50 protein-coding genes are annotated in these 57,671 nt (G+C 66.6%); 22 read left to right on the forward strand and 28 right to left on the reverse strand.

Features of this window, described 5'->3' with window-relative positions; genetic code table 11:
• Positions 1-112: 112 nt before the first annotated feature.
• Entirely contained in the window at positions 113-427 is a 315-nt protein-coding gene (locus ACFOM8_RS14355) for a co-chaperone GroES (protein WP_377762477.1), read from the reverse strand.
• A 306-nt stretch (positions 428-733) separates the two neighbouring features.
• On the opposite strand from ACFOM8_RS14355, the gene ACFOM8_RS14360 reads away from it, so the two are divergent.
• The 5 genes from ACFOM8_RS14360 to ACFOM8_RS14380 all read left to right on the forward strand — a co-directional run bounded on the left by ACFOM8_RS14360 (position 734) and on the right by ACFOM8_RS14380 (position 8,497).
• Positions 734-1,216, forward strand: a complete 483-nt coding sequence (locus ACFOM8_RS14360) for a hypothetical protein (RefSeq protein WP_377762479.1) — start codon at positions 734-736, stop codon at positions 1,214-1,216.
• A gap of 300 nt (positions 1,217-1,516) precedes the next feature.
• Positions 1,517-3,883: a molybdopterin guanine dinucleotide-containing S/N-oxide reductase gene (locus ACFOM8_RS14365; protein ID WP_377762481.1), complete on the forward strand. Its 2,367-nt coding sequence runs from the start codon at positions 1,517-1,519 to the stop codon at positions 3,881-3,883.
• Positions 3,873-4,940 carry an NUDIX domain-containing protein gene (locus tag ACFOM8_RS14370; protein ID WP_377762484.1) on the forward strand — a complete coding sequence of 356 codons (1,068 nt, stop codon included), beginning with the start codon at positions 3,873-3,875 and terminating at the stop codon, positions 4,938-4,940. Before ACFOM8_RS14365 ends, ACFOM8_RS14370 begins: the two co-directional genes overlap by 11 nt.
• An 81-nt stretch (positions 4,941-5,021) precedes the next feature.
• Positions 5,022-6,053, forward strand: coding sequence for a cysteine synthase A (locus tag ACFOM8_RS14375; RefSeq protein WP_377762631.1), 1,032 nt, complete (start codon positions 5,022-5,024; stop codon positions 6,051-6,053).
• A 5-nt stretch (positions 6,054-6,058) separates the two neighbouring features.
• The gene (locus tag ACFOM8_RS14380; RefSeq protein WP_377762485.1) at positions 6,059-8,497 is read left to right on the forward strand and encodes a DUF3772 domain-containing protein; all 2,439 of its coding nucleotides are present in this window, start codon (positions 6,059-6,061) and stop codon (positions 8,495-8,497) included.
• A 3-nt stretch (positions 8,498-8,500) separates the two neighbouring features.
• Here the strand turns inward: ACFOM8_RS14380 and ACFOM8_RS14385 are convergent, their stop codons facing one another.
• The 3 genes from ACFOM8_RS14385 to ACFOM8_RS14395 all read right to left on the reverse strand — a co-directional run bounded on the left by ACFOM8_RS14385 (position 8,501) and on the right by ACFOM8_RS14395 (position 12,971).
• Positions 8,501-9,568, reverse strand: a complete 1,068-nt coding sequence (locus ACFOM8_RS14385; RefSeq protein WP_377762487.1) for an AI-2E family transporter — start codon at positions 9,566-9,568, stop codon at positions 8,501-8,503.
• Positions 9,569-9,617: 49 nt separating this feature from the next.
• Entirely contained in the window at positions 9,618-12,302 is a 2,685-nt protein-coding gene (gene gyrA / locus ACFOM8_RS14390) for a DNA gyrase subunit A (RefSeq protein WP_377762633.1), read from the reverse strand.
• A gap of 204 nt (positions 12,303-12,506) precedes the next feature.
• Positions 12,507-12,971: a disulfide bond formation protein B gene (locus ACFOM8_RS14395; protein WP_377762489.1), complete on the reverse strand. Its 465-nt coding sequence runs from the start codon at positions 12,969-12,971 to the stop codon at positions 12,507-12,509.
• 183 nt (positions 12,972-13,154) lie between these two features.
• Here ACFOM8_RS14395 and ypfJ point away from each other — a divergent pair, with 183 nt between their 5' ends.
• Entirely contained in the window at positions 13,155-14,000 is an 846-nt protein-coding gene (gene ypfJ / locus ACFOM8_RS14400; RefSeq protein ID WP_377762491.1) for a KPN_02809 family neutral zinc metallopeptidase, read from the forward strand.
• A gap of 125 nt (positions 14,001-14,125) precedes the next feature.
• Here the strand turns inward: ypfJ and ACFOM8_RS14405 are convergent, their stop codons facing one another.
• The gene (locus ACFOM8_RS14405) at positions 14,126-14,311 is read right to left on the reverse strand and encodes a hypothetical protein (RefSeq protein WP_377762493.1); all 186 of its coding nucleotides are present in this window, start codon (positions 14,309-14,311) and stop codon (positions 14,126-14,128) included.
• Between the two features lie 80 nt (positions 14,312-14,391).
• Between ACFOM8_RS14405 and ACFOM8_RS14410 the strand changes: the two genes are divergently transcribed.
• Positions 14,392-14,877, forward strand: a complete 486-nt coding sequence (locus ACFOM8_RS14410) for a type II toxin-antitoxin system RatA family toxin (RefSeq protein WP_377762495.1) — start codon at positions 14,392-14,394, stop codon at positions 14,875-14,877.
• 58 nt (positions 14,878-14,935) lie between these two features.
• Here the strand turns inward: ACFOM8_RS14410 and metK are convergent, their stop codons facing one another.
• The 7 genes from metK to ACFOM8_RS14445 all read right to left on the reverse strand — a co-directional run bounded on the left by metK (position 14,936) and on the right by ACFOM8_RS14445 (position 22,214).
• Entirely contained in the window at positions 14,936-16,111 is a 1,176-nt protein-coding gene (gene metK, locus ACFOM8_RS14415) for a methionine adenosyltransferase (RefSeq protein ID WP_377762497.1), read from the reverse strand.
• Between the two features lie 3 nt (positions 16,112-16,114).
• Positions 16,115-17,509: an adenosylhomocysteinase gene (gene ahcY, locus ACFOM8_RS14420; RefSeq protein ID WP_377762635.1), complete on the reverse strand. Its 1,395-nt coding sequence runs from the start codon at positions 17,507-17,509 to the stop codon at positions 16,115-16,117.
• A gap of 337 nt (positions 17,510-17,846) precedes the next feature.
• Complete coding sequence (locus ACFOM8_RS14425; RefSeq protein ID WP_377762499.1) at positions 17,847-18,497, reverse strand: TetR-like C-terminal domain-containing protein; 651 nt, start codon at positions 18,495-18,497, stop codon at positions 17,847-17,849.
• Between the two features lie 297 nt (positions 18,498-18,794).
• Positions 18,795-20,615, reverse strand: a complete 1,821-nt coding sequence (gene typA, locus ACFOM8_RS14430; protein WP_377762501.1) for a translational GTPase TypA — start codon at positions 20,613-20,615, stop codon at positions 18,795-18,797.
• Between the two features lie 98 nt (positions 20,616-20,713).
• A complete protein-coding gene (locus ACFOM8_RS14435) occupies positions 20,714-20,854 on the reverse strand; it encodes a hypothetical protein (protein ID WP_377762503.1) in 141 nt (46 codons plus the stop codon).
• 62 nt (positions 20,855-20,916) lie between these two features.
• The gene (locus ACFOM8_RS14440; protein WP_377762505.1) at positions 20,917-21,672 is read right to left on the reverse strand and encodes a hydroxypyruvate isomerase family protein; all 756 of its coding nucleotides are present in this window, start codon (positions 21,670-21,672) and stop codon (positions 20,917-20,919) included.
• On the reverse strand, positions 21,672-22,214 hold the full coding sequence (locus tag ACFOM8_RS14445) for a DUF1285 domain-containing protein (protein WP_377762507.1): 543 nt from the start codon (positions 22,212-22,214) through the stop codon (positions 21,672-21,674). The genes ACFOM8_RS14440 and ACFOM8_RS14445 overlap by 1 nt, the downstream gene beginning before the upstream one ends.
• Before the next feature lie 63 nt (positions 22,215-22,277).
• On the opposite strand from ACFOM8_RS14445, the gene ACFOM8_RS14450 reads away from it, so the two are divergent.
• From ACFOM8_RS14450 to lpxB, 8 genes are all read left to right on the forward strand, one after another.
• Positions 22,278-23,285: an AAA family ATPase gene (locus tag ACFOM8_RS14450; protein ID WP_377762509.1), complete on the forward strand. Its 1,008-nt coding sequence runs from the start codon at positions 22,278-22,280 to the stop codon at positions 23,283-23,285.
• Between the two features lie 7 nt (positions 23,286-23,292).
• Positions 23,293-24,177, forward strand: a complete 885-nt coding sequence (locus ACFOM8_RS14455) for a DUF58 domain-containing protein (protein WP_377762511.1) — start codon at positions 23,293-23,295, stop codon at positions 24,175-24,177.
• Entirely contained in the window at positions 24,177-26,936 is a 2,760-nt protein-coding gene (locus ACFOM8_RS14460; RefSeq protein WP_377762513.1) for a DUF4159 domain-containing protein, read from the forward strand. Before ACFOM8_RS14455 ends, ACFOM8_RS14460 begins: the two co-directional genes overlap by 1 nt.
• Positions 26,933-29,086, forward strand: a complete 2,154-nt coding sequence (locus tag ACFOM8_RS14465) for a hypothetical protein (protein ID WP_377762514.1) — start codon at positions 26,933-26,935, stop codon at positions 29,084-29,086. The genes ACFOM8_RS14460 and ACFOM8_RS14465 overlap by 4 nt, the downstream gene beginning before the upstream one ends.
• Before the next feature lie 60 nt (positions 29,087-29,146).
• The gene (gene fabZ, locus ACFOM8_RS14470) at positions 29,147-29,626 is read left to right on the forward strand and encodes a 3-hydroxyacyl-ACP dehydratase FabZ (RefSeq protein WP_377762516.1); all 480 of its coding nucleotides are present in this window, start codon (positions 29,147-29,149) and stop codon (positions 29,624-29,626) included.
• The gene (lpxA, locus tag ACFOM8_RS14475) at positions 29,619-30,407 is read left to right on the forward strand and encodes an acyl-ACP--UDP-N-acetylglucosamine O-acyltransferase (RefSeq protein WP_377762518.1); all 789 of its coding nucleotides are present in this window, start codon (positions 29,619-29,621) and stop codon (positions 30,405-30,407) included. Before fabZ ends, lpxA begins: the two co-directional genes overlap by 8 nt.
• Positions 30,404-31,216, forward strand: coding sequence for a UDP-2,3-diacylglucosamine diphosphatase LpxI domain-containing protein (lpxI, locus tag ACFOM8_RS14480; protein ID WP_377762520.1), 813 nt, complete (start codon positions 30,404-30,406; stop codon positions 31,214-31,216). The genes lpxA and lpxI overlap by 4 nt, the downstream gene beginning before the upstream one ends.
• A 66-nt stretch (positions 31,217-31,282) precedes the next feature.
• Positions 31,283-32,437 carry a lipid-A-disaccharide synthase gene (gene lpxB, locus ACFOM8_RS14485; RefSeq protein WP_377762522.1) on the forward strand — a complete coding sequence of 385 codons (1,155 nt, stop codon included), beginning with the start codon at positions 31,283-31,285 and terminating at the stop codon, positions 32,435-32,437.
• On the opposite strand, the gene ACFOM8_RS14490 is transcribed toward lpxB, so the two are convergent.
• Positions 32,421-32,768, reverse strand: a complete 348-nt coding sequence (locus tag ACFOM8_RS14490; protein ID WP_377762524.1) for a RidA family protein — start codon at positions 32,766-32,768, stop codon at positions 32,421-32,423. The two genes, lpxB and ACFOM8_RS14490, sit on opposite strands and share 17 nt — an antisense overlap.
• A 2-nt stretch (positions 32,769-32,770) precedes the next feature.
• A complete protein-coding gene (locus tag ACFOM8_RS14495; protein WP_377762525.1) occupies positions 32,771-33,526 on the reverse strand; it encodes a sulfite exporter TauE/SafE family protein in 756 nt (251 codons plus the stop codon).
• 288 nt (positions 33,527-33,814) lie between these two features.
• On the opposite strand from ACFOM8_RS14495, the gene ACFOM8_RS14500 reads away from it, so the two are divergent.
• From ACFOM8_RS14500 to ACFOM8_RS14525, 6 genes are all read left to right on the forward strand, one after another.
• Positions 33,815-34,918 carry an ABC transporter ATP-binding protein gene (locus ACFOM8_RS14500; RefSeq protein WP_377762527.1) on the forward strand — a complete coding sequence of 368 codons (1,104 nt, stop codon included), beginning with the start codon at positions 33,815-33,817 and terminating at the stop codon, positions 34,916-34,918.
• A gap of 62 nt (positions 34,919-34,980) precedes the next feature.
• Positions 34,981-36,051, forward strand: a complete 1,071-nt coding sequence (locus ACFOM8_RS14505; protein ID WP_377762529.1) for an ABC transporter substrate-binding protein — start codon at positions 34,981-34,983, stop codon at positions 36,049-36,051.
• Positions 36,052-36,143: 92 nt separating this feature from the next.
• A complete protein-coding gene (locus tag ACFOM8_RS14510) occupies positions 36,144-37,220 on the forward strand; it encodes an ABC transporter substrate-binding protein (RefSeq protein WP_377762531.1) in 1,077 nt (358 codons plus the stop codon).
• Positions 37,221-37,277: 57 nt separating this feature from the next.
• On the forward strand, positions 37,278-38,363 hold the full coding sequence (locus ACFOM8_RS14515; protein WP_377762532.1) for an ABC transporter substrate-binding protein: 1,086 nt from the start codon (positions 37,278-37,280) through the stop codon (positions 38,361-38,363).
• Positions 38,364-38,424: 61 nt separating this feature from the next.
• A complete protein-coding gene (locus tag ACFOM8_RS14520) occupies positions 38,425-39,723 on the forward strand; it encodes an ABC transporter permease (RefSeq protein ID WP_377762534.1) in 1,299 nt (432 codons plus the stop codon).
• A 3-nt stretch (positions 39,724-39,726) separates the two neighbouring features.
• Positions 39,727-40,677, forward strand: coding sequence for an ABC transporter permease (locus ACFOM8_RS14525; protein ID WP_377762536.1), 951 nt, complete (start codon positions 39,727-39,729; stop codon positions 40,675-40,677).
• Between the two features lie 61 nt (positions 40,678-40,738).
• On the opposite strand, the gene ACFOM8_RS14530 is transcribed toward ACFOM8_RS14525, so the two are convergent.
• The 7 genes from ACFOM8_RS14530 to ACFOM8_RS14560 form a co-directional block, all read right to left on the reverse strand.
• Positions 40,739-41,683, reverse strand: coding sequence for an AEC family transporter (locus tag ACFOM8_RS14530; protein WP_377762538.1), 945 nt, complete (start codon positions 41,681-41,683; stop codon positions 40,739-40,741).
• Positions 41,680-42,498, reverse strand: coding sequence for an MBL fold metallo-hydrolase (locus ACFOM8_RS14535; protein WP_377762540.1), 819 nt, complete (start codon positions 42,496-42,498; stop codon positions 41,680-41,682). Before ACFOM8_RS14535 ends, ACFOM8_RS14530 begins: the two co-directional genes overlap by 4 nt.
• Entirely contained in the window at positions 42,495-43,304 is an 810-nt protein-coding gene (locus ACFOM8_RS14540) for a TatD family hydrolase (protein WP_377762542.1), read from the reverse strand. The genes ACFOM8_RS14535 and ACFOM8_RS14540 overlap by 4 nt, the downstream gene beginning before the upstream one ends.
• A gap of 3 nt (positions 43,305-43,307) precedes the next feature.
• Positions 43,308-44,414 (reverse strand): DNA polymerase III subunit delta', encoded by a 1,107-nt coding sequence (locus ACFOM8_RS14545; RefSeq protein ID WP_377762544.1) that lies wholly within the window; start codon positions 44,412-44,414, stop codon positions 43,308-43,310.
• Entirely contained in the window at positions 44,411-45,007 is a 597-nt protein-coding gene (gene tmk / locus ACFOM8_RS14550; protein ID WP_377762545.1) for a dTMP kinase, read from the reverse strand. Before tmk ends, ACFOM8_RS14545 begins: the two co-directional genes overlap by 4 nt.
• Positions 45,007-46,152: a D-alanyl-D-alanine carboxypeptidase family protein gene (locus ACFOM8_RS14555; RefSeq protein WP_377762547.1), complete on the reverse strand. Its 1,146-nt coding sequence runs from the start codon at positions 46,150-46,152 to the stop codon at positions 45,007-45,009. The genes tmk and ACFOM8_RS14555 overlap by 1 nt, the downstream gene beginning before the upstream one ends.
• Positions 46,153-46,241: 89 nt before the next feature.
• Positions 46,242-46,814 (reverse strand): thymidine kinase, encoded by a 573-nt coding sequence (locus ACFOM8_RS14560; protein ID WP_377762549.1) that lies wholly within the window; start codon positions 46,812-46,814, stop codon positions 46,242-46,244.
• A 95-nt stretch (positions 46,815-46,909) separates the two neighbouring features.
• Between ACFOM8_RS14560 and ACFOM8_RS14565 the strand changes: the two genes are divergently transcribed.
• Positions 46,910-48,097 (forward strand): multidrug effflux MFS transporter, encoded by a 1,188-nt coding sequence (locus tag ACFOM8_RS14565; protein ID WP_377762551.1) that lies wholly within the window; start codon positions 46,910-46,912, stop codon positions 48,095-48,097.
• 391 nt (positions 48,098-48,488) lie between these two features.
• Here the strand turns inward: ACFOM8_RS14565 and ACFOM8_RS14570 are convergent, their stop codons facing one another.
• The 7 genes from ACFOM8_RS14570 to ACFOM8_RS14600 all read right to left on the reverse strand — a co-directional run bounded on the left by ACFOM8_RS14570 (position 48,489) and on the right by ACFOM8_RS14600 (position 57,308).
• The gene (locus tag ACFOM8_RS14570) at positions 48,489-51,887 is read right to left on the reverse strand and encodes a calcium-binding protein (protein WP_377762552.1); all 3,399 of its coding nucleotides are present in this window, start codon (positions 51,885-51,887) and stop codon (positions 48,489-48,491) included.
• Between the two features lie 9 nt (positions 51,888-51,896).
• The gene (locus ACFOM8_RS14575; protein WP_377762554.1) at positions 51,897-52,442 is read right to left on the reverse strand and encodes a hypothetical protein; all 546 of its coding nucleotides are present in this window, start codon (positions 52,440-52,442) and stop codon (positions 51,897-51,899) included.
• A gap of 372 nt (positions 52,443-52,814) precedes the next feature.
• The gene (locus ACFOM8_RS14580; protein WP_377762556.1) at positions 52,815-53,354 is read right to left on the reverse strand and encodes a hypothetical protein; all 540 of its coding nucleotides are present in this window, start codon (positions 53,352-53,354) and stop codon (positions 52,815-52,817) included.
• 211 nt (positions 53,355-53,565) lie between these two features.
• Positions 53,566-54,105: a hypothetical protein gene (locus tag ACFOM8_RS14585; RefSeq protein ID WP_377762558.1), complete on the reverse strand. Its 540-nt coding sequence runs from the start codon at positions 54,103-54,105 to the stop codon at positions 53,566-53,568.
• Between the two features lie 28 nt (positions 54,106-54,133).
• Entirely contained in the window at positions 54,134-54,778 is a 645-nt protein-coding gene (locus ACFOM8_RS14590; RefSeq protein ID WP_377762560.1) for a hypothetical protein, read from the reverse strand.
• A 440-nt stretch (positions 54,779-55,218) separates the two neighbouring features.
• Positions 55,219-56,169, reverse strand: coding sequence for a hypothetical protein (locus ACFOM8_RS14595; RefSeq protein WP_377762561.1), 951 nt, complete (start codon positions 56,167-56,169; stop codon positions 55,219-55,221).
• Between the two features lie 116 nt (positions 56,170-56,285).
• Positions 56,286-57,308, reverse strand: a complete 1,023-nt coding sequence (locus ACFOM8_RS14600) for a hypothetical protein (protein WP_377762563.1) — start codon at positions 57,306-57,308, stop codon at positions 56,286-56,288.
• Positions 57,309-57,671: the final 363 nt, after the last annotated feature.

A 57,671-nucleotide genomic window follows, 5' to 3' on the forward strand; every position in this document is an offset into this window, starting at 1 on the left:
CATCGGCCAGAATGTTGACACCCCGAAGCATCCGGTCGCGGGCATCCGTGTTGAACTTGACTTCTTTCGCAGCCATTGGGCTTACTCCTTATCTGGGCATCCGGTGTCGCGATCAGGCGGCCTTTTGCGCCACGGCGGGGGCCTCGATCACGCCCATCACGTCGCTTTCCTTCATGATCAGCAGATCCTCGCCGTTCAGGCGGATCTCGGTGCCGGACCATTTGCCGAACAGGATGCGGTCGCCGACCTTCACGTCCAGCGGGGTCAGGGCGCCGCTTTCGCTGCGCAGCCCGGGACCGGCGGCAAGAACCTCGCCTTCCTGGGGCTTTTCCTTGGCGCTGTCGGGAATGATCAGCCCGCCCGCCGTTTTTTCCTCGGCTTCGATGCGGCGGACCAGAATACGGTCATGGAGTGGACGGAACGTCATGTCGTTCTCCTTGTGGACAAACAGATGAGAGGTTCCTCCGCACCGGCCCGGAGACCGGAGCGGGGCCCGCGCGACCCGTGCGGCGCCGCGCGCGACATGAAGTGGCGCATGGCCGGGCGATGTCAAGAGGCCGCCGGAAAAATGTTGGCACTCAAACGCGCCGGCTGCCAATATGGTGAAAATGCCGCACAATATCTTGTGATTCCAGACCGGTCCGGCCGATGAGGGGACTTGACCTGCGCCGAGGCTGCGGCACAATTTCAGCATGGCGTTGAACGCTTCTGTCATATCGATGCCGAGGTTTTCATGATGGACACCTATCTCTCTGCGGCCCGGGATCTGGTGGTGGAGGGGATGCGCGAAAGCCAGGTCATGCTGTCCGCCGATCTCGAGTTTCACCTGGCCACGACCCTGGCGCGCTACATGCACCGTCCCCTTGCGCCCGACCGGCTGACGGTTCGGCTGATGGATGCCGCCCAACGCGGCGCCCGTGTGGGCGAATCGCGGCAGATCGGCGACGAATGCCTGATCTCGTGCGCCTTCTTCGCGGCGCGGCTGACGCGACAAGGGGGCAGCGTCGTCCACTATGCCGGCCTGGGGCAGACCGCCTATGCGATCGCGGGCATGCCGGACGTGGCCAGCGGCTTTCCCGACATGCTGGATGTCCTGCACGCAAGCAGCCCGCAGATCGAGGAACGGCCCCTGCCGCAGGACGCCGACGGCACGGCAGCCGCGGCGGAAGGGAGCCAGCGCAGGATCCTGTATCTGGCGCCCCGGTTCAGGCACTGAAAGGCAGCAGCGAAAGCCAACGATCCGGCGGTCCGAACCGGCGAGGAAAGGCGGGACGCGAGGGCGGTGTAAGACCGCCTTCCGCAGAGCCGGGCCCGCGGTTCGGCTGGCCGCGACGGACAACGACACCGCCCGATCGGGCAGCGCGGTGACGCCGTGAAGGGCGCCGTTGCCGCGGCAAGGCAAAGCCGCCGGAAAGGTCTCATCGCCCGCAGGCCGCGATGCGGCCGAGCGGCCCGGATCGGTGGGGAAATCCCTTGCGGCCCTTGACGGCAGGCTCCGGGACGGAAAGGCTCCGGCATGTCTGAGGAAAAGCCAACCGACCGGTCCACGGAAGCCGAGGCGGCGTTCAGCCCGCATACCTCGCATTGGGGGGTGTTTTCCGCGCGGATGCGCGGCGGAGACCTCGAACTGCGGCCTTTCCCGGGCGATCCCGATCCGAACGGCATCCTGTGGAACTTTCCCGGCGCCTTGCGCCATCCGGCGCGCATCGCCCGGCCGATGATCCGCAAGGGCTGGCTGGAAAACGGGCCCGGCCCGGACGACCGGCGGGGGTGCGACGACTTCGTTCCGGTTTCCTGGGACAAGGCGCTGGATCTGCTGGGCGCGGAACTGGCGCGCATCCGCGACGGCTTCGGGGCGCAGGCGATCTTCGGGGGATCCTACGGCTGGGCCAGCGCCGGGCGGTTCCACCACGCCCAAAGCCAGATCCACCGCTTTCTGAACACGGCCTGCGGCGGCTATGTCCGGTCGGTCGGCAGCTATTCGGCGGGGGCCTCGCAGATCCTGATCCCGCATGTCGTCGGCGATCACGAGGGGCTGACCAGCCGCAACGTTTCCTGGGACCAGATCGCCGCGCACAGCGAGATCGTGCTGGCCTTCGGCGGCATGGCCTTGAAGAACGCGATGGTGGCGGGCGGAAGCGTCAGCCGGCATGTCGAAAGGGGCGCCATGCGGCGCGCGGCCGAACGGGGCTGCCGCTTCGTGCTGGTCGGCCCGCTGCGGTCCGACCTGCCCGACGAGGCCGGGGCCGAATGGCTGTCCTGCATTCCCGGCAGCGACACCGCCCTGATGCTGGCGCTGGTCCACACGCTTGTCGTCGAGGGGCTGCACGACCGCGCTTTCCTGGACAGCCACACCCACGGCTGGCCCGTTTTCGAACGCTATCTTCTGGGCGGCGCCGACGGCCAGCCCAAAAGCGCCGAATGGGCGGCGGGGATCACGGGCATCGCCGCCCGCAACATCGTGGGCCTTGCCCGGCGCCTGCACGGCAGGCGGGCGCTGATCGTCGTGTCCCATTCGCTGCAACGCGCCCGCCATGGCGAGCAGCCGGTCTGGATGGGCATGGTGCTGGCCGCCGCCCTGGGCCAGATCGGGCTGCCGGGGTGCGGCTATGGCTATGGCCTGGGGGCCATCGCCAGCTACGGCCGGCGCTGCAACGCCGTGCCGATCCCGGCCTTTCCGCAGGGGCGCAACGGCGTCAGCGACTTTATCCCGGTCGCCCGGATCGCGGACATGCTGCTGTCTCCCGGGGCGCCTTACCGCTTCAACGGCGAAACCCGGACCTATCCCCATGTCAGGCTGGTCTACTGGGCGGGGGGCAATCCGTTCCACCACCACCAGGATCTGAACCGCCTGCGCCGGGCCTTCGCCCGGCTGGACACGCTGGTCGTCCACGAGCTTGCCTGGACCGCGACCGCGCGCCATGCCGATGTCGTGCTGCCCTGCACGATGACCCTTGAGCGCGAGGATATCGGCGCCGCTTCGAACGACCCGCTGCTGGTGCCCATGCACCCGGTCGTCCCGCCTCATGGCGAGGCGCGCGACGACCACGCGATCTTTGCCGACCTGGCCCAGCGGCTGGGCGCCCGCGAGGCCTTCACCGAAGGGCGCAGCGTGCGCCAGTGGCTGGAACATCTTTATGAACCCACCCGGGCGGGGCTTGCGGCAAAGGGGATGTCCGCGCCCTCTTTTGCCGAGTTCTGGGCCAGCGAAGGGATCCTGATGCCGCAGCAGCCGGACGACGGCGGCTATCTGCGCGCCTTCCGCGACGATCCCGCGGCCAATCCGCTGCCCACCCCCACCGGCAGGCTGCAAATCTGGTCCGACACCATCGCGGGCTTTGGCGAGCCGGACTGCCCCGGCCACCCCGCCTGGCTGGGCCAGCCCTATGCCACCGACGACGCCGCGCCGCTGGTTCTGGTCGCGAACCAGCCCCGCACGCGCCTGCACAGCCAGCTGGACTTCGGGGGGCACAGCCTCGCCTCCAAGCACCGGGGCCGAGAGGTGGCGGCGATGAACCCGGCCGACGCGGCCCCGCGCGGCATTTCCGAAGGCGACATCATCCGGCTGTTCAATGACCGCGGCGCCTGCCTTGCGGGCGCGACCCTGACGGATGGGGTGCGTCCCGGCGTCGTTCAGCTGGCCACGGGGGCATGGTACGATCCCGCCGACCCGGCCGGGGAAAAGCCGCTTTGCGTGCATGGCAACCCCAATGTGCTGACGCGCGACATCGGCAGCTCGGCCCTCGCGCAGGGATGCACGGGCCAGCTGACCACCATCGAGGTCGAACGTTTCGACGCGGCCCTGCCGCCGATCCGGGCCTTCGACCCGCCCGTGCCGTCTTCGCGGCGACCGGGATCCGGGAGCGTTGGCCGTGACGGGTGAGCTTGTGCTGGCGGGTCTTCTGGCGGACGCCCGGATGCTGGCGGTGTTCGGGCTGACGGGCAGGCCCGTGACGCTGGCGGGCCGCCTGGAAGGCGGCGGACGGGCGGGGATCGGCCGGGACGGCTGGCCCAGGCTGACGGCGGGGCAGGGAACCGTGCCCGCGGTCCGCGTCAGGCCCAACGCCGCGCTGGACCGCTATGCCGCCGTGATGGGCCTTGCGCCCCAGGATCGCCCGGACGGCCCGATCCTGGGGCTTGGCGCGGGCGGGGCCGAGGGCGCGCCGCAGGCTGATCTGGCCGCGGCGATCGCCCGCCATGTCCTGGCGCTGCCTGCCGACCGGCCCGCCGACGAGATCGCCGGGCGTCTTCCCGCCATCGGGATCTGGGCGGCATCGGAACTGCGAGGCGCGCAAACCCCGCCCTCGGGCGGCGATCTGGTCGGGCGTCGCGGGCCGGAGGATGTCGAGATCCTGCGCCGGGACGAGCCCTTTTCCGGCTTTCTCTCGGTCCAGGTCAGCCATTTGCGCCATCGCACCCATGCAGGCGGCATGACGCCCGTGCTGCGGCGAGAGGCGTTGATCCTGGGCGACGCGGTGGTCGTGCTGCCCTGGGATCCCCTGCGCGACCGGGTGCTGCTGATCGAACAGTTCCGCATGGCGCCCCTGCTGCGCCGCGATCCGCAGCCCTGGCTGCTGGAAACCGTGGCGGGCCGCGTCGATGCGGGCGAAACGGTCGAGGACGCCGCCCGCCGCGAGGCGCGGGAGGAGGCGAACCTGACCCTTGCCCGGCTGTTTCCGGCCATGCACCATTATCCCAGTCCGGGCGTGCTGGGCGAATACCTGTATCTTTATGTCGGCATCGCCGATCTGCCGGACGGGATCGAAGGGGTGCACGGGTTGGAAAGCGAGGCCGAGGACATCCGCGGCCACCTGGTGCCCCGCGCGGAACTGACCCGCATGGCGATGACGGGGCAGGTGACGAACGGCCCCTTGGCCATGCTTGCGCTGTGGCTGGACATGCGCCAGGGCGTCCTTCGCACGGAATTGGGACTGGGCTGAACCAGAGGGTGGGGTTGTGCCTCTGACGGAGCCGTGTGTAGGTATCGCGGAACTGGACCCCGACGGATAGGTTGCTTGACCATGCGAATTTGCCCCGACCTGGCCGACATGATCGGCAACACGCCCCTGATCCGCCTGCGCCAGGCCAGCGAGGCGACGGGCTGCGAGATCCTGGGCAAGGCCGAGTTCATGAACCCTGGCCAGTCGGTCAAGGACCGCGCGGCGCTGTACATCATCCGCGATGCCGTGGCGCGGGGCGAACTGCGCCCGGGCGGCACCATTGTCGAAGGCACGGCCGGCAACACCGGGATCGGGCTGGCGCTGGTCGGCGCATCTATGGGCTTCAAGTCGGTGATCGTCATCCCCGAGACGCAAAGCCAGGAAAAGAAGGACATGCTGCGCCTGGCGGGCGCCCATCTGGTCGAGGTGCCGGCCGCCCCCTACAAGAATCCCAACAACTATGTGCGCTATTCGGGCCGTCTCGCCGCCGAACTGGCCCGCACGGAACCCAACGGGGCGATCTGGGCCAACCAGTTCGACAACGTGGCGAACCGCCGGGCGCACGAGGAAACCACCGGCCCCGAGATCTGGGAACAGACCGGCGGCAAGGTGGACGGCTTTGTCTGCGCGGTGGGATCGGGCGGCACGCTGGCGGGCGTCGCCATGGCGTTGCAGCACAAGGGCGTCAAGATGGGGCTGGCCGATCCCGAAGGGGCGGCGCTGCATTCCTTTTACACCACTGGCGAATTCGACGCGCCCGGCAGTTCCATCACCGAAGGCATCGGGCAGGGGCGAATCACCGCCAACCTGGACGGCTTCAGCCCCGATTTCAGCTATCGCATCCCCGACAACGAGGCGCTGCCGGTGGTGTTCGACCTGCTCGAACGCGAAGGGCTGTGCCTGGGCGGGTCGTCGGGCGTGAATGTCGCGGGCGCGATCCGCATGGCGCGCGACATGGGGCCGGGCCACACCATCGTCACGGTCCTGTGCGACTATGGCAACCGCTACCAGACCAAGCTGTTCAACCCCGACTTCCTGCGCGCCAAGGGCCTGCCCGTGCCGGGCTGGCTGACGCGCGACGCCCCCGACATTCCCGAAGTTTACGAAGGCTGAACCCCATGATCCGCGCGTTCATGGCTGTCGTGCTGACAGTCCTCGTTCTTGTCATGTCGCCCGCCTGGGCGCAGGAACCGGCGCTGCCGGACTATGGCCGCTGGGAACGGGTCGCCACGCAGGCCGAACAGCTGGCCCAGGACGGCGATACCGCGCCGGCCCAGCTTGAATCGATCCGCGCCGATGTCGTGGAATGGCGTTCCCGGTTCGAGGAAGCCCAGGGCGTCAACGGCGAACGGATCGCCACGCTGGAAGCGCAGATCGCGGCCCTGGGCCCGGCCCCCGCCGACGGCGCGACCGAGGCCGAGGATGTCGCGGCGCGCCGGGCCGATCTGCAAAGGCAGCTGTCCGAGGCGCAGGCCCCGCGCCTGACCGCCGTCGAGGCCTTCAGCCGCGCCGACGCCATCGTCCGGCAGATCGACGACAGTCTGGCCCGGCGCGCGGCCAGCCAGATGGCGCAGCAATCGACCTCGCCGCTGCTGCCCGGGAACTGGATCGCCGCCGCTTCGGAAACCCGGCGGCTGGCAGAGGGCATCATCGAGAACACCGGCCAGCGCATTTCCGAACGCGCGACCTGGCCCGAACTGAAGCCCAGGCTGCCGCATGTGCTGGGCTATCTGGTTGCGGCGCTCTTGCTGCTGACCCTCGGCCGGCACTGGGTCGAAACCCTGCCGCGGCGGATCTCGGCGCGCACCAGCGACTATTCCCGCGCGGCGGTCACGTTCGTGGTGTCGCTGTTGCAGATCGTTCTGCCGATGATCGGGATCTATCTGCTGATCAGCGCCTTGACGGCGACGGGCGTGTTCGGCCCTTGGACGCGCCCCTTTCTGGAAGCCCTGCCGGGCGCGGGCGTGATCCTGTTCGGCAGCGCCTGGCTGGCGAGCCAGCTTTTTCCCGGCCAGGCGATCAACTACGACACGGTGAACATGGGCCCTCGGAGCCGGCAGCAGGCGCGCTGGCTGACGAACACCCTGGGCGCCGTTTTCGCCGTCCATTACGTCGCCTCGCAGGCTTTTCTGCCGCTGTCCGGCCTGGTCGAGCGCAGCAGCAACCTGCAACGCATCCCGCTGAACTTCGCGGAAGGCGCGGCGGTCGTTTACAACTTCGTGCTGATCGCGGTCGCGGCGGCCCTGATGTTCAAGCTGGGCAACGTCCTGCGCCGCCTGAAGCCCTGGTCGGACCGAAGCGGCGCGTCCTATCGCCACCGCGTTCTGGCCTGGGCGGGCAGGCTGACCCGCATCGTCAGCATCCTGGCCGTGGCCCTGACGGCCCTGGGCTTTGTCAACCTTGGCAACCTGGCGACCTGGCCCTGGCTGCAATCGCTGGCGCTGATCGGCCTTCTGGTGCTGCTCCAGGACTTCATCGCCGACGTGTTCAACATGCTCAAGCGCGGGCAGGAGGGCGCGCGGGAAGGGCTGGCGCCGCTGCTGATCGGTTTCGCGCTGATCGTGCTGTCGGTGCCGGTCTTCATGCTGATCTGGGGCGCCTCGGTCAACGAGCTGGCCGAATACTGGGTGCGCTTCCGCCAGGGCGCGACCCTGGGCGGGGTGCGGCTGTCGCCCGGCGCGGTGCTGATGTTCATCGTGGTCTTCGCCATCGGCTATTCGATCACGCGCGCCGTCCAGGGGGCGCTGCGCACCTCGGTCCTGCCCAAGACCAAGCTGGACGCGGGCGGGCAGAACGCGGTGGTGTCCGGCATCGGCTATGTGGGGATCGTCGTTGCGGCGATGCTGGCGATCACCTCGGCGGGGATCGATCTGTCGTCCTTCGCGATCGTCGCGGGCGCCTTGTCGGTGGGCATCGGTTTCGGCTTGCAGAACATCGTGTCGAACTTCGTGTCGGGCATCATCCTGCTGATCGAACGACCGGTCAGCGTGGGCGACTGGATCAGCGCGGGCGGCCAGCAGGGCATCGTCAAGCGCATCTCGGTCCGCTCCACCCAGGTCGAGACCTTCGACAAGCAGCAGGTGATCGTTCCCAACAGCGACCTGATCAGCCAGCCGGTCACCAACTGGACCCGGCAAAGCAAGACCGGCCGGATCATCATCCCCATCGGCGTCAGCTATGGCAGCGATACCCGCAAGGTGACCCGCATCCTGACCGAAATCATCGAGGATCAGCCGCTGGTCACCATCGACCCCGCGCCCGCGGTCCTGTTCCGCAGCATCACCGTGGATGCGCTGAACTTCGAGATCCGGGCGGTGATCTCCGATGTGGGGTCGGGCCTGTCCGTCACCTCGGAAGTGTATCACCAGATCGTCGAGCGGTTCATCCGCGAGGGCATCGGGATGCCCTTCACCACCCGCGACATCTGGCGCGGCGGCCAGGATCTGCCGGATGCCGGCGCGGACAAGGGGGACGACGTTCCCCCGCCCGCCGCGCAGGCTGCCGCGCAAGCCCCTGCGCGGGCGCAGCAGCGGGAACTGCCCGACGACGGCAGATAAGGGTCAGCGGCTGGCCGTGTCCGCATCGGCCAGCCCTTCGCGCGACAGAAGGATCGCGACGGGGCGCAGCCAGGGGATGTGCCAGCAGACGATCATCACCGCCACCATGATCGGCACGGCCAGAAAGGCTCCGGCGATCCCCCAGATCGCGCCCCAGAAGGCCAGCGACAGGATAATGCCGAACGAGGACAGTTGCAGCGTCTGGCCGGTCAGCATCGGATCCAGGATGTTGCCCAGCACGAAATGCGCGATCAGGCAGGCGGCGCCGACAACGATGGTCGTGGTCGGATCGCCCGTCAGAACGAAGGCCAGCGCCACGGTGATGGCCCAGGCGATGACCGAGCCGACGTTGGGGATGAAGTTCAAAACGAATGTCAGCCAGGCGACCGCGCCCGCCAGTTCCAGCCGGGCCAGGGCGAAGATCAGCCAGACCGCCGCGCCCGTCAGCGCGCTGACGAACGTCTTGACCACCAGATAGCGGTTCACCCGCCGCATGATCGACGACATGATCAGCCCGATCCGCGCGGCTTGCGCCGGATCGCCGGTCAGGCGTTCGACCTTGACCGGCAGCCAGGTTCGTTCGGCGAACATGAAGCCCACGAACAGGATCACCAGCAGGCTGCCCGACAACAGCCCGGACGCCTGTCCCGCCAGCGAGCGCAGCCAGCCGGTGATGTTGAACTCGGCCATGGCGGCCACCAGCCGGGTTTCGGCCTCGGGGCCGAACCGCTCGATCAAGGCGGACAGCGCGACCTGCACCGATTCGGCATAGGCGATGGCGCGGCCGATAACGACGTTCACCTGGGACATGATCGTGGTGGAAAGCCAGATCAGCCCCAGCGTGATGCCGATCAGCGCCAGCGTCGTCGCCAGCCAGTTCGGCACCTTGAGCCGCGTCGAGATCGCCTGGATCGCATCCGAGGTCAGCGAGAACAGGATCACCGCGATCGCCAGGCAGATCAGCACGAACCGCGCCTGAAACAGCAGAAACAGGATCAGCGAAAAGGCGATGATGCCCAGAAATCCGGTCTGGAGCCTTTGCCGCAGCACATCGTCGCTGGATGGAGTCACGCTGTCCCTCGTCAAGAACGGGCCCGGTCATTGCCGGGCCCCGGTTCGATCACTCCTCGGCGGTTTCCTCGCCGTCGCCCTGTTCGGCGATCCGCGCGACCGAAACGACCTCCTCGCCGGGCGCCGTGCTGAAGACCCTGACGCCGCCCGCGCTGCGCGAGCGGAAGCTGATGCCGTCCACCGGCACCCGGATCGACTGCCCGGTGGATGTCGCCAGCATGATCTGGTCGTCCATATCGACCGGGAAGCTGGCGACCAGCGCGCCGCCGCGCATGGCCTTGTCCATCGCCATCACGCCTTGGCCGCCGCGTCCGCGCACCGGATAATCGTGGCTGGAACTGATCTTGCCCGCCCCGTTCGCGGTGATGGTCAGGATCAGATCCTCGGCCGCCGACATCTGGGCATAGCGTTCGGGGGTGATCGCGGCCTCGGCCACGGCTTCCTCGTCCTCGTCGGCCTCGGCCCCGTCGTCCAGGGCGCCTGCCACCGCGCGGCGCATCTTCAGATAGGCGGCGCGCTCGGCCGGGTCGGCCTCGAAGTGGCGGATCACGGACATGCTGACCACGCGGTCGCCATTGGTCAGGCGGATGCCCCTGACGCCGGTGGAATCGCGGCCCTTGAAGACGCGCACGTCGGTCGTAGGAAAGCGGATCGCCCGGCCCGATTTCGTGACCAGCATCACGTCGTCGGCCTCGGTCGCCATGCGCACGCCGACCAGTTCCACGCCCTCGGGCAGCTTCATGGCGATCTTGCCGTTCGACTTGACGTTGGTGAAGTCCGACAGCGCGTTGCGCCGCACATCCCCGTCCGAGGTCGCGAAGACCGCCTGATAGCGGTCCCATTCCGATTCGGGCGCATCGACCGGCATCAGGGCCGCGATGGATACGCCGGGCTCGATCGGCAGGATGTTGACGATGGCCTTGCCCTTGGCGGTGCGCCCGCCCAGCGGCAGGCGCCAGGTCTTGAGACGATAGACCATGCCGTCGGTGGTGAAGAACAGCAGTTCGGTATGCGTGTTGGCGACGAACAGGGTCGTCACCACGTCGTCTTCCTTGGTGGCCATGCTGGCCAGGCCCTTGCCGCCGCGACGCTGGCTGCGGAATTCGGCCAGGGCCGTGCGCTTGATGTACCCGCCCGAGGTGATGGTGACCACCATGTCCTCGCGCTCGATGAGGTCTTCGTCCTCCATGTCGCCGGACCAGTCGGTGATCTCGGTCCGGCGGGGGACGGCGAACAGGCCGCGCACCTCGCGCAACTCGTCGCTGATGATGCCCATGACGCGTTCGCGCGACCCCAGGATCGCCAGATAGTCGCGGATCGCATCGGCCAACTGGCCCAGTTCGTCGGTGACTTCCTGCACGCCAATCTGGGTCAGGCGTTGCAGGCGCAGGTCCAGGATGGCGCGGGCCTGGGTTTCCGACAGGTTGTAGGTGCCGTCGTCGTTCACCGGATGCAGCGGATCGTCGATCAGGCGCAGGTATTCCAGGATGTCGTGCGCGGGCCAGCGGCGCTCCATCAGGCGTTCGCGCGCCTCGGCGGCGTCGGCGGAGGACCGGATCGTCGCCACGACCTCATCGACGTTGCTGACCGCCACGGCCAGGCCGCACAGCACATGGCTGCGTTCGCGGGCCTTGCGGAGTTCGTAGGCGGTGCGGCGGGCGACCACCTCCTCGCGGAAGCCGATGAAATGGGTCAGAAAGTCGCGCAGGGTCAGCTGTTCGGGCCGGCCGCCGTTCAGGGCCAGCATGTTGCAGCCGAAGCTGGTCTGCAACGCGGTGAAGCGGAACAGCTGGTTCAGCACCACGTCGGGCGTGGCGTCGCGTTTCAGTTCCACCACCACGCGGACGCCCTGCCGGTCGGATTCGTCCTGCACCGAGGCGATGCCTTCGACCCGCTTTTCCTTGGCAAGCTCCGCGATGCGCTCGATCAGGCTGGCCTTGTTCACCTGATAGGGCACCTCGTCCACGACGATGGCCCAGCGGTCCTTGCGCAGTTCCTCGATATGGGTCTTGGCGCGGATGATCACGCTGCCGCGCCCTTCCAGATAGGCCTTGCGCGCCCCGGACCTGCCCAGGATCAGCGCGCCGGTCGGAAAGTCGGGACCGGGGATGATCTCCAGCAGGCGCTCGGTCGGCAGGTCGGGGTTCTCGATCAGCGCCAGGGTGGCGTCGATCACCTCGCCCAAGTTGTGGGGCGGGATGTTGGTCGCCATGCCCACCGCGATGCCGCCCGCGCCGTTGACCAGCATGTTCGGAAAGCGCGCGGGCAGAACGGTCGGCTCGCGGTCCTTGCCGTCGTAGTTGTCCTGGAAATCGACCGTGTCCTTGTCGATGTCCATCAGCAGGAAGTTGGCGGGCTTGTCCATGCGAACCTCGGTATAGCGCATGGCGGCGGGGGGATCGCCGTCCATGGAGCCGAAGTTGCCCTGGCCGTCCAGCAGCGGCAGCGACATCGAAAAGTCCTGCGCCATGCGGACCAGCGCGTCGTAGATGGCGGCGTCGCCGTGGGGGTGATACTTACCCATCACGTCGCCCACCGGCCGCGCCGACTTGCGATAAGCCTTGTCGGGCGTGTTGCCGGATTCGTCCATCGCGTAAAGGATGCGCCGATGCACCGGCTTCAGGCCGTCGCGCAGGTCGGGGATGGCCCGGCTGACGATCACCGACATGGCATAGTCCAGATACGAGGTCCGCATCTCGGCGCTGATGTCGATCACCGGGCCGTCATGGGGCATCACCTGGCGCGCGGCAGCGCCGTTTTCATCGCCCGCCTCGGGGGTCTCGGGCAGGTCGTCGTCGGGGGTGTCGGCCACGGGATTTCCTCAACATCTTGTTGGGTTACATATAGGCGACATGGTGGTTAAGGGCAATGTTCGGCGACGCGTGGGGCGGGGTTTCACCCCACCTTTGTGCCACGAAACGGCGGGGCGGATCCCGGCCTAGGCCCGCCGGGCCGCGACCCCCCAGACCGCCGCCAGCCCGGCCGAGAACACCGCGTTCCACGCGGCCATCGAGAGGCCCAGGAACCGCCACGCGACCTCGTCGCAGCGCACGACGGGGGCGGATTGCAGGCGGGTCATCAGCTCTTGCGGGGACATGGTGGCGAGATTGCCCACCGTGCCCGAGCAATGCGTGGGCCCGGCCCACAGCTTCCATTCGACGCCCGTGTGATAGATCGCCAGCCCCATGGCGACGCCCGCGGCGATCATGCCCAGCACCGCCAGCCCCCGGACGCGCCCGGTCAGCCAGACCAGCAGGGCCACGACAACGGCGGCGACATGGGGCCAGCGTTGCAGGATGCACAGTTCGCAGGGTGCATAGCCGGCCGCCTGGAAGCCAAGCGCGCCGATCAGCAGCGCCGCCGATCCGGCCCCCGCCAGCAGGGAAAGTTGTCGTCCGTCCATGATCCCCTCGGTCCTTGATTGGCCTTGTGGATCGGTCCGCGCGGCGGCCGCGTCAAGCGCCTTGCGGTTTTGTCGCGCCGCTGTGATCATCGGTCCCGGGGCCGTTCCGCGGAACCCGCGGGACGGGCCGGTGTTTTGATCATGACGGCCCATGTCACCGGGCCAACGGAAGGAACACGGCACATGCAATGGCGTGGACGGCGCGGCAGCGGCAACATCGAGGACCGGCGCGGCATGGGCGCCGCCGGCGCGGGGGGCGTGGGCGTCGTGGGGATGCTGGCGATCCTGGCGGTGGGATACTTCTTCGGCATCGACATCACGCCGCTTGTGCAAGGCATGGACCAGGGGCAGCCGGGGCAAAGCCGCCCCCTGACCGAGGAAGACCGGCAATGGGGAGAGTTCGTCTCGGTCGTGCTGGCCGACACCGAGGAGGTCTGGGCGCCGGTTCTGCCGGAACAGGCGGGCATCGGCTATGTGGAGCCGAAGCTGGTGCTGTTCACCGGGGTGGTGCAATCGGCCTGCGGGGGCGCCTCGGCGGCCATGGGGCCCTTCTATTGTCCGGGCGACCAGCGGGTCTACCTTGATACCGACTTCTTCGACATGATGGCCAGCCGCATGGGGGCAGGGGGCGACTTCGCCTATGCCTACGTGATCGCGCACGAGGTCGGCCACCATGTCCAGAACCTGACCGGCACCCTGGGCGAGACGAGCCGCCTGCGCAGCCGGCTGGGCGAACGGGACGCCAACCAGATCTCGGTTTTGACCGAGCTTCAGGCCGATTGCTATGCGGGCATCTGGGCGCGAGAGGCGCAGCAACGCTTCGGCACGCTGGAGGCGGGCGACCTGGAGGAAGCCATGGGCGCGGCCGAGGCCGTGGGCGATGACGTGATCCAGTCGAATGCGGGACGGACCCCCGTGCCCGACAGCTTCACCCATGGCAGCGCGGCGCAGCGTCAGGAATGGCTGATGCGCGGCTTCAATTCGGGCGACATGGCCCAGTGCGACACGTTCAAGGCGGCGGGGCTGTAAGGCCCGCACAAGGAAAGGAAAAGACCGATGCTGACGATCTTCACGATCCTGACAATTGGGCTTGGCGCGGCGATGCTGCGCCGCCCGGAACCGCAGCGCGTCGACGCGCGTGGCCGACGCCGGTCCTAGCGCGGGATGCGCGGGGCGCGGCCTTCCTCCAGCGTCGCCCAGTCGGGCCAAAGCGCCAGCCATTCCAGCGCCGCGATGGCAAGGCCCGCCGCGACGATCACCAGCACCAGCCTGACGCTGCGCGCGCTTGGCGGGTTTCGCGCCCATCTCGAGGCCCGAAGAAGCCAGCTCAGGTTGTTCATGGGGGCAGCCTCCTGCTAGATCGGGGGCGACTCGATCAGAGCCCCCGTCGCCTTTCAAGACCGAACCCTGCGAGACCGTTTTGCCGAACCATCAGGATTCCCGCGACCTTCCCTACAGCGCCCGACAGATGTTCGACCTGGTGGCCGACATCGAGAGCTATCCGCAGTTCCTGCCGTGGAACAGCGCCGCCCGCATCCGGTCGCGCCAGTCCCGCCCCGACGGGTCCGAGGAGATCGCCGCCGATCTGGTGATCAGCTTCAAGGTGTTCCGCGAACGCTTCGGCAGCCGGGTGGTGCTGTGGCCTGCCGACCCGGAAACCGGCGCGCTGAAGATCGACACCGAATACCTGGACGGCCCCTTCAAGTACATGCGCAGCGGCTGGACCTTCACCGACCGGCCCGAGGGCGGTTGCCATGTCGATTTCTTCGTGGATTTCGAGTTCAAGAACATGATCCTGCAAAAGCTGATCGGGGTCGTGTTCCACGAGGCGATGGTGCGGATCGTCCGCGCCTTCGAGGCGCGGGCCAAGGTGCTTTACGGGGCGGGCGGGGCAATGGCGGGGTGAAACCGCACCCCAAGGTCGCTTGGATAAAGGCGGGGTTTCGCCCCCCGCCGTTCCTTTTTCAGCTCAACGCCGCCTTCAGGGCCTCGGCCCGGTCGGTCTTTTCCCAGCCGAACGCGGTTCCCCGGTTCAGTTGATAAGGGTGACGCCCGAAATGCCCATAGCTGGCCGTGGGCCGATAGATCGGGTGCAGCAGATCCAGGTCGCGGATGATGGCAAAGGGACGCAGGTCGAAGACCTCGCGCACCGCCGCCACGATCTTGCCATGGGGCACCGTTTCCGTCCCGAAGGTATTGAGCGAAATCGAGGTCGGCTGCGCCTCGCCGATCGCATAGCTCACCTGGATCTCGCAGCGGCTGGCAAGGCCCGCGGCGACGATGTTCTTGGCGACCCAGCGGCCCGCATAGGCGGCCGAACGGTCCACCTTGGACGGATCCTTGCCCGAAAAGGCCCCGCCGCCGTGACGCGCCATGCCGCCATAGCTGTCCACGATGATCTTGCGGCCCGTCAGCCCGCAATCGCCCACCGGTCCGCCGATCACGAACTTGCCGGTCGGGTTGATGAAATACTTGGTCGCGTCCGACAGCCATTCGGCGGGCAGGACCGGCTTGATGATCTCCTCGATCACCGCCTCGCGCAGGTCGGACAGCGTGATTTCGGGATTGTGCTGGGTGGACAGCACCACCGCGTCGATGCCTTCAGGACGGCCGTCCGCGCCGTATCGCAGCGTCACCTGCGACTTGGCGTCCGGGCGCAGCCATTTCAGCGTCCCGTCGCGGCGGACCGCCGCCTGGCGTTCCACCAGCCGGTGCGCATAGGTGATGGGCGCGGGCATCAGCACGTCGGTCTCGTCCGAGGCATAGCCGAACATCAGCCCCTGGTCGCCCGCGCCCTGATCCTCCAGGTTGTCGCGGTCCACGCCCTGGTTGATCTCGGGCGACTGCTTGCCGATGATGTTGATGACCGAACAGGTCGCGCCGTCGAAGCCCACGTCCGACGACGTATAGCCGATGTCGTTGATGACGCCGCGCACGATGCTTTCCAGATCGACCCAGGCATTGGTTGAAATCTCGCCCGAGATGATGGCGACGCCGGTCTTGACCATGGTCTCGCAGGCGACGCGGGCACGCGGATCCTCGGCCAGAATGGCGTCGAGGATCGCGTCGGAAATCTGGTCGGCGATCTTGTCGGGATGGCCCTCGGACACGGATTCCGAGGTGAACAGCGAATATTCCATGGATCAATACCGATAGTGATCTGACTTGAACGGGCCTTCGGGCGTCACGCCGATATAGTCGGCCTGTTCGCGCGACAGTTGTGTCAGCTTGGCGCCCACCTTGTCCAGATGCAGACGCGCGACCTTTTCGTCCAAGGCCTTGGGCAGGATATAGACGCCGGGCGCGTATTCGTCGCCCTTGGTCCAAAGCTCGATCTGCGCCAGCACCTGGTTGGTGAAGCTGGCCGACATCACGAAGGACGGATGGCCCGTGGCGTTGCCCAGGTTCAGCAGCCGGCCTTGGGACAGCAGGATGATGCGGTTGCCCCCCGGCATCTCGATCATGTCCACCTGGTCCTTGATGTTGGTCCACTTGTGATTGCGCAGCGCGGCCACCTGGATCTCGTTGTCGAAATGGCCGATGTTGCCGACGATGGCCATGTCCTTCATGGCGCGCATGTGCTCGATGCGGATCACGTCGCGGTTGCCGGTAGTGGTGACGAAGATGTCGGCGCTGTCCGCGACATCCTCCAGCAGCACCACCTCGAAGCCGTCCATGGCGGCTTGCAGGGCGCAGATCGGATCGACCTCGGTCACCTTCACCCGCGCGCCCGCGCCGCGCAGGGACGCCGCCGATCCCTTGCCCACGTCGCCATAGCCGCAGACCACAGCGACCTTGCCAGCCATCATCGTGTCGGTGGCGCGGCGGATGCCGTCCACCAGCGATTCCTTGCAGCCGTACTTGTTGTCGAATTTCGACTTGGTGACGCTGTCGTTCACGTTGATCGCCGGAAAGGGCAGCAGGCCGCGCTTGTGCAGGTCGTACAGGCGATGGACGCCGGTGGTCGTTTCCTCGGACACGCCCTTGATGGCGTCGCGCTGACGGGCGAACCAGCCGGGGGTTTCGGCGATCCGCTTGCGGATCTGGGCGAACAGGGCCTCCTCCTCCTCGCTGGTCGGCACGTCGATCAGGCCGGTCTCGCCCGCCTCGACGCGCGCGCCCAGCAGGACATACATGGTCGCGTCGCCGCCGTCGTCCAGGATCATGTTGGCCGTGCCGTCCGGGAACTGGAAGATGCGGTCGGTATAGGCCCAGTATTCTGCCAGCGTCTCGCCCTTTACCGCAAAGACGGGCACGCCGGATGCGGCGATGGCCGCCGCCGCGTGGTCCTGGGTGGAATAGATGTTGCAGGACGCCCAGCGGACATCGGCGCCAAGCGCCGTCAGCGTCTCGATCAGCACGGCGGTCTGGACCGTCATGTGCAGGCTGCCCGCGATCCGCGCGCCTGCCAGCGGTTTCGCCGCGCCGTATTCCGCGCGCAGCGCCATCAGGCCCGGCATTTCCGTTTCGGCGATATCCAGTTCCTTGCGGCCGAAATCGGCCAGCGCGATGTCGCGGATGATGTAATCGGTCACGATGCTGCGTCTTTCGTCTGTCCTGTGGTCCGCGACCGGATAGCCCAAGCCGGCCCTGATCAAAAGCGAAAATGGCTGACGCCAGCCGCCTGCCGTGGCAAGGTCATGTGGCTGCGGCGGAACCCCAGATCCGCCGCAGCCCGGAAGGCGGCAGTGCGCTGTCCGCCTTCCTTCCACACGACAAGCCCTTCGCGGCAGAGGGCAAGGCGCCATTCCGTTCACGCGACAGGCTGTCAGACCAATCTGAAAATTCGATTAAGAGGATGCCGGGGACGTGTCCTGCCGCGTCGGCCCGGCGAAATGGGTCTTGTCGAAACTGCGCCTCATGCCCTTCGCGGCGTCACCTTGCGTTGCGGCGTGGACGCTTCGCGGCGGCGCGCGCGAACCGCTTGACGAAATCCGCCATGGCCAGTTCCGCCGCCTCGATCGGATCGCGCGAAGGAAGCAGGCCTTCCATCCGGCCATCGACCACCATGCGGGCCAGGCCATAGGCAAAGGTCCGCGACGACAGCACGATCATCGCGATGTCCTCGTTGTGGCGCAGGCGCCCGGCCTGCCGCGCGCGTTCCAGCATCCGGGTCATCAGGTCGTTCAGCGAATCCAGATAACGGCGCAGTTCGGGCACGCGCATGGCGTCCAGGGTCGGATGGCCGGTGATCAGCCGGAACTGCATCCGGTGATCGGCCGCCCAGCGGATATAGGCGTTGCCAAGCGCCAGGAACTGGCCCACGGCGTCGTCGGGGTTGATCTTGACCACCGCCTTGATGCAGGAATCGATCAGGCGCACCAGGGCCTGTTCGGCGACGGCGATCAGCAGGCTTTGATCGTCGGGAAAAATCCGGCGCAGATCGCGGACGGGCATGCCGAGGCGCCGGGCGACTTGATCCAGATCCGGGTCGCGCCTGCTCAGATCCGCCATCATCTCGATGGTGGCGACGACAGCCTGGCCGTGGAGGCCAAGTCCCTTCATGATGTCGTCGTGCTTGCTCATGCTCCGTTCCCGTATGGCAGGGCTCATGGCCGGGCAAACGGTGCGGCATGACACCCATTCCCCCCGCAAGATGAACCGTTCTTCCGTGGCCCAGTTCCGTGTGGCAGCCCGCAATCGCCGATAACAGGTGCGGACGAATGCAGGGCCGCCGTTTTCGCAACCTCCGGCGGGACTGGATGACCCTTGACCATGAACATTGCCGTTGATCCCCGGAACGGGTTCCTCGACAAACGGTATCACGGCGCCCGGCGGCTGCGAACTTCGCTAAAACGACAGATTGACGCTGGGTAAGGCTTGTCAGCCTTCCGCGCGCGCCTGGCGCTTGCGCTCGTGGGGATCCAGGTGGCGCTTGCGCAGGCGGATGTTCTTGGGCGTGACCTCGACCAGTTCGTCGTCGTTGATATAGGCGATGGCCTCCTCCAGCGACATGCGGACCGGAGGGGTCAGGCGCACGGCCTCGTCCGTTCCCGAGGCGCGCACGTTGGTCAGCTTCTTGCCCTTGAGCGGGTTCACTTCCAGGTCGTTGTCGCGGCTGTGTTCGCCGATGATCATGCCCTGATAAAGCTGTTCCTGCGCGCCGATGAACATCTTGCCCCGGTCTTCCAGGTTCCACAGCGCATAGGCCACGGATACGCCGTCCTCCATGCTGATCAGCACGCCCTGGCGGCGGCCCTGGATGGCGCCCTTGTAGGGTGCCCAGCCGTGGAAGATGCGGTTCAGCACGCCGTTGCCGCGCGTGTCGTTCATGAATTCGCCGTGGTACCCGATCAGCCCGCGCGACGGCACATGGGCCACGATCCGCGTCTTGCCGTGGCCGGCGGGCCGCATGTCCACCATGTCGCCCTTGCGTTCCCCCGTCAGCTTTTCGATGACCACGCCGGTATAGTCGTCATCCACGTCGATGATGACCTCCTCGACCGGCTCGAGCCGCTGGCCGTCCTCCTCGCGGAAGATCACCCGGGGGCGGCTGATCGACAGCTCGAACCCTTCGCGGCGCATGTTCTCGATCAGCACGCCCATCTGCAATTCGCCGCGCCCCGAGACCACAAAGGCGTCGCCGCCCGGCGTGTCCTCGACCTTGATCGCCACGTTCACCTCGGCCTCGCGCATCAGGCGCTCGCGGATGACGCGGGACTGGACCTTCTTGCCGTCCTGGCCGGCCAGGGGGCTGTCGTTGATGCCGAAGGTCACGCTGATGGTGGGCGGGTCGATGGGCTGCGCGGGCAGGGCGGTGTCCACCTCCAGCGCGCAGATGGTGTCGGCGACGGTGGCCTTGGACATGCCGGCCAGGGTCACGATGTCGCCGGCCTGCGCCTCGTCGATGGGGGTCTGGGTCAGGCCGCGGAAGGCCAGCACCTTGCTGATGCGGAACTGCTCGATCCGCTCGCCGTCGCGGGACAGGGCCTTGACGGTGTCGCCCGCCTTGGCGCGGCCCGCCTCGACCCGGCCGGTCAGAAGCCGGCCCAGGAAGGGATCGGCGGACAGGGTGGTCGCCAGCATCTGGAACGGCTCGTCCGTGCGGGCGATCTGCTTGGGCGGCTGGACGTGGCTTAGGATCAGGTCGAACAGCGCCCCCATGTCCTTGCGCGGGCCGTCCAGCGTCTTGTCCGCCCAACCGCCAATGCCGCTTGCATAAACATGCGGAAAATCAAGCTGCTCGTCGTTGGCGCCCAGGTTGGCGAACAGGTCGAACACGTCGTTCAGCGCGTTGTCGGGTTCGGCCGCGGGCTTGTCCACCTTGTTCAGCACCACGATGGGCCGCAGGCCAAGCGCCAGCGCCTTCGAGGTCACGAACTTCGTTTGCGGCATCGGCCCTTCGGCGGCATCGACCAGCAGGCAGACGCCATCGACCATGGACAGGATGCGCTCCACCTCGCCGCCGAAATCGGCATGGCCGGGCGTGTCCACGATGTTGATCCGAGTGCCCTTCCATTCGACCGAGGTCGCCTTGGCCAGGATGGTGATGCCGCGTTCGCGTTCGATGTCGTTGCTGTCCATCGCCCGTTCGGCGACGGCCTGGTTTTCGCGGAAGGCCCCGGACTGGCGCAACAGCTGGTCGACCAGCGTCGTCTTGCCGTGGTCAACGTGAGCAATGATGGCGATGTTGCGGATATCCATGAACGACCCTTTTCAATTCGCGGTCGCCCTATCGAAAACGCGCCGAAAAGGCCAGACGCAATCGCGGCGCAGGCCGGGGCCGCGCCGCGGGCGGGCGCTTAGCGCAGTCCCAGGAAGGACAGGATGAACAGGACGATGACGACCAGGCCGACGATGTAGATGATCGAGTTCATGGCAACGCTCCTTGCTGTTGAGTGCCACGCGCGTCGAAGGAAGCGGCGGCCGGACGGATGTCCCATCACGGGATTGTCGGTTCAACAATTTGATCTGCTTTGGGTTCCACCGTTCGCACCGGTCCCGGTCAGGGCTGCGGCAGCCAGCCCAGTCCCTCGGCCGTCAGCGAGGCGGGGTTGTATTCCGCGCTGACCCAACCCTTGTAGCCCGATCGGTCCAGCGCCGCGAAGAAGCCCGGAAAGTCGAACGTCCCGCCCACCGGCTCGTGCCGCCCGGGCACCCCGCCGATCTGGACATGGCGGGTGATGCCCGCGTGCCTGCGCCAGACCGCCATGGCGTCGCCGGTGATCCGATGGGCGTGATAGGTGTCGAATTGCAGGCCCAGATTCGGTGCGCCGATCTCGGCGATCAGCTCGGCCGCCAGGTCGAAGTCGGCCAGGAAATATCCGGGCTGGTCCGCCGGGTTCAGCGGCTCGATGGTCAGGCCGACATGGGGGGCGCGGTCGGCCGCCCAGCGGAGGTTGCGGGCGAAGGTGTCGCGCGCCTCGGGCCCCTGGGCATAGCCCGCCATGATGTGGATGTGGCGCGGCCGCAGCACGCTGGCAAAGCGCAGCGCCCGGTCGAAGTCGCTGCGGAACCGTTCCTCGCGCCCCAGCTCGGCGGCAAAGCCGCGCGCGCCGCCCGTCCAGTTCGGGGGCGGCGTGTTCATCAGCACGAAGTCCAGCCCCGCCGCGATGGCCGTCCGGGACAGGTCGCGCGCCGCGATGTCATAGGGAAACAGGATCTCGACCCCCTGGAAGCCCGCGGCGGCGGCGGCCGCGAATCGCTCCATCATGGGCAGCTCGGTGAACAGCATCGTCAGGTTGGCGGCGAAACGGGGCATCAGGGCTCCAGCGGGAAGAAGGCGCCGCCCGAGCGGATGCCGCTGCGGCCCCCTTCAAGGGTCGCGGCATCGGCCAGGCGGTAAAAGGTCTTGCGGTCGATCAGCGCCTCCAGCCCGGCGCGGACGTGGACATAGGGGCGGGGCTCGTCAACGGTGCCGCGCAGCGTGATCGGGTTGTCCGGCCCCGCCGTCACCCGGTCGCCGACATTGGTGGTGAAGGTCACGGCGTCTGGCCCGATCTCGGCGTCGACGGCCAGGAAAGGCGCATCCACGACGCGGATGCCCACCTTTTCCACCGGCGTGACCAGGAAGAAACGGTCCCCTTCGCGCTTCAGGATGGTGGAAAACAGCCGCACCATGGCCGGGCGCCCGATGGGCGTGCCCTGATAGAACCAGGTGCCGTCGGCGCGGATCTCCATGTCCAGGTCGCCGCAGAAGGGCGGGTTCCACAGATGCACCGGCGCGGGCCCGCCCCGGGACGCCTTTCCGGCGGCGGCGGCAATGCCTTCGGCGCTCACAGCTTTGTCACCGCGATCTGCCATTCCCTGTAGTCGCCTTTCGCATATCCTCTTATGGTCGGTCTAAAGCAGCGAAGGAGCATTGTCATGGCTTCGGATGAGATTCTGGTTACCCAGGTCGAACAGCTTGCGCAGGACTTGGCCGACGCCCGCGCCAGCATCGAGCGCCGCTTCGTGGGCCAGCACCTTGTGGTCGAGCAGGTTCTGGCCGCGATCCTGTCCGGCGGCCATGCGCTGCTGGTGGGCCAGCCGGGGCTGGGCAAGACCATGCTGGTCGACACGCTGTCCACGGTTCTGGGCCTTGGCAGCCAGCGCATCCAGTTCACCCCCGACCTGATGCCCGCCGACATCCTGGGATCCGAGGTTCTGGACGTGCTGCCCGACGGCAGCCGCGCCTTCCGCTTTATCGAAGGGCCGGTCTTCACCCAGCTTCTGATGGCGGACGAGATCAACCGCGCCTCGCCCCGCACCCAGTCGGCGCTGCTGCAAGCCATGCAGGAACGCGAGGTCACGATCAGCGGCCAGCATCGCGCCCTGGGCCGCCCGTTCCATGTTCTTGCCACCCAGAACCCCATCGAGCAGGAAGGCACCTATCCTCTGCCCGAGGCGCAGCTTGACCGCTTCCTTCTCCAGATCGACGTGGACTATCCCGACCGCGACACCGAGCGCGCGATCCTGCTGGCCACCACGGGGGTCGAGGACGCGCGCGCCCATGCGGCCTTTGACGCCGAAAGCCTGATCGCCGCGCAGCGCCTGATCCGCCAGATGCCGGTGGGCGAGGGCGTGGTCGAGGCGATCCTGGATCTGGTCCGGGCCTGCCGCCCCGGCGCCGCCGAGCAGGCGGGCTTTATCGGCGACGCGCTGGTCTGGGGACCGGGGCCGCGCGCCGCGCAGGCCCTGATGCTGGTCACGCGGGCCCGCGCCGTGCTGAACGGCCGTTTCGCGCCGACGCTGGAGGATGTCGAGGCCATGGCCGCCCCCGTCCTGCGCCACCGCATGGCGTTGTCCTTTGCCGCCCGCGCCCGGGGGGAAACCGTGGACGGCGTGATCGCCCGCCTTCTGGACGGCCGCTTCGGCAGAAGCCAGGCCGCATGAGGATGCCTTGACCCGAAGCCCCGCCGAGTTCCGCGCCGCCCATCTCCGTTCAGGGGCGCAATCGGCAAGCGCGCATCTGCCCGCGCTGATCCTGTCGGCCGAGCGGCTGGCGGCCATGGTCGCGCCCGGCGCCCACGGCCTGCGGCGCGGCGGCCCGGGCGAGGATTTCTGGCAATACCGTCCCGCCGCCCAGGGCGATTCGGCCCGGGCCATCGACTGGCGCCGGTCGGCCCGGTCGGATGCGCAGTTCGTCCGCGACCGCGAGGCGCAGACCGCGCAGGCGGTGGGGCTGTGGATCTCGGCCGGGCAGGGGATGGGCTATGCCGGCGGCCCGGACCGTCCGGCCAAGGCGGACCGCGCGCATCTGCTGGCGCTGGCCCTGGCGATGGTGCTGCTGCGCGGGGGCGAGAAGGTGGGCCTGCTGGGCCAGCCCGCCCGCGCGGGGCGCATCCAGGCCGACCGTCTGGCCGAGCAGATCGTGGCGCGCGGCCCGGGCAAGCGCGACGACGACGCACCCTCGGCCGACCATCTGCGCCCGAACCAGCGGCTGGTGGTCCTGTCGGATTTCCTGGACGACCCGGCCTGGGTCGAGGTCTTGCTGGCCCGCGCGGCGGGCTTGGGCGTAACCGGCGTCCTGATGCAGGTTCTGGATCCCGACGAGGAAGTCTTTCCTTATGACGGCGCGGTCCTGTTCCGGTCCCTTTCGGGCGCGATCCGCCATGACAGCCGCGATGCGGGCGGCCTGCGAGAGGCCTATCTGGCGCGCCTGGCCGAACGGCGCGACTGGCTGCGCCGCCGGGCGGCCGAGGCGGGCTGGCATTTCGGCCTCCACAACACCGGCCATCCGCCCGCCGTCGCGTTAAGCTGGCTTTATCAGGTGCTTGCAGGCTGATGTTGATTCTTGGTCCCATAGGCTTCGCGGCCCCCTGGGTGCTGACGGCGCTGATCGCGCTGCCCGTGCTGTGGGTGATCCTGCGCGCCATGCCGCCCGCGCCGCGCCTTGTGGCGTTTCCCGGCGTGGCGTTGCTGCGCGGGCTGGTGGACCGGGTGCCGGTCGCCCGGCGCACGCCCCCTTGGCTGCTGCTGCTGCGCCTGGCCGCCGTGGCAGCGCTGATCCTGGGATTTGCCGGGCCGAGCTGGAAGCCGGCCGTGGCATCCGGCCAGACCGGCCCGCTGCTGGTGGTGCTGGACGCCGGCTGGTCCGCCGCGCCCGACTGGCCCGCCCGGCTGACCCGGGCCGAGGCCGCGCTGTCGGATGCCGCGGCCGAGGGGCGCCCCGCCGCCTTGCTGCTGGCCGACGGGCGCACACCGGGCGCCTTGGCCTTTGCCCCCGCCGACAGCCTGCTGGCCGGCTTGCGCGCGGCCCAACCCGCGCCCTGGGCCACCGGCCTGCCCGCCGATCCCGCCGCAGTCCTGGCCGCCGCGCCCGAAGGCCCGCTCGAGACGCTGTGGATGGCGGACGGGCTTGACCACCCGAACCGCGCCGCCTGGCTGTCCGCGCTGACGGATCGCGGAACCGTGGCCGTTGTTCCCCCGGCCCGCGCCGTCCGGTCGCTGTCGCTCCATGCGGGCGACACGCCCTCGCTGACGCTGGCGGCGATGGACGACGCCGCGCCCGCGATCCTGGCCATCGGCCCCGATCCGCAGGGCGTCGAACGCGAACTGGCCCGCCTGACCCCCGGCGATGCCGCCGCCGCCGCCGGGATCAGCACCCGCCCCGTGGCCATCGACCTGCCGCCGGAGCTGCGCAACCGCATCACCCGCTTCCAGGTGGAAGCCGAGGCCCATGCCGGGGCGGTGGTTCTGGCCGACGACCGGGTGAAGCGCCGCAAGGTGGGCCTTGTCGGCGATGCCGACCGCCAGGCCGAGGGGCAGGAGCTGCTGTCGCAGCTCCATTACCTGCGCCGCGCCCTGGCGCCCACGACCGATCTGGTCGAGGGGGGCCTGGGCGACGTGCTGAACAGCGCGCCCGACGTGATCGTGCTGGCCGATCAGGTCGATCTGGCCGAGGCGGAAGATCTGACGGAATGGGTGAACGACGGCGGGCTGCTGATCCGCTTTGCCGGGCCGCGCATGGCCGCGTTCGAGGATTTGCAGGACGAACCGTTGCTTCCCGTGGCCCTGCGCCAGGGCGGGCGCGACATCGGCGGCGCGCTGTCCTGGGGCGATCCCCGCGCCGTTCTGCCCTTTGCGGCGGATGGCGTCTTCGCGGGCCTGACCCCGCCCGGGGACGTGGCGGTCCGCGCGCAGCTGATGGCGCAGCCCGCGCCCGATCTGGCCGACAAGACGCTGGCCTCGCTGTCGGACAACACGCCGCTGGTCACGCGCGCCCGGGCGGGGCAGGGACAGGTGGTGCTGTTCCACGTCACCGCCAATGCCGAATGGTCGAACCTGCCGATCTCGGGCCTGTTCGTGGACATGCTGAACCGTCTGGTCGAGACCGCCCGCGTGTCCCCGGCCGAGACGCAGGCGGACGACCGCGACCAGCCGTTCTGGACGGCCGAAACCGTGCTGGACGGCTTTGGCCGCGCCTCGCCCGCCGAAGGGATGGCGCCGGTGGCCGCCGCCGACCTGGCGCTTGGCCCCGGCCCCGACCGCCCGGCAGGCATCTATGCCGCAGGCCAGCGGCGGATGGCGCTGAACGCGGGCGGGCCGCTGGCGCTGGCCGACTGGCCCGGCGCGACCGTCGAGACAACGGGAACCACGGGCGGGCGCGACCTCAAGGGGCCGCTTCTGGCCCTGGCCGCGCTGATCCTGGCGCTTGACGCCATAGGCTCGGCCGCCTTGGTGCGGGGCGGGCGCGTCGCCGCGGCCGTGCTGCTGGCGCTGCTGGTCCAGCCCGTGCCGCCCGCCGCCGCGCAGGATGCCGCGCCGGATCTGGACCCCGAACTGGTCCGCGCCGCCAACGAGGTCGCGCTGGCCTATGTCGTGACCGGAGACGACCGCGTGGACGTGGCGTCCCGCGAAGGCTTGCGGGGCCTTTCGATGGTGCTGGCGCAGCGCACCTCGGTCGAGCCGGGCGAACCTGTCGCCATCGAACTGGACAACGACGACCTGTCGATGCTGACGATGCTTTACTGGCCGATCACCGACACGCAGCCCGCGCCCTCGCCGCAGGCCTATGTTCGGCTCAACCACTTCATGCGCTCGGGCGGGATGATCCTGTTCGACACGCGCGACGGCGATGTCGCGGGCGTGGGGGGGCCGGACATGTCGCAGGCCTTGCAGGCCTTGGCCTCGCCCCTGGACATCCCGCCGCTGTCGCCGATCCCCGCCGATCACGTGCTGACCCGCAGCTTTTATCTGCTGGCCGACTTTCCCGGCCGCTGGCAGGGCAATCCCGTCTGGCTGGAAGCGCCCCCCGCAGGCGCCGAGGCCGCCGAGGGCGTGCCCTTCCGGCAGTTGAACGACGGCGTCAGCCCTGTCGTGATCGGCGGCAATTCCTGGGCCGAGGCCTGGGCCGTGGACGAGAACGGCTTTCCCGCCTATCCCATCGGCCGGGGATGGGAAGGCGAGCAGCAGCGCGAGCTGGCCTTCCGCTTCGGCGTGAATCTGATGATGTATGTGCTGACCGGCAACTACAAATCCGACCAGGTGCATGTGCCCGCCCTGCTGGACCGGATGCGGATCGAGGAGACGCTGGGCCCATGAACTGGCCGATGACGCAGCTTCGCTTTGACCCCTTGCTGCCATGGTGGGCCATTGCCGCGCTTGCCGTTCTTGCGCTGCTGGTAGCGGGCTTCGCGCTGTGGCGCGGCTTGCGCGGCTGGGCGTGGCGGGGGCTGGCCGGGCTGGCGGCGGCCCTGGCCCTGGCCGGACCCGCGCTCGAGATCGGCAGCCGCACGGGGCTGTCGGACATCGTGATCCTGATCGACGACCGCTCCGCCAGCCAGACGCTGCCCGAACGCGGCGCGCAGGCCGACGGGGCCGTCGATGCCCTGACCCGCCAGATCGCCGCGCTGCCCAACACCGAACTGCGCCGCGTCACGGTGGGCGACAACGCCGACGGCACCCTGCTGGCGACGGAAATGGCCCGCGCCATCGCCGCCGAACCCGAAACCCGGCTGGCGGGCGTCATCGCCGTCACCGACGGGCGTCTGCACGACCCGGCCATGCTGCCCGCCTCGGTTCCCGCCCCGGTTCATGTCCTGCTGACCGGCCGCCCTCAGGACTGGGACCGCCGTCTTGTGATCGAGGAAGCCCCCGCCTTCGGGCTGATCGACCAGGAGATCACGATCCGCCTTCGGGTCGAGGACCAGGGCGCCGTCCCCCCCGAGGCGCAGACCGGGTCCGTCAACCTGCGTTTGTCGCTGGACGGAGAGGACGAGCAGGTGGTGGCCGTGCCTCTCGGCCAGCCGATCAGCCTGCCCCTGACCCTGGATCACGCGGGCCAGAACGTCGTGCAGATCGCCTTTGATGCGCCCGCCGTCGACCAGCCGGGAAACGGCGAGCTGACCGACCGCAACAACGCCGCCGCCATCAGCATCAACGGCGTGCGCGACCGGCTGCGCGTTCTGCTGGTCTCGGGCGAGCCGCACGCGGGCGAACGAACCTGGCGCAACCTGCTGAAATCGGATGCAGCGGTGGATCTGATCCACTTCACCATCCTGCGCCCGCCCGACAAGTCCGACGGCGTGCCGGTCAACGAACTGTCGCTGATCGCCTTTCCGACCCAGGAACTGTTCATGGAGCGGATCGAGGATTTCGACCTGATCATCTTCGACCGCTACAGCGTGCGGGGCATCCTGCCGCCGGACTATTATGCCAACATCGCCAGCTATGTCGAAGGCGGCGGGGCGATCCTGGTTTCGGCGGGACCGGAGATGGCGGGGGTCGAAAGCCTGTATCTTTCGCCCCTGGGCCGCATCCTGCCCGCGCGCCCGAACGGCCAGGTGCTCGAGGAACCCTATCGGCCGCGCCTGACCGAGGAAGGCCGGCGCCATCCCGTCACCGCCGGGCTGCCGGGTGGCGAGGGCGAGGGCGGGGATCCGACCTGGGGCCGCTGGCTGCGCATGGCGACGGTGACGCCCGATCCCGGCGCGCAGGTGGCGATGACCGGGGTGGACGACCAGCCGCTGCTGATCCTCGACCGCGTGGGCGAGGGGCGGGTGGCGCTGCTCACCTCGGACCAGGTGTGGCTCTGGGGGCGCGGCTTCGAGGGCGGCGGGCCGCAACTGGAACTGCTGCGCCGCATCGCGCACTGGTCGATGAAGGAACCCGAACTCGAGGAGGAGGCGCTGCTGGCCGACGTGTCGGGCGACCTGTCCGTCCGCTTCACGCGCCGCACCATGTCCGACGCTGCCGGGCCGCTGATCGTCACCCGCCCCGATGGCGGAACCGAGGAGGTTCCGCTGACCGAGGCCGGGCCGGGCCGCTTCGCCGCCGACTGGACCGCGCCCGAACCGGGGCTTTACCGGCTGGCCGACGGCGACCTGCGCCGGGTGCTGGCGCTTGGCCCCGCCGCGCCGCGGGAATTCGAGCAGACGGTGGCCGACGCCGCGCCCCTGGCGCCCCTGCTCGCGGCGACGGGCGGAGGCGTGGCGGCCTTGTCGGACGGGGTGCCCGACCTGCGCACCGTGGCGCCCGGCCGGATCGCGCATGGCCGCGCGGGCCTGGGCGACTGGATCGCGATCACCCCGCGCGAGGCCGCCTCGGTCACCGGGCTGGAGCGCAGGCCGCTGCTGCCGGGCTGGGCCTGGCTTTTGCTGGTCGGGGGCCTGATCCTGACCGGCTGGCTGCGCGAAGGACGCGCCGGGCGCGGCAGCGGAGGGGCGCCGAGAGCCGGGGCCGGAGCCGCCTGATCGGCTTGCCAACGGCCTAGCGCGTTGCTAACCGGAAAAAAACGTCCCGAAGGAACGCTCATGGCCGAAGAAACGCGCGCCCCCGCCCCTTACACCGAGGCCGACCTGTCGCTGATCAAGCGCATCATCCCGCACCGGTACCCGTTCCTGTTCATCGACCGCGTGCGCGACATCGTGCCGAACGAAGGCGGCGTGGGCATCAAGATGGTCACCTGCAACGAGCCGCATTTCCAGGGCCATTTCCCCGAGGAACCCGTCATGCCCGGCGTCACCATCGTCGAGGCGATGGCCCAGACGGCGGCCGTGATCGTGGGCGTCAGCATGAACATCATCGACAAGCCCCTGGCGACCTATTTCATGGGCATCGACAAGTGCAAGTTCCGCCGCATGGTGGTGCCCGGCGACGTGCTGGAGCTGCATTGCAAGGCTCTGCGGGGCGGCGGCAAGATCTGGAAGTTCGAGGGCCGGGCCCTTGTGGACGGCCAGCTATGCGCATCCGCCGAATTCACCGCAATGATGGCGCTCAAGGCCGATGTCTGACAGCCTGATCCACCCCACCGCCGTGATCGAAAGCGGCGCGCGGATCGGCGCGGGCGTTCGGATCGGGCCGTTTTGCGTGGTCGGCCCCCGGGTGCGGCTGGCCGACGGGGTGGTGCTGAAGTCCCATGTCGCCGTTGCCGGGGACACCGCGGTCGGCGAAGGCACGACGATCTTTCCCTTTGCCTCCATCGGCGAGGTGCCCCAGGATCTGAAGTTCAAGGGCGAGGACGTGCGGCTGGAGATCGGCGCGCGCAACCGCATCCGCGAATACGTCACCATGAACCCGGGAACCGAGGGCGGCGGCGGCGTCACCCGCATCGGCGACGACGGGCTGTTCATGGCGGGCTGCCATGTGGGCCACGACTGCCGGCTGGGCGACCGGGTGATCCTGGTCAACAACGCATCCCTGGCCGGACATTGCCATCTGGACGACGACGTGATCATCGGCGGGCTGTCCGGCGTCCACCAATGGGTCCGCATCGGGCGCGGCGCGATGATCGGCGCGGTGACGATGGTGACGGCGGACGTGATCCCTTACGGCCTCGTGCAGGGACCGCGCGGGCATCTGGACGGGCTGAACCTCGTGGGCCTCAAGCGCCGGGGGGCCAGCCGGGCCGACATCCACGAGTTGCGCGAGATGCTGGACCGGCTGGGCACCGGCAGTTTCCGCGACACCGCCCGCCATCTGGCCCAGGCCGAGACCGGCGCGATGGTCCGCGACGTGCTGGACTTCATCCTGGGCCCCTCCGACCGCAGCTTCCTGACCCCCAAGCCCGCATGACCCGCACCGCCATCATCGCGGGCCAGGGCGCGCTGGCCCCCGCCGTCGTCGCCGCGCTGGACGCGCCGCTGGTTTATGCCCTGGACGGCTTCGCGCCCGAGGGTGTCGAGGCGCAGCCTTTCCGGCTGGAGCGGCTGGTTCCGTTTCTGGACAGCCTGATCGACCAGGACGTGTCGCGCGTCGTTTTCGCGGGCGCGATCCGCCGCCCGCGCCTGGACCCGGAACTGTTCGACAACCGCACGGCGCAACTGGTGCCGCGCATCATGGCGGCGATGCAATCGGGCGACGACGGCGCGCTGCGCGCGGTGCTGGACGTGTTCCAGGAACATGGGCTGGTCATCGCCTCGGTTGCCGAGGTTGCGCCCGGTCTGATCCCCGGCGAAGGCGTGCTGGCGGGAGAGCCGTCCGCCGCCGACCGGCGCGATGCGGCTCGGGCGGCGCTGATCCTGCAAACGCTGGGACCGCTGGACGTGGGGCAGGGGGTCGTGGTGGTGCAGGGCCAGTGTCTTGCCATCGAGACGCTGCCCGGCACCGCCGCCATGCTGGACTTCGCGGCCCGCCATGCGGGGCTGCGGCCCAACCCGAATGGTGCAAAGGGCGTGTTCTGGAAGGCGCCGAAACCCGGCCAGGACATGCGCATCGACCTGCCGACGCTTGGTCCCGACAGCGTCACCCAAGCCGCCGCCGCCGGATTGGCGGGGATTGCCTGGCAGGCGGGCGGCGTGATCCTGCTGGACCGGGACGAGGCCGTTCGTCGCGCGGAAGCGGCGGGCTTGTTTTTGTGGGCAATGCCGCTTTCGGGTATTTAGACAAAGAAGAAACCGGCTTCTTCTTTGCATAAATACCCAAGGCACATCGGCAGCGGAGCGCGGCGCATGAAGATCTTTCTGATCGCGGGCGAACCCTCGGGCGACCAGCTGGGCGCGGCGCTGATGGGGGGGCTGCGCGAGCTTCTGCCGGACGCCCGGTTCGTCGGCATCGGCGGCGAGGCGATGACCGCGCAGGGCCTGGACAGCCTGTTTCCCATGGCGGAGCTGAGCGTGATGGGCATCTGGGAGGTGCTGCCCAGGTATCGCCATCTGAAACGCCGCATCGCGGAAACGGCAAGCCGCGTCATTGCCGAAAACCCCGCCGTCCTGATCGGCATCGACAGTCCCGATTTCTGCCTGCGCGTGGCCCGCGCGGCGCGGGCGCAGCGGCCGGACCTGCGGATCATCCATTATGTCGCCCCCTCGGTCTGGGCCTGGCGGCCGGGGCGGGCGGCGAAGATGGCCGCCGTGGTCGATCACGTGCTGGCGATCCTGCCCTTCGAGCCGCCCTTGATGCGGGAGGCGGGCATGAGCTGCGATTTCGTCGGCCATCCCATTGCCGCCGCTCAGGTGGCCGGTCCCGACGAGGCCGCCTTGTTCCGCGCGGGCCACGGCATCGCGCCCGAAAGCCCCGTGGTCCTGTGCCTGCCCGGATCGCGCGGGGGTGAGGTGGCGCGGCTGCTGCCTCGGTTTGGGCAGGCGCTGGCCGAGCTGCGCCATCACGCGCCCGACATGCAGGTGGTGCTGCCGACCGTGCCGGGCGTGGCCGGTCAGGTCAGGCACCTGACCGCGCAGTGGCCCGCCCGGCCCCTGATCGTCGAGGATGCCGACCAGAAGCGCGCGGCCTTCGCGGCGGCGGATCTGGCGCTGGCCGCCTCCGGGACCGTCAGTCTGGACCTGGCGGCGAACCGGGTGCCGATGGTGATCGGCTACGACATGGCGCCGCTCAGCCGGATTCTGGTCGGGATGCTGCTGAAGACCGACACGGTGACGCTGGTCAATCTTGTCAGCGAGACCCGCGCGGTGCCCGAGTTCCTGGGCCGCGATTGCCAGCCCGCGCCTATGGCAGGGGCGTTGCGAAGGCTGCTGGACGATCCCGCCGCCCGGCAGGCCCAGCTGGACGCGATGGATCTGACCATGGACCGGCTGGGCAAGGGAGGCGAGGCGCCGGGCCTGCGCGCCGCCCGGTCCGTGTTGCGCGCGGTTACAGCACCGCGGTGACGATCACCTCGACCTTGTAGTCCGGCGTCGCCAGCTTCGCCTCGCCGGTCGCGCGGGCGGGGGTGTGGCCCTGCGGCGCCCACCGGTCCCAGACGGCGTTCATTTCCGCGAAATCGGCCATGTCGGCCAGCCACACCTGGGCGGACACGATGCGGGTCTTGTCGGTTCCCGCCTCGGCCAGCAGGCGGTCCACCTGTTCCAGCACCACGCGGGTCTGGTCGGCGACCGAGGCCCCCGGCTCGCCCACCTGGCCCGCCAGCCAGACGATGCCGTTCGCGACCACCGCCTGGCTCATGCGGGGGCCGGTTTCGATACGCTTGATGTCGCTCATGTTCATGCTCCTTGAATGAGACGCCGGAAGAAGATCGCGGTCATGCCCAGGCCGATCACGGCGATCAGCATGCGCAGGGCGGGGCGCGGGATACGCCGGGCCACGGGCGCCCCGGCATAGCCGCCGGTGATGGTGCAAGCCCCCATGATCGCCGCCGGTCCCCAGGCGACCGCGCCGCCTGCCGCGAAGACCGCAAAGGCCACGATGGACAGCGCGAAGGACAACCAGCATTTCAGCCCGTTCATCTGGTGCAGGTCGGTCATGCCCCACATCGCGAACATCGCCAGCAGCACGATGCCCAGGCCGCCGTTGAAATAGCCGCCGTAGATCGCGACCGGCATCAGGATGCCCAGGCCGAAAGGCACAACCGCCGACCGCCAGCGGGACGCCATCCGCCGCACGTCGTCGGCAAAGGAAAAGACCAGCGTCGCGGCCAGCAGCAGAAACGGCACCAGGACCGAAAAGGCCTCGTTCGAACTGACCAGCAGCAGCCCGCTGCCGATGGCCCCGCCGATCATCGTCCAGGCCGTCAGCTTCGGAAAGGGCGCGTCGTGGATGGCGCGGATGTCGTCGCGGAACCCGATCGCCGAGGCCAGATAGCCCGGCAGCGCGGCCACGGTCGTGGTGGCATTGGCGGCGACGGGCGGGATGCCCAGGAACACAAGGGTCGGAAAGGTGATGAATGTGCCGCCGCCGGCCACCGCGTTCAGCATTCCGCCAAGCAGCCCGGCGAAGAACAGCAGGGCGGCGTCAAGCATGGGCGGCCTTTCGTGTGGTCGTGAACGGCATTCGGACCGCGGGTCGGACCGCGGGATTCGGACTGGCCGCGACGCTAGCGGCAGGGGTGCAAAGGCACAAGCCCCGCATGGCCGGGACGTTTGCCTGCCCTTGCGGCGGGACTGCCTGTTCGCCGGGCAGCCCGGGCCGATGCATGTTAGCGACCTTTGGTGGCGAAGAAATGTCGCAAACGGTGTTGCGCCCGCGGCAAGGCGCTGCTTAACCTGTTGATGCGCTGATCAAGAAACAGAACACGGGGAGAGCGCCTTTTGCTGGACGACCGCCGCGGCGATAGCTTCGTCGCCTTTGAACATGTGCAGAAAAGCTATGACGGACAGACGCTTGTCGTCAAAGACCTGAACCTGTCCATCGGCAAGGGAGAGTTCCTGACCATGCTCGGGCCGTCGGGTTCGGGCAAGACGACCTGCCTGATGATGCTTGCCGGCTTCGAGACCGCGACTCATGGCGAGATCCGGCTGGCCGGGCGCCCCATCAACCAGGTGCCCCCGCACAAGCGGGGCATCGGCATGGTGTTCCAGAACTATGCCCTTTTTCCGCACATGACCGTGGGCGAGAACCTGTCCTTCCCGCTGGAAGTCCGTGGCATGTCCAAACCCGAACGCGAAAGCCGCATCGCCCGCGCGCTGGACATGGTGCAGATGGGCAAGTTCATCAACCGCCGCCCCGCGCAGCTGTCGGGCGGCCAGCAGCAGCGGATCGCGCTGGCCCGCGCCCTGGTCTTCGACCCCGAACTGGTGCTGATGGACGAACCCCTGGGCGCGCTGGACAAGCAGCTGCGCGAACACATGCAGTTCGAGATCAAGCACTTGCATGAAAGCCTTGGGATTACGGTGGTTTACGTGACCCACGACCAGGGCGAGGCCTTGACCATGTCCGACCGCGTGGCCGTGTTCAACGACGGGCGCATCCAGCAGCTGGCCGCGCCCGCCGACCTTTACGAACGCCCCGAAAACAGCTTCGTGGCCCAGTTCATCGGCGAAAACAACAAGCTGCCCGGCACCATCGAGGAGCTGTCGGGCGACAAGGCCCTTGTGCGGCTGGCGACGGGAGAGCTGATCGACGCGACGCCCGTGAACATCAAGGACAAGGGCCAGAAGACGCTGGTCTCGATCCGTCCCGAACGGGTCGAGTTCAAGCCCGAGATGATGCCGCCGGGGGCGCACATGATCGGGGCCGAGGTTTGCGACGTGATCTACATGGGCGACATCCTTCGCGCGCGCCTCAAGGTGGCGGGCAGCAACGACTTCGTGATGAAGATGCGCAACACGATCGGCCAGACGCGGCTGGAGCCGGGCCAGCAGATCAGGATCGGCTGGCACCCGGCGGATGCCCGCGCCCTGGATCCGGTGTGACGGCCGCGCCCCGGCCCATCAACGACGGCAAATGCCGCAGTTCCTTGCAGTTGGAGTGATAGATGAAACGAACGCTTGCCCTGACCACCGCGCTTGGCCTGATCGCCTTTCCCGCGCTGGCCGATGTGAACCTGCTGTCCTGGGGCGGGGCCTATGGCAACAGCCACCTGGAAGCCTATGCCAAACCCTTTGAGGCCGAAACGGGCATCAAGGTGAACATGGCCGATGCCGACAACCCGGCCACGCCCATCAAGGCCATGGTCGAGGCGGGCAATGTCACCACCGACGTGGCATCCGTCGAATATGCCGACGCGGTGCGGCTGTGCGACGAGGGGCTGCTGGAAACCATCGACCCCTCGATCCTGGTCGCGGCCGAGGACGGCACCCCGGCCACCGAGGACTTCATCGAGGGCGCGGTCACGGAATGCTTTGTCGCGACCGACGTTTATTCGATGGTTCTGGCCTATGACGACAGTAAGTTCCCGGACGCCAAGCCCGCCAGCCCGGCGGATTTCTTCGACCTGGAAAAGTTCCCCGGCAAGCGCACCATGCGCAAGGGCGCCAAGTTCAACCTGGAGCTGGCGCTGATGGCCGACGGCGTTCCGGCCGCCGAAGTCTACGAGACGCTGGCGACCCCCGAGGGCGTGGACCGCGCCTTTGCCAAGCTGGAAACCATCAAGGACGACGTGATCTGGTGGGAAGCGGGCGCGCAGCCGCCGCAGCTGCTGGCCGACGGCGAGGTCACGATGGCCTACGCCTTCAACGGGCGGATCTTCAACGCCGCCCAGGGCGAAGGCAAGCCCTTCAAGATCATCTGGGACGGCCAGGTTTATGAAATGGAAGGCTGGGTCGTGCCGAAGGGCGCCGCCAACCTGGAGGACGCGATGAAGTTCGTGGCCTGGACCACCTCGCCCGCGCCGCAGGCCCGCGCGGCCGAGTTCATCAGCTATGGCCCGCCGCGCCGGTCGGCCGCGGCCCTGGTCGGCAATGTCGAGGGCACCGACGTGCCCATGGGTCCGAACCTGCCCACCACCGCCGAGAACATGACCAATGCGCTGCCGTCGAACCTGGACTTCTGGGTCGATCACGACGCCGAACTGAACGAGCGGTTCAACAGCTGGCTGGCCGGCTGACCACCGGACCGGGGCGGGCGCATCCCGCCCCTTGCCCACAGCGGGCCAAGAACAAGGGGCAACGACCCCACCACCAACGGGAGAAGAATAACGTGAAAACCACTCTGGTCCTATCCACCGCCCTTGCCGGCCTGGCCTTCGCGGCCCCCGCGCAAGAGGTCAACGTCGTGTCCTGGGGCGGCGCCTACGAGGTCAGCCAGGTCGAGGCCTACAACAAGCCCTTCACCGAGGCGACCGGCATCAAGGCCAACATGATCGCCGCCGACGACCCGGCCACGCCGCTCAAGGCGCAGATCGAGGCGGGGAACGTCACCGGCGATGTCTTCGACCTGGCGATGGCCGATGCGATCCGGCTGTGCGACGAAGGCGCGCTGATGGAATTCGATCCCGCCGACCTGCCCGCAGGCGCCGACGGCACCCCCGCCGAGGAGGATTTCGTCGAAGGATCGCTGTCCGACTGCGCCGTGGGCAACATCGTCTGGGGCACCGTGATCGGCTACGACAAGACGAAGTTCCAGGGCGAGGCTCCAGCGACCGTGGCCGATTTCTTCGACACCGCGAAGTTTCCCGGCAAGCGCGGCCTGCCCAAGTCGCCCAAGCGGACGCTGTATCTGGCGCTGATCGCCGACGGCGTGCCGGCCGACCAGATCTATGACACGCTGGCCACCCCCGAGGGCGTGGACCGCGCCTTCGCCAAGCTGGACACCATCAAGAACGACGTGATCTGGTGGGAAGCGGGCGCGCAGCCGATGCAGCTGCTGGCCGACGGAGAGGTCGTGATGACCACCGTCTACAACGGCCGGATCTTCGACGCGATGGTGGGCGAGGGCAAGCCCTTCGACGTGATCTGGGACGGGCAATACCTGGAGATCAACGCCTTTGTCGTGCCCAAGGACGCCCCCAACCCGGAAGCCGCCGTGGTATACGTCAAGTTCGCCACCGGCACGCAGCCCTTGGCCGATCAGGCGAAATACATCGCCTATGGCCCGGCGCGGCAGTCCTCGGCCCCGCTGGTGGGCATGTACAAGGACGGCACGACCGAAATGGCCCCGCACATGCCGACCAATCCCGACCACCTGACCTCCGCCGTGGTGGACAATCCGGAGTTCTGGGCCGACCACGACGCCGAACTGTCCGAACGCTTCAACAGCTGGCTTGCCGGTGCCTGATCGAGCGGCGCCGCACGTGGCGCCGTTTTTCACCCAAAGGGTTCGGGAAAGCAGACCATGACCAGACGACTGATTGCAGGAACGGTGCTGGCGGCCTTGGCCGGGGCCGCGGCCCAGGCCCAGGAAGGGCCGATCAACATCACCACCTATGGCGGCGCCTTCGGGGCCGCCGTGAACGAGGCTTTCGTCAAGCCCTTCACCGCCGTGACGGGCGTCCAGACGACGATGGTGGACAACGACAACCCCCCCGCCATGTTGAAGGCCGAGGTCGAGGCGGGCAATATCACCAGCGATGTTTATGATGTCGAACAGTCGGACGTGATCCGCCTGTGCGACGAGGGCCTGATCGAGCCGATCGACCCCGCGATCCTGCCCGCCGCCGCCGACGGCACGCCCGCGACCGAGGATTACCTTCCCTCGGCGCTGCACGACTGCGCGACGGCGATCATGGTGTGGTCCACGGTCATCGCCTATGACACCGAGGCGTTCCCGGACGCGGCGCCGGCGACCGTCGCGGATTTCTTCGACACCGACAGGTTCCCCGGCAAGCGCGGCATCATCAAGCGGCCGAAATACGCGCTGGAATTCGCCTTGCTGGGCGACGGCGTGCCGCCCGACCAGGTTTACGAGGTGCTTTCGACGCCCGAGGGCGTGGACCGCGCCTTCGCCAAGCTGGACAGCATCAAGGACGAGGTGATCTGGTGGGAAGCGGGCGCGCAGGCGCCGCAGCTTCTGGCCGACAAGGAGGTGTCGATGACCCTGGCCTACAACGGCCGGATCTTCGATGCCATCGTTTCGGAAGGCAAGCCCTTCGCCTTTGTCTGGGACGGCGTGAACCTGGACATGGATTACTGGGTGGTGCCGAAGGACGCGCCTAACAAGGACGTGGCGATGCAGTTCATCGCCTTCGCCTCGGACCCCGCGCGGCAGGCCGACCTGTCGAAATACATCGCCTACGGCCCGCCGCGCAAATCGGCGGCGGCCAGCGTCGGCACCTACAAGGACGGCACCACGCAAATGGCGCCCTATCTGCCGACGACGCCCGAGAACGCCGAACGCGCCCTGGTCAACGACGCGGCCTTCTGGGCCGATCACGACGCCGAACTGTCCGAACGCTTCAACAGCTGGCTGGCCGGCGCCTGACATGACGACTGCCGCCGCCCGGCATCCGCGGGGCGGCGGCCAACGATACCTTGAGGAAGACATGGCGAACGCACTCGATCCGCACGCAGCCATTGCGACAACGGCTTCCGGCCTGACCGACGGCAGCTTGCGGACCGCCGACGGCAGGCCGCTGGTGCGCGCCCTGGCCCGGTCGCAGGCGCTGGCCCGGCGCCGCGCCTTTCTGTTGGTGCTGCCGCTGCTGGCCTTTATCCTGATCACCTTCGTGGTGCCGATCGGGCAGATGTTGCAGCGGTCGTTCTACAACGACGGCTTTTCGGCCAATATGCCGCAACTGTCGCAATGGTTCGCCGACAACCCGCGCGGAACCGAGCCTGACGACGCCGCCTGGACCGCGCTGGCCGCCGACCTGCAAGCGTCGGCCGAGGCGCGCACCATTGGCGTGGTGGGCACGCGCATCAACTACGACGTGCCGGGCACGCGGTCGCTGTTCACCTCGACCGGCAGGCAGGTCCGCCGGGGCCTCGAGCCGCCCTATCGGGACGCGCTGCTGGAGATCAACGAGGATTGGGGCGATCCCGTCCTGTGGTCCGCCATGCGCGAGGCTTCCAACCCCGTGACCGGCAACTTCTACCTGGCCGCCGTGGACCGCAAGCGCGGCGCCGACGGCAGCATCCAGCAGGTCGAGGAGCGCCAGCAGGTTTATGTGATGCTGTTCATGCGCACCTTCTGGCTGTCGCTGGTGATCACCTTTATCACCTTTGTCCTGGGCTTTCCCATCGCGCATCTGCTGGCGACATTGCCCATGCGCAAGTCGAACCTGCTGATGATCCTGGTGCTGCTGCCCTTCTGGACCTCGCTTCTGGTGCGGACCACAAGCTGGATGGTGCTGCTGCAACAGCAGGGGGTGATCAACGACATCCTGGTCTGGCTGGGGGTGATCGGGCCGGACGGGCGGTTGCAGATGATCTACAACCAGGCCGGCACGATCATCGCCATGACCCATATCCTGCTGCCCTTCATGATCCTGCCCTTGTATTCCGTGATGCGCACCATCAACCCGTCCTATGTCCGCGCCGCCCGGTCCCTTGGCGCGACAAGCTGGACCGCCTTCCGCCGGGTGTATTTCCCGCAGACGCTGCCGGGCCTTGGGGCGGGGGCGCTGCTGGTGTTCATCCTGGCCGTGGGCTATTACATCACGCCCGCGCTGGTCGGCGGATCGTCGGGGCAGCTGATTTCCAACATGATCGCGATGCACATGACCGACACGCTGAACTGGTCGATGGCCGCAGCCCTGGCGGCGCTGCTGCTGGGCGCGGTTCTGCTGCTTTATTGGGTGTATGACCGGATGGTCGGCATCGACAACCTGAAGCTGGGGTGATCCATGGCAGTCCCGACCTATGCAACGCCCCTGGAGCGCATCTGGCATTACGCCTATCTGGTGATCTGCGGGCTGATCTTCTTTTTCCTGATCGCGCCCATCGTAGTGATCATCCCGCTGTCCTTCAACGCCGAGCCGTACTTCACCTTCACCGACCGGATGCTGTCCTTTGATCCCGAGGGCTACAGCCTGCGCTGGTATCGCAGCCTGCTGACCTTCGGGATGCAGAACCCGGACGCGACCGGCTGGGCCTTCTGGGCGGACGCCTGGAACAACGCCAACTGGGTGAAGGCCGCGAAGAACTCGATCATCATCGGGGTGGCATCGACCATCGTGGCGACGGTGCTGGGGACGCTGGCGGCGCTTGGCCTGTCGCGCCCCGAGATGCCGTTCCGCCGGGCGATCATGGCGATCCTGATCTCGCCCATGATCGTGCCGCTGATCATCACGGCGACGGGGATGTTCTTCTTCTACTCGAATCCCTGCGAGTTGCTGGGCGTCTTTGGCCTGCCCACGAATTGCGGGCGGCTGGCGGGCACCTATCTGGGCGTGATCCTGGCTCACGCGACGCTGGGCATTCCCTTTGTGATCATCACCGTGACGGCGACGCTGGTGGGCTTCGATCAGTCGCTGAACCGGGCGGCGGCCTCGCTGGGGGCCAATCCGCGCACGACCTTCTTTCGCGTGACCATGCCGCTGATCCTGCCGGGCGTGATCTCGGGCGCGCTGTTCGCCTTCGTGACCTCGTTCGACGAGGTGGTGGCGGTGCTGTTCATCGCCGGGCCGGACCAGCAGACCATCCCGCGGCAGATGTGGAACGGCATCCGCGAGCAGATCAGCCCCGCGATCCTCGCGGTGGCGACGCTGCTGGTGATCTTCTCGATCGCGCTGTTGACCACGGTGGAACTGCTGCGGCGGCGGTCCGAGCGGATCCGGGGCGTGACGCCCAGGTGACAGGCTGGGGGCTTTGCGCCCCCAGACCCCCGCAGGGTATTTAGGCAAAGAAGAAGCGGCTCTACGGCAGGATCGCCAGCCACATCCAGATTGACAGAACCGAAACGGCGGTGCCGACAAGCACTGTCGTCGCGGCGACGCGCTTGGCCGCGCCGTAAAGGTTCGCGAACAGATAGGCGTTGACCCCCGGCGCCATGGCGGCTGTCATGACGGCGGACCGCAAGCCCGCATCGTCCAGGCCGGTGATTCGGGCAAGGGCATAGACGATGCCGGGATGGATCAGCAGCGAACAGGCGCAGCACATCGCGATGGCCCCCGTGTCCCCTTCCGGGCGGTAGCGGTAAAGGATGCCGCCCAGGCCGAACAGCGCGGCGGGAAGGGCGGCACCGGCGATCATGTCCACGGCGGCCCAGAAGCCCTCGGGCATGACAAGGCCCGCCTGTTGCAGCACGTTCATCGTCATGCCCGCCAGGATGCCGATCACAAGGGGCGTCCGCAGCACCCCCGTCATCGCGCGAAGGGCGACACGGCCCACGGACAAGCCGCTGCCATGGGCGCGGGTGAATTCCATGAAGGTGATGCCGAAGGTGTAGAGCAGCGGCGAATGGATCGCGATGATCGCCCAGTTGCCCGCCAGCGAGTCCGGGCCATAAGCGCGCTCGGTGATCGGGATGCCCAGCAGCAGGCTGTTGGAAAAAAGGCAGGTGAAGCCGATGGCGACGCAATCCACGGGCGGGCGGCGGAAAACGAAGCGTGCCCCCGCCCAGCCGATGAAGAAGCTGGAAAAGGCGCCGACATAGAAGGGCAGCAGCAGGCCCGCGCGGAACTCCGTTCCCAGGTCAAGCCGCGCCATGGAGGCGAACAGCAGCGTGGGCGCGGCGAAGTTCTGGGCGAAGACCATCAGCCCGTCCACCGCGCTTTCGCGGAAGAGGGCGCGCCAGGCCACCAGATAGCCGAAGCCAACGATCAGGAAGACCGGAACGATGATGTTGAACAGCGCGCTCATAGCGCGGCGGGGTGGTCGGGGGTCTCGGCCGTGGCCTCGATCACCATGCCGTCGAAGGCGGGAACGACGTGGTCGGGCGTTGTGGCCGCGACGGTGGCATAGTCCATGTCGATATGCATGTTGGTCAGCACCCCGCGCGGGCATCCCGACCGCGCGATCCAGTCCAGCGCCCGGGCCAGATGGGCATGGCTGGGATGGGGCTGCGGGCGCAGGGCGTCGCAGACGAAGACCTCGGCCCCGTGGATCAGGGGCCAGGCCTGGTGGGGGATCTCGGACACGTCGGGCAGGTAGACCAGCCCGCCGATGCGCAGGCCCAGGGCGGTGATCTCTCCGTGCTGGACGCGGAAGGGGATCAGCGTGACCGGGCCGCCGGGCCCGTCCACGGCGATGGGGCCGTCGATCAGGTGCAGGTCGCAGATCGGCGTGTAGTAGCTGCCGGGCGGGGTTTTGAAGATGTAGCCGAAGCGGTCCAGCAGTTGCTCGGACGTGGGAATGTCGGCCCAGACGGGGATCAGCCTGCCCGCGTTGAAGGCCACCTGCCGCAGGTCGTCGATGCCGTGGATGTGGTCGGCATGGGGATGGGTATAAACCACCGCGTCCAGCGTGGCCACGTCGGCGTCCAGCAGCTGCGGCACCAGGTCGGGGCCGGTGTCGATCAGCACCTGCGTCACGCCCCGCGGCCCGGGACGTTCCACCAGCATCGAGCAGCGGCGGCGGCGGTTCCTGGGTTCAGCGGGATCGCAGGCGCCCCAGCGGTTTCCCAGCCGGGGCACGCCGCCCGAGGATCCGCAGCCCAGGATCGTCGCGCGGATCATGGGGCGGCCTTCGGGAACAGCCGGTCGAAATTGGCCGAGGTTCGCGCCGCGAACTGCGGATAGTCCATGCCAAGGGCTTCGGCCAGGATGGCGGCCGTTTTCGCGGCATAGGCCGGTTCGTTGCGCTTGCCGCGATGCGGGGGCGGGGCAAGATAGGGGCTGTCGGTCTCGACCAGGATGCGGTCCAGGGGGGCTGCGGCGAAGATCGCGCGCAGGTCGGTGGAACGCGGAAAGGCGGCGATCCCCGAGATCGACAGGTAGAACCCGAGGTCCAGCGCCGTCCGCGCCAGGGCCGCGCCCGAGGTGAAGCAATGCATCACGCAGGAAAACGCGCCCGCGCGGTGTTCGTCCGCCAGGATGCGGGCCATGTCGCCGTCGGCATCGCGCGAATGGATGATCAGCGGCAGGCCGGTGCGGCGCGCTGCCTCGATGTGGACCGCCAGGCTTTCGGCCTGAAGGGCGGCGCTGTCGGCGGTGTAGTGGTAGTCGAGGCCGGTTTCGCCGATGCCCACGAATTTCGGATGGGCCGACAAGGCGACAAGCTGGTCCACCGTCGCCATGGGCTCCTCGGCCGCGCTCATGGGATGGGTGCCGGCGGCGTAGAAGACGCCGGCGTAGCGTTCCGCAAGGGCGCGGACCCGGGGTTCCTGGCGCAGGCGGGTGCAGATCGTGACCATGCGGGTGACGCCTGCCGCGCGGGCGCGGTCGATCAGGGCGTCATGTTCGCCGTCGAAGTCGGGGAAGTCCAGATGGCAATGGCTGTCGACAATGGCGGGAGGAGCCGGCGGAGAGGCCGCGTTGGACATGGATCAACCTTTGGCTGGCAGGGCGGATCGCGCGGGCGGCAGATGCGCCAGTTCGATCAGCATATCCATCACCAGCGCGCCAGGGTCAAGGTTGACCGCCCGCCCTGTCCGGGCGCGGGCCGACAGGCGGGCCTGCGCGTCCGCCCAGGCCCGCGCCGCCCGGTCGTCGGGCGAGATGCGAGCCAGCAGCGCCCCTTCGCCGCGCGCGGCCTGGGGCAGGGGGGCGCCCATCAGCCCCGCCCGCGCGGTGCGGGCCAGAAAGCGGTCCAGCACCGTCATGGTCAGGTCAAAGGGATCGCCCTCGGCCCCCGCCCGCCCCGCCGCCGCGTCGGCAAAGGCGGCGGCCAGCGGACGGTCCAGTCGGGGCAGGGTGGCCATCAGGTCCACAAGCTGCTGATAGCGGTCAAGGCCGCCCTGGCCCGCCAGGCGCAAGGCCTCGCCCACCGAGCCGTCGGACAGGGCGGAAAGCGCCTCGGCGTCCTCGTCGATGCCCAGGCGGGACAGGACATCGCCCATCTGCGCAGGGTTCAGCGGCGACAAGCGCAGGGTGCGGCAGCGGGACCGGATCGTGGGCAGCAGGCCGGCGGGCTGATGCGCGACGATCAGGATCAGCGCGTCGGCGGGCGGTTCTTCCAGCACCTTCAGCAGGGCATTGGCGGCGGCCGTGTTCATGTCGTCGGCGGCGTCGATGATGGCGATGCGGCGCCCGCCCTCGGCCGCGGAAAGGTGGAAAAAGGACAGAAGCCTGCGGATTTCGTCCACGGTGATCTGGGCGGACAGGCGGCCCGCCTTGTCGTCCCAAGGGCGGCGGACCAGATGCAGGCGCGGTTCCGCCAACGCCGCCATGCGCCGCGCCTCGGGGGTGTCGGCCGCGCCGAACGGACCGGCCGCCCCCGCCAGCATCCAGCGGGCGATGGCCCAGGCAAGCGTCGCCTTGCCGACGCCGCGCGGGCCGGTCAGCAGCCAGGCGTGGTGCAAACGGCCGGATCGCGCGGCGTCGGTGAACTCGGCGATGGCATGGTCCTGGCCGATCACCCGGTCGGTATGGCGCGGATGCGGCGCGCCGGGAACGCGGTCGGGTTCCGGTATGTCGTCGGGATCGGTCCTCACAACGCGGCCCGGATGCGGGCGGCGACATCGGCCTCGCTGCCGGTGCCGTCGATCAGGCGCACGCGGGCCGGGAACTCGGAGGCCAAGGCGCGGAAGCCCTGCGCCAGCCGCCGCTGGAAGGACAGGCCCAGGCTTTCGAAGCGATCCTCGGCCCCGCCGCGCGCGTTGCCCCGGCCAAGCGCGGTCGCGGGATCCAGGTCGATGACGAAAGTCAGGTCCGGTTCCACGCCGATCGCCAGGTCGTGCATCCGGTCCACGAAACCGCGCAGGTCGCCGCGCGTGGCGCCCTGATAAACGCGGGTCGAATCAGCGAAACGGTCGGTGATGACGGTTTGCCCGGCGGCCAGGGCCGGGCGGATGGCGCGTTCCAGGTGATCGCGGCGGGCGGCGGTGAACAGCAGGCATTCGGTTTCCGCCGACCAGCGTTCGCCCGCCCCTTCCACCAGCAGGCGGCGGATCTCCTCGGCCCCCGGGCTGCCGCCGGGCTCGCGGGTCAGGACGACCGCGCGGCCCTCGGCCCGCAGGGCCTCGGCCAGCAGGCGGGCCTGCGTGGACTTGCCGCAGCCGTCGATCCCCTCGAAGCTGATGAACATCAAAGGCCGGCTGCCTCGACCGCCTTGTGGCCAAGACGCATGACGGCGCCCTTCATGCGGCCCGCGAAACCGGCCTCGGGCACGTCCTCGGCGGCCAGCAGGGGGGTGACGGCCTCTTGCGTGCCGGGCACGGTCACAACCAGGCGGCCGACGGGATCGCCCTTGGCGATGGGCGCGGGGATGGGCGAATCGAAGACCGCCTCGACCTTGACCTGATCCTGCGATCCGGCGGGGATCAGCACGTTCACGCCATCCTTGGTGGTCAGACCCACGCGGGACCGCGTGCCCAGCCAGACCGGAGCCTCCAGCACCGTTTCGCCCGCGGGCACCAGCGTTTCCATGCTGAACTGGCGGAAGGCCCAGTTGACGATCCGCTCGGATTCCTCGGCCCGCGCGGTGTCCGACGGCAGGCCGCTGACCACGAAGATCACCCGCCGACCGTTCTGCACGGCGGACCCGACCAGGCCATAGCCCGCTTCTTGGGTATGGCCGGTCTTGAGGCCGTCGGCCCCGATGTCCAGCTTCAGGATCGGGTTGCGGTTGAAGCGGTTCGACGGCACCCGGTCCATGTAGCGGAATTCGGTCAGCGCGAAATTGCCGTAGTATTGCGGAAAGTCGCGGATAAGGAGCATCGCCAGCATTCCCAGATCCTCGGCCGACATGACATGGCCCTCGGCGGGCCAGCCGGTCGAGTTCTTGAAGACGGAATGCTTCAGCCCCAGCGTCTTGGCGCGTTCGGTCATCTGGCGGGCAAAGGCTTCCTCGGTTCCCGCCAGGCCCTCGGCCAGAACCACGCAGGCGTCGTTCCCGGACAGCACGATCACGCCCTTGATCAACTGGTCCACGGTGGGCGTGTCGCGGGGTTCGACGAACATCTTCGATCCGCCCATCTGCCAGGCCCGGGTGGACACGGGCAGCGTGTCGGTCAGCTTCAGGCGGCCGTTCTGCAACGCCTCGAACACCATGTACAGCGTCATCAGCTTGGACATCGAGGCGGGCGGGATCGGCACATCGGCGTTCTTCGACATCAGCACCGTGCTGGTGTTCACGTCGTAAACCCAGGCCGAGGTCGCATTGGTCTCGAACGCCTGCACGGGGGCGGCCAGGGACAGAAGGGCGAAAAGCCGCAGCAGGAACGCGCGCATGGAAGATCCTTTGCCTGTTTCGGCCGATGGTTACAGCAAGCCCAGGCCTGTCGCAACGCGGGCCATACAGCTTCCGCGAGAATTGAAGATCAGTTCCCCGTCGCCTCGCGCCAATGGCGGCGGCAGAGCGAGACATAGGTCTCGTTGCCGCCGACCTGGACCTGGGCGCCCGTTGTGATGACGCGGCCCGCCTCGTCTCGGCGGATCACCATGGTGGCCTTTTTGCCGCAATGGCAGATGGTGCGGACCTCGCGCAGGTCGTCGGCCAGGGCCAGCAGGGCGGCGGATCCGGGAAACAGCTCGCCCCGGAAATCGACGCGCAGGCCATAGCACATGACGGGGATGCGCAGGTCGTCGGCCACGCGGGCCAATTGCCACACCTGGGCGGGGGTCAGGAACTGCGCCTCGTCCAAGAAGACGCAGGCGCAATCCGCGCCGCGGTCCCGGACCAGGGCGGACATGTCGGTGTCCGCGTCGAAGGTCAGCGCGTCGTCGGCGATGCCGATGCGGCTGGCGATGCGGCCTTGGCCCGCGCGGCTGTCTATGGCGGCCGTCAGCAGCAGCGTCCGCATCCCCCGTTCGCGATAGTTGTAGGACGCTTGCAGCAGCAGCGTGCTTTTGCCCGCGTTCATGGTGGAATAGTGGAAATACAGCTTGGCCATGCCGCCAGTTACCCCCGGCGGGAACGGTCATCAAGCCTTGCCGCCGCGCCGATAAGCTGGCACCAAGCAGGCCCAAGCCAATCCCGGAATGTCCAATGCGCGATCCCCTGTTCCGCATGGCCCTTGTGCTGGGCGTCCTGTCCGCCGTCGGCCCCTTTGCCATCGACATGTATCTGCCCGCCCTGCCGCAGGTCGCCGCCGACCTTTCCACGACCGAGGCAGGGGCGGCGCTGACGCTGACATCCTATTTCATCGTCTTCGGAATCGCTCAGATGATCTATGGCCCGATGGCCGACGCCGTGGGCCGAAAGACGCCGCTGGTGGTCGGGGTGACGATCTTCGCCGCGGCAACCGTCGCCGCCGCGCTGGCTCCCACCCTTGGCTGGCTGATCGCCGCGCGGGCGATGCAGGGCCTCGGCGCGGCCACGCTGATGGCCGTGCCGCGCGCGGTCATCCGCGACGTGGCGACCGGACCCGAGGCCGCCAAGGTGATGTCCACCATCATGATCGTCATCGCGGTCAGCCCGATGCTCGCGCCCCTCACCGGATCGGTCATCATGGCCTGGGGCGGCTGGCGAGAGATCTTCGCCGTGCTGGCCGTCGCGGCGCTTGTCAGCCTGGCCCTGATCCTGTTCGCCCTGCCCGAGACGCTGGCCCCCGAACAGCGCCGCCCGGTCAGCCTGCCGCCGATGCTGTCGGGCGCGCGCCGGTTGCTGACCGACCGGCGCTTCATGGGGCTGACGATGATCGGCGGCTTCGGCATGGCCAGCTTCTTCGTGTTCCTGTCTTCGGCCAGCTTTGTCTATACCCGCCAGTACGGGCTGTCGCCGACCGGCTTCTCGCTGGCCTTCGCGGTCAATGCCGTGGGCTTCTTCGCCGCGTCCCAATTCGCCGGACCGATGGCGCAGCGCCACGGGATGGAGCGGGTGATCTCCTTGGCGATCACCGGCTTTGCCGGGATCATGATCGCGCTGGCGCTGATCGTCTGGCTGGGCCTGGACGCGCTGCCGGTGGTGATGGCGGGGCTGTTTCTGGGCAATGCCTGCCTGGGGCTGGTGATGCCCACGGCCATGGTCATGTCGCTGGATCCGCATCCCGACATCGCCGGGCTGGCGTCGTCCCTGGGCGGGACGTTCCAGATGCTGACCGGGGGCGTGATGATCGCGCTGACCGGCCCCTTCATGGACAACAGCGCCGCCAGCATGGTCGCGGCCATCGCGCTCTGCGCCGCGCTTGCCTGGTGCGCCGCCGCCGCATCGCTGCCGCGCCTGCGCCTGGCATGAAAAAAGCCGCAGGGCGCACACCTGACGCATTCTCCGCAGTAGGACATTACCTTTCTGGGTAGAGCTTTTGTAAATCCGAGAGAAGCAGGGATCTGTGATGCCTTGGTTCGTTGCTGAACATAATACTCATGACCCTGCCGACCTGACGGTCGGCAGGGAAATTTCTGGCAACATCTCGATGCTGACAGCGTCTGTAGAAGGCCGTTGTCTTGCTCACCAAAGCTGGCGCTGATCCTCATTGGTGTTCATCAGTTGGCTCGCTTGGTATGCCAACTGACAGTTCAGAAAAGCTTGAACGAAGAACTAATGTCGAAAGGCATAGGGGCAGCCGTGCTGCCCCATTCCGAGTCATTCGTTTTGTCCCTTTCGGGATTCATGATGGCAGAAGGCCTCATACGAAGACCACGTCATCCGCCAGGGCATTGATGGTGGTGTTGCGTACTGTCAGGATGTCGCCTGCCCCGAAGTCGAAGATCACATTGGCCCCGCTCTGTGTGGCATAAGTTTTCGCCTGGGTGAAGTTCGCCACCCCGAAGCTGAGCATTCGGATCGTGTCGATGTTATCCTCGAAGTCCGTGATGACCTCCTGATCATAGCCTTTGACAAAGCGAAACGTATCTTCTCCGCCGCCACCGGCCAAGCTATCGCTGCCTGCCCTGCCCCCGAGGATGTTGTCGCCACTATTGCCGATCAGGACATTGTTGGCAGATGATCCATAAGCGTAAAGGTTCCCGGTTCCTTGCAGCGTCACACTTTCCAAGTTGACAAAAGCATTACTTGGGTTATCCAGATCGACCGAGATCACGCTGAAAAGGCGATCGAAGCCGGAGTTTTCGGCTTCGACAATCAGATCTTCGTCGTCCTCCACCCAATAGGCATCATCCCCATCGCCGCCAACCATCTTGTCGGCGCCAGCACCGCCATTCAGGCTGTCGTTGCCATCGTAACCCTGGAGGGTGTTGGTCCCGGCATTTCCGGTCAGAGCGTTGTTGGCTGCCGAGCCGTTGAAATTGCCTGCTGCGGTACCCAAAAGGGTGGCCTTTTCGACATTGGCCCAAGCGCTGCTGGTGAGACCGATGCTGAGGGTCGTGTAGATGATGTCCGTGCCCCCGTCTTCCGTTTCAGAAATCCGGTCATCGACATCATCAATCCAATAGGCATCGTTGCCCTCACCACCATAGAGGCTGTCAGCTCCCGTTCCTCCGAAAAGACTGTCGTTGCCGTCTCCTCCGCCAAGTGTGTCGTCGCCTTCCCGGCCTTCAAGCTGATCATTACCCGCATCTCCTTGAAGGTTGTTGCCGGCACCACTACCCCGCAGGATATCGTCATAGTCCGTGCCGGTGATGTTCTCGACTGTCTCATAACTGTCGCCGGCCGAGGCACCAGTGTTCAATGTCTCATTCACCAAATCGGCGACAACGCCAGCGCTGCTATTCTCATAGCTGACTCGGTCAACGCCGCTGCCGCCAATCAGGGTATCGGCTCCAAGCGTGGCGATAATCAGGTCATGGCCTGCACCACTATCGATGCGGTTCGATCCTCCTGTTCCCCGCAGCGTATCGTTGCCGCTTCCGGCATCGATGTGTTCCACTTGGTAGATCAGGTTTCCGGTCACGAAGCCGGTATGGGCCTGGGTGATGAAGTCGATCGACACCGAGGAGGTCGATGTCGAGAGATCAAAGGTGTCCCACCCGGTCCCGCCATAGATGGTGTCTTCGCCCGGAGAGACCCAGATCACGTCATTTCCGGCATCGCCCCACATACGGTCATTACCCGCACCGCCGGCTAAAGTGTCTTCCCCCTCGCCCCCGATCAGGTCGTCATGGCCATCATAGCCGTAAAGAATGTCGTCGCCTTTTCCACCCGCCAGGACGTTGTCGATGCTGGAGCCGGAGATCGCATCATTGTGGTCCGATCCCCAAACCTGCTCAAAGCCGCCTAGGACGTCCCCTGCCGCGTCTCCACCACTGGCGGATTGAAGCGTATCGGCACCGGAGATGACCTCCAAATCCACCACCACGCGGACAGCTGAGTCTTCATAGGACACAAGATCGAGAATCCCGCTGCCGCCATCCAGCGTGTCGGCCCCCGCGCCGCCAAGCAGCGTATCGCGGCCCGATGATCCATCCAGCCTGTCGGCTCCCACGCCTCCCGAAAGCAGATCGTCATCGGCCCCGCCAACCAGGACGTCATTTCCGGCATCGCCGCTCAAGACGTTGAAGCCATCACCGCCCCAGAGAGAGTCATTGCCATCCCCACCCGCCAGGACATCGGCACCAGCCTCGCCTTCGAGGCGGTCGTTGCCGGCATCGCCGTAAAGACGATCAGCCCCTGTGCCGCCTTGGAGCAGATCATCGTCAATTCCGCCGTAGATCAGATCTGCGCCCATGCCGCCGATCAACGTGTCGTCGCCCTGCCCGCCGCTGACGATGTCACCGCCATCGTCACCGTCGATCAAATCGTTTCCAGTGTCACCAGCTAGGACATCGGCTCCAGCATTTCCCTGGATCGTATCGTTGCCTGTGTCGCCCCAAATCTGGTCCGATCCCGATCCACCGAAAAGCTGATCGTTTCCAGCTTCTCCGCGAAGCGCGTCAGAGCCGAACTCCCCGAGCACACGGTCATTTCCGGCACTGGCCAAGATCGTGTCCTGTCCGGACATGCCGCGAATGAAGTCGTTATAGGCGCCGAGAGTATAATATCTGTCTCCCTCGCTGCCGCTTGGGCCGACACGCACCATTCTCTCGGCATCCATGAAGTCATCCCCCATGTAGCCGTTGAAGGCCCCTTCAGATGAGTGATACACGCCAACCGGTACGGCCTTGCTGTCACCGTCGTAGACATTGTGGCCCACGCGCCTGTAATCGTCGCTGGTATCCAAGGTAGTGTTCGTGCTGAGCGCCAGGGTCGATCCATCGGCGAACTGGACTTTCTCGATGTCCTGAATGCTGATGACCATGGATTTTCCATAATCGTCGGGATCACGATAGAAGAAGGTCCACTGGTTGGCCGTGCCGGAAACCTTCTTCTGCCACCAATCCGCCTTGGTGAAGGGAAGGATCAGGATGTCGGACCCCTTTCCGCCTTGAACCACGGTCCAGCCGTAGAAGTTCTCTCGCAGGTCTCCCCTCTGCATGACGACAGTGTCGTTTCCGTCTTCACCTTGTAGCGTATCATCTCCCCGCCAGAAGGTCAGCCGATCATTGCCGGCACCGGCAATCAGAACATCATCGCCCTCCTGGCCGTCGAGCGTGTCGTCTCCAATGCCTCCATCGACGCGGTCGTCGTCAGCACTACCATTCAGAGAGTCGTTTCCAGCACCGCCGAATAGAAGATCGTCCCCTGTTCCGCCGTCCAGACTGTCGTTGTGATTGCCGCCGGAAAGGAGGTCCGATCCCGCACCCCCGCCCAAGGTATCGTTCCCATTCCCGCCACTGGTCCGGTCATCACCGGCACCAGCGGAAACCACGTCGCTTCCCTCGTCCCCCGACAGGTCGTCGTCGCCATTTCCGCCGACAATGGTATCGTTGCCTTGGCCACCATGGATGGGAAGATCATCATCAATACCGGTGCCATCGAGACGATCATTCCCGCTGCCGCCATAAGCCGACTCGAAGGTGTGGTCGATCAGTTTGAGGCTAACAGGTGTCGAGCCGACGGCATAAGCGGTGTCGATGCCTTCATTCCCTTCGACGAGCTTTCCGGATGCCAAATCGGCGGCATCGAAAAAGATGAGATCGTTGCCGCCCATGCCCCTGATCTGATCCGCGCCAGCATCGCCCGACAGCATGTCATCGTTTTAGCTGCCATTGATGTCGTCGTCCCCCGCACCGCCCGCGATCTGCACCGACCGGGAATGCCTATAGGCCCAAAGGCCATTCGCCCTTGCATCGCCGACAGCCCCGTCAAGAGCTTCGACATCGAGGTTGAGGTTGGCGGAGGACTTGCCTTCCAGTTCGGCAAGGGACAGCTTGCCGCCCGCCTCGAACTGAATGTCATAGCCAAGCGCCGTGTCGATGCGGCGCCAGCCCTGGGCGTTGTAGGACAGCGAAACGTCTCCAAGGCCGCCCTTCACGACAGTTCCGTTCGTCTTCGTATAGGATGCCGAGCCGTGCAGGGTGTTGCCCATGAACTCGATATCATTGCTCTTGTCGGCAAACCCCGTTCGATCGTCATAGGACAGCCGGATCGACTGGATGCCGGCCTGCGCCAGCGTTCTCATCTCGCCGGCATCGACCTTGCCGTCCCGGTCCTTGTCCTGCCAGACCTTCAGCTGCTTCCACAGAACGTCCGAACCATTCAGGACGCCGTCGTTGTTGCCGCCATACTGGGTGCTCTTCTCCATGATCGCCAGCGCCTGGAGATCGGAGATGTCGGTGCGCCCGAGAATCCTTGGCAGGATCAGTTCCTTCGAATTTGTAACGGCATTATCGCCGGTGCCACCGAAGCTGCCGTCGGTGTTCAGATCGACAATCAGGAAGCCATCATCGGACGCAGCCCAAGCCGTCTGCTCAAGAAAGCTGTCGCCGTCCGTGTCGAAATAGACCTGCCTGGTGATATCGAGTTCGATCCCGTCTCCGTCCAGATCGATAATTATAGGAGAGTAAAGTCCTGTATCGGCAGGCTCATTACCGTCACCAACAGTAGGGCCGTCCGGGTGCTGTTCACCATTGTTTCCGACCTGGCCACCGTCTGTTCCTCCGTTGCTGCCCCCGGTCTAACCACCGGATGTATCAGGCCTACTCTCCGGGCGATCACTGCTGGTCAGGCCGCCGCCGGAACTTCCGCTTCCGCTGCTTCCGCCGGAGTTGCTGCCATTGCCACTGCTGCCGCCTCGGTCCGGACGGTCGCCACCAAAGCTCGAGCCACCGCCAAGACTCCCATCACCATTGTCGCTCGAACTCGTGCCGGTGGTGCCGGAGCCGCGGCCGTCCGACGAACCGCCTCCGGAAGGATTGCCGCGATGGTCGCCGCCGTCGCCTGTTTCGAAATCAAAAATATTGGCTGGATCATAGGAGATCTTCTGCTCTGTCCCTATGCCACTACGAATACGGTCATTGAACTCGTCTTCAACAGTATATCCGGGATTGGCGCCATCGTTATCCGGATCGCCATCATAATTTGATGCAGGTTCATCGAGAGGAGCCGCCGGAAAGCCTGTTTTTCTTTCACGTTCTTGAATAATCCACTCAGCAAAGAGCTTCAATTCATTCCATTGCTCCGCGTCCTGCTTAAAAGCCTCACCAAGTGCCTCCATTGCAGGGCCCAGAGCATCAGGTGCTCTCTTCATTGCATCTTTACCTAATAAGGACTTCCTCGTAGCATACTGCGCAGAAAATTCCGCTACAACCGATGCTATGGCCTTAAGTTTTCTACGTTAACACTAAAATTGGTCTTGCCTTCGGCAGTGGATATCACATCCGCCAATTCCTTGTCGGTTGCGTTACTCAAATCGCGGCGATGGTCTGTCATCTATCTAACCGTTTATCTAACGTTGCTTCCCAAGATATAGTGATGAGTCGTTGAGCGACAGCCGGATTTGATCCAGTGATGACCAGCGCTGTCGATCCGAGTGGTGATATGCTGGTCTTTCCAGAACATGAATCTCTTTCCTTGTGACCATTGTTCTCTTCGACGTTCCGCCCCAGACGATAGTAGGAACCATACCTGCCGTTCATCTGAGAGAGTTCAATAGACACTATCCGATGTTTTGGTATATACTCGGTAGTATATTTTAATCCTATTTCATTACGACATACTCTGTTGAAATCCTCATGCACAATTATGTAAGAATCATCATGATAAACCGTCGTTTCCACAAATACTTCGTCATTTATTTCTTCGAACTGATAAATCAGCTCACGGTTCGTAAACGTTTCTCGGGCCTCCGAAGGGGTGCACGGCATGCTTGCCAGAAGCACGGCAGCAATGCTTGTGAAGCTAAGGCCTTTCACAGGCATGACCCCGAATTGCACTCGCATAACACAGGCCATGATCTGATCCTCCACATCATGAACATTGTTCCAAAGTTGTTTTTCAGTGTTGAATCACATTTTTACCCCTAGCCACAATTTTGTCAGCATACTTTCCTGAGCTATCGATAGCGGTAGTGGAAGACGCTATGAGTTTTCCGTCATGGAATGAAGAGGTGATCGAAGCTGAATATTCTGGATCGTCCGGATCCAGGGCGTCGAGCCTGAACACCAGTATCTGGCTGTCATCGATGCCGTTTTCTTCCATGTAATTGTAAGTTATTATTTCCAGATCGTCGTTAATGACAAAAGGCGACAAATCACTGGGGCCATCAAGAAGGAGATCCTCAAGGCTTGAAATTCTGCTTAGCACTTTATTTCCATAAAAAATGTGAAGGCATTTTTCGCTACCGTAGCCAATCGCAAATTTCTTGATGATCTTCTCATCATTGCTTTCCGTATAAAGCATGTATTGACCATATCTCTGCAATTGGATCAGGTCGCTTTTCCTCGTCTCGCAATCCGTTTCGACATCATAAAATTTCTCCAGTGAATAAGTGTCAAAACTGTCGCTTTTTGCCAATTGCGGAGAACATGCCGCCATCCAACAGACGACCGGCAGGAAAATTGCCGAAAAAGAGTTCTTCGGTAGCTCTGGCTTTGTAGTTTCCTCGTCATGATTGAACGAGAATCGGGTTCCTGAAATCATCGGACTTGTCTCCGTTAGAACTCCAAAGTTGCACACGGTGTGAAATGCAAGCAACAGAAAAGTCTGCGCTTTTTAGTTGAAAACGCGCGTTCTCGGCATGTCGGCAAATCGTGTTGGCGTTGCGGTGATCATGCGATGACCGCCCGGAACATGGCCAGCGGATCGGCGCCGCGCCGAGTGGCCATCTATCGAGTATGCATTGAACGCCCACCGTGCGATCGGCAGACATCTATCAGATAACAGTTACCCGACGGTCGCCTGCGGGATCACCGCGACAGCCCCGCTGCCGACTGAACCCGTGGTGGAGATGGACGCCCTGCGCTTCAGGGGGCGTTGCCGAAAGGGGGCGCAGGCCGACGCCATCTCGGGTGCGAGTGGTACCTGCAAGACCTGTACTGCAAGGCAGAGGCTTATAGGGGTCATCCGCGGATGGATCGCTATCACCCCTGGAACCTTCCCCACAAAGGCGTGCCATGGAACAGCCACGGCTGGTAGAGCACCTTTGCCAGGGTCGGCAGCTTCGGGGTCTCGTCGCCGGGCTTGACCGGATGAATGCCCGCCCGCATGGCCGGCGAGCGCTTCACGGGTGTCTGGCGTCGGCGCTTGGGAACCTCGATGCGCTGGTCGAACCCGGGAACCGCAAGGCTGGTGACGCCGTCCTGCGCATCCGCCGTCTCCTCATGCTTGTTGATCGGCGAGACATACTGCCTGACCTCGAAGAAGTTGCAGTGGATCCCGAAGATCGTCAGAAGGGCGATCAGGACGCGGGGATTGTAGGCGGCGCCATTGATGTAGGTGCCGCCCGACCGCGAGGAACGCCCGCCCGCGCGTTTCGCGAAGGCCAGGCGATCCCGGAGGGAGTTCATGAAGGTGCTCGCCGGCTGGAACGTGGCGTTGATCACGCACCGCGTCATGGCGTCCAGAAGATCGGGATCGCTGATCGGATCCTGGAACCCGAGCTTGCGGTAGGCCCCGCGGTAGCGCGACGACAGCATCGGAAACCCGATGACCTTGTTCGTCTCGCCGCTCGCCTTGATCGGGCTTCTGATCCACAGGGCCGGGAAGGCCTTTGTGCCGAAGTTCGAGCCCGGAAACGGTCCGGAGCGTCCTTTCCCGGTCGCCTTCGTGGCGGGCGTCAGCTGCGTCCGGGTCCAGGCATGGAGGGCATTGGGAACCGCCATCGCCGGGTTTGCGTCCTGGAAGGACCGGAACGCGCCGTCGAACGCCCTGGCCCGGCGCACGATCTGCGGCTTCTTCGCCTCCTTGTCGAAGCTGACCACATGCCATCCGAAACGGTTGGCCAGGATCTCGTCGCGGAAGATGTACGGGATCACCCGCGCCATCGCCGCCTCCTGCTCGCCCACGAGCGTGAGCTTGCCTTCGGGCAGCATCTCCTTGAGGCAGGCCAAGTGGGCCGCCTTGTTGTAGGTGTTCCGGGTCATGATGCCGGTGAAGGCGTTGCGCCCTTCCCGCTCGGGCGCCCCGAAATTGAAGTAGTAGTTCCCGATCATCTCCAGGATGTCGGCTCTTTCATACGCTTCGTCGATGGCCTGAAGGGTTTCGGGGTGAACCGGCTCGGTGGAGCGTTCGAGGGCGGCGGCAGCCTTGTTCGCGAAGATGCGCCGCTGCGCCACCGCCGACGCGAAGAGCGCCGGCTCGTCGAAACGGCCAGCCGGGTGCTGGAACGACAAGCGAGGCGCGGGAAAGGCCTCGCCGTCGGATCGACGTCGACATCGAGGCGGAACACATAGCCCGACTGGATATCGGCCGAGACCGCGCAGTTGAGGGAGGTGACCCGGGTGTCCTTCGCAGTCTCCCAGTTCACGGTGAGCACGATGTCGTCATGCGCGATCCGGGTATGGCGCGGGCGGCCCTCCTTGACCCAGCGTGCGCGCCGTCGCGCGAGCTGCGCCTTCTTGCAGGCCAGCAGAACGCGCTCCAGCCAGAAGAGCCGGTCGTAGATGCGGGCCACGCCGGCCTCGCTCGCGCCGGGCGCAGGGGCGAGGACACGGCGAAGGCCGTTGATGGCGACATTGTTCACGAGTTCCGACAGGATGCGGATGTTGTCGGAACGGTCCTTCTGGCGCGCATGATCGACGGACACCGTGAAGCGGGACCCCTTCTTGCCGCGACAGGGCTTGTGGATGAGCCGCACTCCGCGATGCCTGGCCCCCTCGCGGGCGTTCGCTCCGTTGAAGGCGAACTCCCCGGGGGCGTCGAGATAGGCCCTGCCGCAGGCCTCGCAGGTCGGTCCGGTGAGGATGCCGTTCTGCGACCGCAGGCGCTCTGTCTCATCCTCAAAATGATGGTTCGACAGCAGGTTGAATTTCACCCCGCAGGTGCGGTTGCCACGCTGGTGTTCGCAGATCAGGGTGCGCCCATCGCTCCAGGTGGCCGGCTGCTGGAAGTCGTCGAGAATGCTGGATACGCGGATGAGGTCGTCGGCCGGGGGACCCAGCGTGTAGATACCGAGTCCGGTGCTCAGTGCCGGTATGGAAACCGGCCTGAAGGCGGCGCTCCGCGGCCCCAAGGCCCCAGGAAGACCGGCAGAGCAAAGTCCGGCGCCACGCCGAAATTGCCGCAGTCGGGATCCCCGCACGTGTTGAGGTTGATCCAGCCCGGAACTACGGGATAGACTTGCTCCTGCGGGAGATTGGGGATCTTGTCGACCATGAGTCCGCCTCGTTCGAGTTGCGTCAAGGTCGCGTCTCCGCATCAAGTGATATTGGCTGTTTCGTTTGACGACGAAATCGACCGGCGAAGCGTTCTGTAAATTCAGCCTTGCGAATTTACAACTCCACACGCGAACAACTTCTGCGCGTGTGGCCGTCCCTCCATTCTCAAGCAAAATCAGAGACCTGCCAGCGTTGCCGCCGGCAGGTCTACAAGGTCA

The sequence above is a fragment of the Paracoccus angustae genome, assembly GCF_042648745.1.
GTDB lineage: Bacteria > Pseudomonadota > Alphaproteobacteria > Rhodobacterales > Rhodobacteraceae > Paracoccus > Paracoccus angustae.

Coding starts and splice junctions, on each gene's coding strand:
- ACFOM8_RS14570 (WP_377762552.1), bottom strand. CDS start 51,887: ATGCTGTCGGGCGATGCTGGCGCGGATCAGATCAGGGGCATGGGCGGC.
- ACFOM8_RS14525 (WP_377762536.1), top strand. CDS start 39,727: ATGGCAGTCCCGACCTATGCAACGCCCCTGGAGCGCATCTGGCATTAC.
- tmk (WP_377762545.1), bottom strand. CDS start 45,007: ATGTTCATCAGCTTCGAGGGGATCGACGGCTGCGGCAAGTCCACGCAG.
- ACFOM8_RS14580 (WP_377762556.1), bottom strand. CDS start 53,354: ATGGAGGCACTTGGTGAGGCTTTTAAGCAGGACGCGGAGCAATGGAAT.
- ACFOM8_RS14495 (WP_377762525.1), bottom strand. CDS start 33,526: ATGCTTGACGCCGCCCTGCTGTTCTTCGCCGGGCTGCTTGGCGGAATG.
- ACFOM8_RS14540 (WP_377762542.1), bottom strand. CDS start 43,304: ATGTCCAACGCGGCCTCTCCGCCGGCTCCTCCCGCCATTGTCGACAGC.
- lpxI (WP_377762520.1), top strand. CDS start 30,404: ATGACCCGCACCGCCATCATCGCGGGCCAGGGCGCGCTGGCCCCCGCC.
- ACFOM8_RS14440 (WP_377762505.1), bottom strand. CDS start 21,672: ATGCCCCGTTTCGCCGCCAACCTGACGATGCTGTTCACCGAGCTGCCC.
- ACFOM8_RS14530 (WP_377762538.1), bottom strand. CDS start 41,683: ATGAGCGCGCTGTTCAACATCATCGTTCCGGTCTTCCTGATCGTTGGC.
- ACFOM8_RS14505 (WP_377762529.1), top strand. CDS start 34,981: ATGAAACGAACGCTTGCCCTGACCACCGCGCTTGGCCTGATCGCCTTT.
- ACFOM8_RS14435 (WP_377762503.1), bottom strand. CDS start 20,854: ATGGGACATCCGTCCGGCCGCCGCTTCCTTCGACGCGCGTGGCACTCA.
- typA (WP_377762501.1), bottom strand. CDS start 20,615: ATGGATATCCGCAACATCGCCATCATTGCTCACGTTGACCACGGCAAG.
- ACFOM8_RS14355 (WP_377762477.1), bottom strand. CDS start 427: ATGACGTTCCGTCCACTCCATGACCGTATTCTGGTCCGCCGCATCGAA.
- ACFOM8_RS14460 (WP_377762513.1), top strand. CDS start 24,177: ATGTTGATTCTTGGTCCCATAGGCTTCGCGGCCCCCTGGGTGCTGACG.
- ACFOM8_RS14590 (WP_377762560.1), bottom strand. CDS start 54,778: ATGATTTCAGGAACCCGATTCTCGTTCAATCATGACGAGGAAACTACA.
- metK (WP_377762497.1), bottom strand. CDS start 16,111: ATGGAATATTCGCTGTTCACCTCGGAATCCGTGTCCGAGGGCCATCCC.
- ACFOM8_RS14560 (WP_377762549.1), bottom strand. CDS start 46,814: ATGGCCAAGCTGTATTTCCACTATTCCACCATGAACGCGGGCAAAAGC.
- ACFOM8_RS14425 (WP_377762499.1), bottom strand. CDS start 18,497: ATGAGCAAGCACGACGACATCATGAAGGGACTTGGCCTCCACGGCCAG.
- ACFOM8_RS14445 (WP_377762507.1), bottom strand. CDS start 22,214: ATGGCAGATCGCGGTGACAAAGCTGTGAGCGCCGAAGGCATTGCCGCC.
- ACFOM8_RS14380 (WP_377762485.1), top strand. CDS start 6,059: ATGATCCGCGCGTTCATGGCTGTCGTGCTGACAGTCCTCGTTCTTGTC.
- ACFOM8_RS14360 (WP_377762479.1), top strand. CDS start 734: ATGATGGACACCTATCTCTCTGCGGCCCGGGATCTGGTGGTGGAGGGG.
- ACFOM8_RS14490 (WP_377762524.1), bottom strand. CDS start 32,768: ATGAGCGACATCAAGCGTATCGAAACCGGCCCCCGCATGAGCCAGGCG.
- ACFOM8_RS14405 (WP_377762493.1), bottom strand. CDS start 14,311: ATGAACAACCTGAGCTGGCTTCTTCGGGCCTCGAGATGGGCGCGAAAC.
- ACFOM8_RS14465 (WP_377762514.1), top strand. CDS start 26,933: ATGAACTGGCCGATGACGCAGCTTCGCTTTGACCCCTTGCTGCCATGG.
- ACFOM8_RS14515 (WP_377762532.1), top strand. CDS start 37,278: ATGACCAGACGACTGATTGCAGGAACGGTGCTGGCGGCCTTGGCCGGG.
- lpxA (WP_377762518.1), top strand. CDS start 29,619: ATGTCTGACAGCCTGATCCACCCCACCGCCGTGATCGAAAGCGGCGCG.
- gyrA (WP_377762633.1), bottom strand. CDS start 12,302: ATGCCCCATGACGGCCCGGTGATCGACATCAGCGCCGAGATGCGGACC.
- ACFOM8_RS14535 (WP_377762540.1), bottom strand. CDS start 42,498: ATGATCCGCGCGACGATCCTGGGCTGCGGATCCTCGGGCGGCGTGCCC.
- ACFOM8_RS14565 (WP_377762551.1), top strand. CDS start 46,910: ATGCGCGATCCCCTGTTCCGCATGGCCCTTGTGCTGGGCGTCCTGTCC.
- ACFOM8_RS14575 (WP_377762554.1), bottom strand. CDS start 52,442: ATGGAGAAGAGCACCCAGTATGGCGGCAACAACGACGGCGTCCTGAAT.
- ACFOM8_RS14595 (WP_377762561.1), bottom strand. CDS start 56,169: ATGCTGCCCGAAGGCAAGCTCACGCTCGTGGGCGAGCAGGAGGCGGCG.
- ACFOM8_RS14555 (WP_377762547.1), bottom strand. CDS start 46,152: ATGCGCGCGTTCCTGCTGCGGCTTTTCGCCCTTCTGTCCCTGGCCGCC.
- ACFOM8_RS14520 (WP_377762534.1), top strand. CDS start 38,425: ATGGCGAACGCACTCGATCCGCACGCAGCCATTGCGACAACGGCTTCC.
- ACFOM8_RS14375 (WP_377762631.1), top strand. CDS start 5,022: ATGCGAATTTGCCCCGACCTGGCCGACATGATCGGCAACACGCCCCTG.
- ypfJ (WP_377762491.1), top strand. CDS start 13,155: ATGCAATGGCGTGGACGGCGCGGCAGCGGCAACATCGAGGACCGGCGC.
- ACFOM8_RS14450 (WP_377762509.1), top strand. CDS start 22,278: ATGGCTTCGGATGAGATTCTGGTTACCCAGGTCGAACAGCTTGCGCAG.
- lpxB (WP_377762522.1), top strand. CDS start 31,283: ATGAAGATCTTTCTGATCGCGGGCGAACCCTCGGGCGACCAGCTGGGC.
- ACFOM8_RS14365 (WP_377762481.1), top strand. CDS start 1,517: ATGTCTGAGGAAAAGCCAACCGACCGGTCCACGGAAGCCGAGGCGGCG.
- ACFOM8_RS14395 (WP_377762489.1), bottom strand. CDS start 12,971: ATGGACGGACGACAACTTTCCCTGCTGGCGGGGGCCGGATCGGCGGCG.
- fabZ (WP_377762516.1), top strand. CDS start 29,147: ATGGCCGAAGAAACGCGCGCCCCCGCCCCTTACACCGAGGCCGACCTG.